The organism is Streptomyces sp. CBMA29, assembly GCF_014596445.1.
Lineage (GTDB): Bacteria > Actinomycetota > Actinomycetes > Streptomycetales > Streptomycetaceae > Actinacidiphila.
The window spans coordinates 1-57671 of record NZ_MECL01000088.1 but is presented as its reverse complement, the minus strand read 5'-3'; the positions used below and the strand labels follow the sequence as shown (position 1 = coordinate 57671).

The following is a 57671-nucleotide window of genomic DNA, read 5'->3' as shown; positions in this document are numbered from 1 at the left end:
CGCGTGCGCGGCCTCACCGTCGAGGGCGCGGCGAAGAACGCGCTGTTCGTGGAGGAGGGCGGCGAGGGCCTGTACGAGGACTGCCACTTCACCAAGAGCCGCTTCCCCGCCGTCTACGCCGGTGCCCGCTCGCGTTTCCTGCTGCGCCGCTGCACCGTGGACGGCACCGACACCGACCTGCTGCGGGACGACGAGGCCGACGTGCGGGCCGAGGACTGCCTCGTCGAGGACGCGACCGATCCGCTGCTGCCGACCCTCGCGCCCGCTGCGGCGGGGGAGGGGCGCGTCGCGGTGCCCGCCGTCGCCGGAGCGCCCCGCTCGGCCGCGGAGAAGGCCGAACAGGCCGCCGAGGAGACCGAGTCGACCGCGGAGGCGGCCCGCGCGAAGCTCGCCGAACTCCATGTGGAACTGGACCGCCTGGTCGGCCTGGACAGCGTCAAACGCGACGTGGTCACGCTGACCAAGCTCATGCAGATGGTCAAGGTCCGCCAGGAGGCCGGGCTCGCGGCGCCGCCGCTGAGCAGGCACCTGGTCTTCGCGGGCAATCCCGGCACCGGCAAGACCACGGTGGCCCGCCTGTACGGCGGCTTCCTCGCCGCGCTCGGCCTGCTCGAACGCGGACACCTGGTCGAGGCCGACCGGGGCGACCTGGTCGGCGAGTACGTCGGCCACACCGCGCCCAAGACGACGGCGGTCTTCCGGCGCGCGCTGGGCGGGGTGCTCTTCATCGACGAGGCGTACTCCCTGGTGCCGCAGGGGCAGTTCACCGACTTCGGCTCCGAGGCCATCTCGACACTGGTGAAGCTGATGGAGGACCACCGCGACGAGGTGGTGGTCATCGTCGCCGGATACCCGAGCGAGATGAACCGGCTTCTGGAGTCCAACGCGGGCCTGGCCTCGCGCTTCACCCGCACCCTGCTCTTCGACGACTACACCTCGCAGGAGCTGGTGCGGATCGTCGAGCACCAGGCCGTCGACCACGAGTACACCTTCGCGCCGCAGACCGTGGCCGCGCTGCACGACTACTTCGCGGCCGTCCCGCGCGGCGAGCAGTTCGGCAACGGGCGCAGCGCGCGGCAGGTGTTCCAGCGGATGACCGAGCGGCACGCGTACCGCGTGGCCGAACTCGACCTGAGCGCCGTCGATCTCGCGGCGGCCGACGTGGAGCTGCTCACCACGCTGCTGCCCGCCGACCTCCCTCCGGGAGGCGTCACGTGACCGCGCGGGCGGCCCCGTAACGCCCGCCGCGCGGCGGGCGGACCGTACGGCGGCGGACCCGGCACAGGACCCCGGCACAGGACTTCGGAGCGGCTGAAAGGAAGGTGACCCGCGGATGTCGGACCAACCGACCCCGGAAGAGTGGCGCGCGGACCTCGCGGCGCTGAACGACGCGATCGGCGTGGTGAAACGCGAGTCCGGCACGATCACCACCACCATGAGCTCGATCGACGCCAAGGTGAAGCAGATCGGCGCCGACTGGTCCAGCCCGTCGCACGAGTCGTTCGCGGCGATGATGACGTGGTTCCACAAGGTCCAGCACGAACTGGACGAGCTGCTCAAGGACATCGCCTCGCGGATGACGACGTCGTACAACAACTACCACGACTCCGAGCACGTCAATCTGAACAACCTCAGCGACGGCGGGCCCCATGGCTGAGCGCCGCCGCCGCGCACCGCGTGGGCGGTACGCGGCGGCGTCCTCAGCCCGCGGGCGGCGGCGGGAAGCGCGACTCCCGGTCGGTGTGCGCGTACACCTGCCCCGAGTGGTTGAGCAGCGCGATGTACTCGCCGAGCTTCTCCAGCGTGGAGCCGATCTGGAGCAGGGCGCGGTCCTGGGCCGGGTTCATGTCCGCGCCGAATTTCTCGCCGGTCTCGGCGAACGGGTTGGCGTGCGACTTGCCCACCGACGGGTCGTACCCGGACGAGAGCGAGGTGTGGCCCTCGCCCTCCGCGTTCTTGTCCTGGGCGCCCTGCCCGAAGACATGGCCCTTCACGGCCATGACCCGCTTGCGCAGCTCCTCGTACCGGTCGACCGCGCCGCGGGACTCGGTGAGCATCGACTTCTCCGCGACGCGTACCGCGCTCAGGTCGATCTTCAGGTCCGCCGCGGCCTCGTACGAGTTCGGGTCGGGTCCGGAGCCGGGGTCGGAACCGCTGTCCGTCGGGTCGGTGTTGAAGGACGGCGGGGTGGACCAGACGACCTTGTCGGTCGGCACCAGACCGTCGAGGTTCTTGTCGTGGTCGGGGCTGGGCGTCTCCGTCCCGTCCGCGGGCGGATCGGGCAGCGGAGTGGTGTCGTATTTCGAGGTGATCGGATCGGTCACGTCGTCTGCCTCGTCTCTCTCGCGCCGGCCGCAGGGCCGGTTCGCCACGCACGGGCCCGGCAGGACACCGCCAGGTTTACCACTTATATGAGGAATTGTCAGCATGCTGGTGCCGCACCGGTATCCGCTCCCCGAGAAAGGCGCGTCATGGCCGACTCCGGCACCGCCGACTACGACACCTCCGTCCTCAACATCTCCCCGACGGGCCTGAAGTCCGACGCCGCCGACCTGGTCACCCTCAGCAAGACCGTCCTGTCGAGCCTCACCACCATCCGGGGCCAGTTGGAGGGACTGCACGTCGCCTGGCAGGGCCAGGCCGCCTCGGACGCCGACGAGGTCAACAGGAAGTGGGTGTCGGTCATGACCGAGCTGTTCGGCACGGAGGACGACCCGCACAAGGGAGTGCTGTCCGCCCTGGCCGACGGGGTCGGCGGCGCCGCGTACAACTACACCACCGCCGAGGACGGCATCGCCGACGCCTTCAAGCAGTTCCGCACGGCCTTGACCAGCGGTGACGGGAAGACCAGCGACAATCCGCCCGACGCGGTCACCGACCCCAACAAGACGGCGGTCACCATGGAGTTCTAGGACCGGCGCCCGCCCCGCCACCCCGCCCCCACCGCCCCGACAGCCCGCTAGGCAGCCATCGTGAGTCGAATCCCCTTCCACCGCCCCGTCCGCATCACGCCCCCGCCGATGCCGGAGGGCCGGACGAAACTGGCCGGCCTGCCCCAGCGGCCACAGCCGCAGGGCGCCGCGGGCTGGCTGATGCTCCTGCTGCCCCTGCTGTCCAGCATGAGCATGGCCGCGTACATGATCGCCTACGGCAAGGCGTGGATGATCCTGCTGGGCATCGCCTTCGTCGTGGTCTCCGTGGGCATCACCATCGGCGTCCGGATGCAACTGCGCAGCCACCGCCGCCGCAACCAGTACCGGCAGCGGGAGCGGTACCTGGAGTACCTGGCCGGGGTGCGCAAGCAGGTCATGCGCTCGCAGCTCGGCCAGCGCGCCGCCGACGCCTGGCGGCACCCGCACCCGGACCGGCTCTGGGCGATAGCCACCCGCCGCCGCCGGGTGTGGGAACGCCGTCCCGGCGACGACGACTTCCTGCACCTGAGGCTCGGCACCGGCACGGTGGCGGCGGCCGACGCGCTCCAGATGCCGGGGCAGAACGACCCGACCATCGACGTCGACACGCCCTGCCAGCACGCCGCGGCCGAACTGATCCGTGCCCACGGCACCGTCGCCGACCAGGCCGCCTGGCTCGACCTGCGCGCCGCGGGCGTGGTGAGCCTGCTGGGCCCGCGCGACCGCACCCGCAAGCTCGCCCAGGCCCTGCTGCTCCAGCTCTCCGTGCTGCACGCCCCCGACGACGTGCGGATCGCCGTCGTCACCGGCGGCAACTCCGACTGGGACTGGGCCAAGTGGCTGCCGCACGCCCAGCAGCCCGACCAGCAGGCCCAGCGCCGCGAACAGGAAGTCGTGCCGCTGCTCGCCGACGACCTCGCCGGCCTCCAGGACCACCTCCAGGCCACCCTCGACCGGGCCGTCGCCGCCCGCGCCGAACGCAACGCCCGCCTGGTCTCCCAGCGCGACACCAGGCCCCGCAGCCACGTGGTGGTCTTCCTCGACGGATACGAGCCCGACGCGCCGTGGGCCCGCTCGGCGCTGCTGTCCGACCTGCTCACCGAAGCGGGCCCCGACCTGGGCGTGCACGTGGTCTGCCTGGTGGAGGAAGAGGGCTCGGAGCCGGGCCGGGTGGACGTACGCGCCCGCACGGACGCACGCGGCGGCCTCGCGCTGGAAGGCCGTACGGCCGCGCTGCACGCCGCCGTCGAGCAGGCCGCCGTGGACGAGGTCGCGGCCGGCGTCCTGGAAGCCACCGCCCGTTCGCTGGCCCCGCTGCGGCTGACCGGCGAGCGCGAACAGGTCCTGTCGGAACACGTCTCCCTCTCCGACATGCTCGGCGTCCCCGACATCGCCCACTTCGACCCGGCCGCCCTGCGCCGCGCCCCCGACGACAGGGAGTTGCTCTCCGTCCCCATCGGCGTCACGGGCACCGGCGAACCGCTGACCCTGGACCTCAAGGAGTCCGCGCAGGGCGGCATCGGCCCGCACGGACTGATCGTCGGCGCCACCGGCTCCGGCAAGAGCGAACTGCTGCGCACCCTGGTCACCGGCCTCGCCATGGCCCACGCCCCCGAACACCTGGCCCTGGTCCTGGTCGACTTCAAGGGCGGCGCCACCTTCGCGGGCGTCACCGAACTGCCGCACGTCTCCGGCCTGATCACCAACCTCGCCGACGACCTCGCGCTCGTCGACCGGATGCGCGACGCGCTGCGCGGCGAACAGCAGCGCAGACAGCGGATGCTGCGCGAGGCGGGGAACGTCGACTCCGTCCGCGAATACCAGTTGCGGCAGGCGGCGGGCGCCACCGACATCAACGGCAAACCGCTGGAGCCGTTGCCCTACCTGCTCATCATCGTCGACGAATTCGGCGAACTCCTCTCCCAACGCCCCGACTTCATCGACCTGTTCGTGCAGATCGGCCGGGTCGGCCGCTCGCTCGGCATGCATCTGCTGCTGGCCACCCAGCGGTTGGAGGAAGGCAGGCTGCGCGGCCTGGAGTCCCACCTGTCGTACCGGATCTGCCTGCGCACCTTCAGCGCCGCCGAGTCCCGCGCCGTCATCGGCACCTCCGACGCGTACACCCTGCCCGCCATCCCCGGCTCCGCCTACCTGAAGGTGGACGAGTCGGTCTATGAACGCTTCCGCGTCGCGTACGTCTCCGCGCCCTACCAGGACCACGACGCCGACAGCGCCGGACCGGCCCTGGAACCCGTGCCCTTCGCCGTGCACGGCGACCTCGCGCCGCTCACCGCGGAGGAGGCCGAGACGCCCGGCTGGGACTGGGACCCGGACGGCGGCTCGACCGAACTCCAGCTCGCCGTCGAGCGGTTGGCCGACAAGGACACCGCGGGCCACCAGGTGTGGCTGCCGCCGCTGCCCCCGTGCTTCACCCTCGACCCGCTGCTCGGCGAACCGGAGACCGACCCGGAACTGGGCCTGCGCTGCGCCCTGTGGCCGTACTCGGGCGAGCTGAAGTTCCCGGTCGGCGTGCTGGACGTGCCCTCCCGGCAGGAACAGCAGCCCCTCGTACTGGACCTGGCGGGCCGTCAGGGCCACATCGCCCTGGTCGGCGCCCCGCAGAGCGGCAAGTCCACCTTCCTGCGCACCGCGATGCTCAGCGCCATGCTCACCCACACCCCCGACGAGCTCCAGTTCTACGGGATCGACATGGGCGGCGGCTCGCTGCACGGACTCGGCGACGCACCGCACGTGGCGGGCATCGCGGGCCGCCGCGACGACGAGCGGGTCCGCAGGGTGCTGGCCGAGGTCACCGGCCTGGTCACCGCGCGCGAGCAGATGTTCCGTGACCTGGGCATCCAGTCCGCCGCCGAACTGCGCGCCCGCCGCGCCTCGGGAGAAGTGCCCGACGGCGTACGCTCCGCCGACGTCGTGCTGGTGGTCGACAACCTCGCGGCCCTGCACACCACCGACGAGAACGTGGTCGCCACCCTCACCGAGATCGCCACCCGCGGCCTCGGCGTCGGCGTCCACCTCTGGCTGACCGCCAACCGCTGGGCGGAGGTACGGATCGGCCTGCGCGACAGCATCCCCGGCCGCCTCGAACTGCGGCTCAACGACCCCACCGAGTCCGAGATCAGCCGCCCCGCCGCCCGCGCGCTGGGCCAGAGCATCCCCGGCCGCGGCCTGGCCGCCGCGGGCCTCACCCACCACGTCGCGCTGCCCCGGCTCGACGCCGTCGACAGCGTCGAAGGGCTCGCCGAGGCCGGGCAGTCGCTGGTGGCCCGGCTCGCCGAGAGCTGGCGGCGGCCCGCCGCCCCGGCGCTGCGCGTCCTGCCCGCGCGGATCACCGTCCGCGAGTTGACGGCCGCCGCCGCGCTGCCGCCCGCCGAACGCTGGGAGGGCCACGGCCCCGCCCTCGGCGCCCGCGAAGTGCCCATCGCCCTGCGCGAGTCCGACCAGCGCCCGGTCGGCCTCGACCTGACCGCCGACGCCCCGCACTTCGTCGTCTTCGGCGACTCCGGCTCCGGCAAGACCGCGTTCCTGCGCGCCTGGATGCGCGGCCTGGCCGCCCAACACAGCGCCCGCGACCTGCGCTTCATGGTCGTCGACTACCGGCACAGCCTGCTGGGCACGGTGCCCGACGAGTACATCGGCGCCCGCGGCGGCAACGCCGACCTGGTCGCGGCCCAGGCGCAGGCCCTCGCCGAGACGCTGCGCACCCGGATGCCCCCCGCCGACGTCACCGCCACCCAACTCGCCGCGCGCGACTGGTGGCAGGGCCCCGAGCTGTACGTCGTCGCCGACGACTACGACCTGGCCGCGGGCGGCATGGGCCACGGCCCGCTCGCCCCGCTGGCCGAATTCATCCCCCAGGCCGCCGAGTTGGGCTTCCACCTCGTGATCGCCCGGCGCGTCGGCGGTGCCAGCCGCGCCCTGCTGTCCGACCCCCTGCTGAGCAAGCTCAAGGAGATCGGCACCGACGGGCTGCTGCTGTCCGGCGACCACCGCGAGGGCGTCCTGATCGGCGACCAGCGCGCCTACCGCCGCCAGCCGGGCCGCGGCACGCTGATCCGCCGCAGCTCCGCCGTCCCCGCCATCGTCCAGGTCGCCATCGACGAGCTGAGCGAACAGACCCCGGACGAAACGGCCCCCGGCGCAACGGCCCCCGCCGTCGAGCCGGTGCCCGCGGGGGTCGTGGCCGGGCACGGCGACGATCCGGGTTCCCCCGAACCCGCCGCCGGGCAGCCCGACGTGGCCCGGTACGTCACGGGACCGGTGACCCGCCTGGGCGGCGGCCCCGAGAACAGCACCCGTCCGAGCAGCACCCGTCCGAGTAGCAGCGGTACGCCCGAGGAAAGCGGCCCCGACCATGGCTGACGCGGATTCCGTACTCAACACCATCAAGCTCGACGACATCTACGAACTGGGCAACGCCTGGATCCGGATGGGCGACGACCTCCACGAGCGCAAGGTCGCCGTCAACGGCTACGTCTCCGAGCTCGGCATGACCGGCAAAGCCGGTGACGAAGCGCGGCTTGCCTGGCAGGACGGCGTCGCCCCGACCATCGACAGCGCCGCCGAGACCGCCTGGACCATCGGCCAGACGATCAACCGCTACGCCGACGAACTGCACAAGGCCGCGGCGGAGTACGCGAAGAAGCTCAACGCCGCGATGTGGGCCGACATCCTCGGCGCCCTGCTCGGCGCCGTGTTCTTCGCCCTCGGCCCGCTGCTCAGCGGACTGCTCGCGATGATCGGCCAGTTGCTGGCCCGGCTGATCCCGATCATGGCCCAGGTGGCCGCCCGGATCGGCTCGGTGGCCACCGCGGTCATCGAGATCACCGGCAGCGCCGTCATCGGCGCCGCGTCCAACCTCGCCTTCGACCTCGCCGTCGGCAAGATCGGCGCGGACATCGCCGGCACCGACTACGACATCGACTGGAGCATGGAGGCGTGGAGCCTGGGCATCGGCGGTGCCTTCGGCGGCATCGGCGGCGGGCTCGGGGCCTTCCACTACACCCCGCGCCCCGGAAAGCCGGGCACCGGCCCCAAGACCGGCGCCCCGCCGCCCGTCTCACCTCCGCCTCCCACGCCGATCGGCGGCAAACCGCTGAGCGGCGGTGGCGGCGGCGGGAAGTTCCCGGTCGGCGAGCCCCCGCCGCGGCTCGGCGGCGGCGACCACTCGAACCCGATCACCGACGGATCGTCCAGGGGCGGCCACGCTCCCGAGTCAGGACCGATCGTCACCAAGAACTCCTCCGGCGGCGAGTTCAACGGCACCAACAGCGGACCCGGCCACCACTCCAGCGACGTCGGCGCGCCCCTGCCCGCCCCCAAGGGCGACGGCACGCCCGGGGGTTCGAAGGATTCGGGCAGGCCGCTGGGCGCTCCGCCCGCCAACCCGCACGGTGTGAAGACCCGTCCGTACGGTGACGGCGGTTCGAACGGGTCGTCGGGCTCTTCGGGTTCCTCGGGCAGGGGCGACGGCCCGGGTTCGTCCGACCCGGGCAGGCCGCTGGGCGCTCCGCCGGCCAACCCGCACGGTGTGAAGACCCGTCCGTACGGTGACGGCGGTTCGAACGGGTCGTCGGGCTCTTCGGGTTCCTCGGGCAAGGGCGACGGTTCGCCCGGCGGTTCGAAGGACTCGAACAAGACGCTGGGCGCTCCGCCCGCCAACCCGCACGGAGTGAAGGAGCGTCCGTACGGCGAGAGTTCCGGCGATTCGAGCGGGTCCGGCGGATCGTCCAAGCCGCTGAGCCCGAACCCGATGGACAATCCGGGCAGGCGGCTGGGCGGCCCCGGTGAGAATCCGTTCCCCGGGCCCGGCACGAAGTCCGAGGGCGGCGGCCCGGCCAAGGCGCAGCCGACCGGGCCCGGTTACAACTACCCGGCGACGAGTTCCCACGGCCGTCCCGACGGATCGGGCTCCACCAATCCGATGGACAGGCCGGGGCAGCGCCTGGGCGGTGACAAGCCGGACCCGAACAGCGTCTGGAAGGAGCCGAATCCGGACGCGCCGGGCAGCAACGGCCCGTCGAAGGCCCAGCCGACCGGGACCGGTTACAACCACCCGGCGACGCCGTCCCACGGCCGAGCGGACGGATCGTCCGGGTCGGGGAACGACGGGAAGCCCGGCGGGCCGGGCGGGTCGAATCCGATGGACGGGCCGGGGCACCGCCTCGGCGGCGGCAAGCCGGACCCCAACAGCGTCTGGAAGGAGCCGGGTTCCGGCGGTCACGGCGGCGGCTCGCGCGACAGCGGATCGACGGCGCCGCCCGCGCCGAAGGCCCATCCGCGTACGGGTCCCGGCCACGACAGGCCCGCGACGCTCGGCGACCAGCCGGGCGGTTCGCAGAAGGGCGGCAACGCGGCGGGCTCGGGCGAGGGCGGCGGCAATCTGCGGTCCAACCAGGGCAACAGCAGCCACACGCAGATCGAGACCGCGCCGACGCAGCACGAGCCCGGTTCCGGCACGAACTCCGGTTCCGGCAAGGGCGGTCACTCCGACAGCGGCCAGAGCGCGCCGCCTCCCCGGAAGGAGACGACGGAGACCGCGCCGCCTCCGGGCGAGACCCAGCCGACCCCGGTGGCCCCCACGCCCAAACCGCCGGTACCCCCCGGCAAAGAGGGCGGGAACTCCCAGGGCGGCAACTCTCAGGGCGGCAACTCCCAAGGAGGGAATCACCAGGGCGAGAACTCCCAGGGCGGGAATCCCCGCGGCGGGAATTCTCAGGGCGGGACATCGAAGCCCCCGGCTTCGAGCGGCACCGGACCCGACCCGATGGCGAACCCCGGCCGGACGCTGGGCGACGGGAAGCCGGCGCCGGGCAGGGAGCCGCGTTCGGACGGTTCGTCGGAGTCGCCGGCGGCGCCGTTGAGTCCGAATCCGATGGAGAATCCGGGTCGTCGGCTGGGTGGTCCGGGTGAGAATCCGTTCCCCGCGCCGGAGTCGAAGCCGCAGGGTTCTGGTGGGTCGGGGTCGCATTCCGATCCGATGGCGAACCCTGGCCGGACCTTGGGCGGCGGAAAGCCCGCGCCGGATTCGGGCTGGAAGGAGCCGCGTTCGGGCGGTTCGTCGGAGTCGTCGGCGGCGCCGTTGAGTCCGAATCCGATGGAGAATCCGGGTCGTCGGCTGGGTGGTCCGGGTGAGAATCCGTTCCCCGCGCCGGAGTCGAAGCCGCAGGGTTCTGGTGGGTCGGGGCTGCATTCCGACCCCATGGAGAACCCCGGCCGGACCTTGGGCGGCGGAAAGCCCGCGCCGGGTTCGGTGTGGAAGGAGCCGGGTCAGGGCGGATCGTCGGAGACGTCGTCCAAACCCGTCAACTCCGACCCGATGGAGAATCCGGGACACCGCCTCGGCGGCGGCATCCCGGACCCGAACGGCCTGTGGAAGCCGCCCGGTTCCGGCAACCGGGGCGACGGCTCGCACGGCGGCGGACCGAAACTGCCGCCCGCGCCTCGTAAGAGCACCGCCTACAAGGGCCCGGTGACGCTCGACGACCTGCCGGGCGGCCGGTCGAACTCCGGCAGCGGGAGCTCGGGCGACGGCCCCGGCAATGTGCGGCCCAACCAGGGCAACAGCAGCCACACGCAGATCGAGACCGCGCCGACGCCGCACGAGCCCGGTTCCGGCACGGGCTCCGGTCCAGGGAAGGGCAGTCGGCCTGACGGCGGCCAGACCGTACCGCCGGCAGGCAAGGAACCCCCGGCCGCCGCGCCGCATACGAAGGAGGACCCGCCGGCCACGGTGGTCACCGAGCCCAAGTCGCCCGCGCCCGCGGGCAAGGAGGGCAAGCAGTCCCAGAACGGCAAGTCGACGTCGGAGACCACCACCGAACCGGCCCCCGGCTCGTCGGACAAGGGCAAGGGCAAGGAGCCCGCCACGGACGGGGGCAAAGGCAAAGAGCCCGCGACCGACGAGGGCAAGGGCAAAGGCAAAGAGCCCGCCACGGAGGCGGCGCCCCCCTCGGAACATGTGCCGCCGGGTGAACAGCCGCATGAGCAGGAGGGGTCGGGCCACGGTTCCGGCCTGAGCGATTTCGACAAGGCGGTACTGGCGCACGAGATCAACCGGGAGTTGCAGCGGCTCGATCCGCGGCGTCCTCCGGTGCGGCCCGCGGACGTGGACGACCTGCACGCGCAGTTGCCCGAATGGCGGCAGCGTATGCCGTTGCGTCCGCGCGGTGAGGCCATCGCCCAGACGATGGTCACCGGCCGTCCCCTGTCGCTCCCCGGCGGGTCCTCGTATTCGGGTTCCGGAGGGTATTCCAGGACGTCCGTCTACACCGATCCTCCGAGGGAGGAGAGCAGGCCGCCGGTGTCGTCTTCGGGGCGCCGGTCGAGCCGGCGGCCCGATCCCTCCTCCGGGTCGGTGCGGCGGCCGGGCCTGCTGTCCTATCCCTCCTCCGGGTTCAGCCGCCGACCGAGCGGGCCGCCCGCCTCCGCGCCGAGGAGGCAGCCCGGTTCCGGGTCGCGCGGGCAGGCGTACCCCCCGCCGTCCGGGTCCGGCAGGCAGCAGTACCCGCCGTCGTCGGGATCGAGCCGACAGCCGTACCCCTCCTCGGGTCCCAGCCGGCAGCCCACCCCCGTCTCCGACTTCAGGGACGTGGAGATGACGGACGCGCCGCCGCCCCCGCCCCGCGCGATGCCCGCACCTCACATGCCGCCAGGGCAGCACGCCCCCTTCTACGCGCCGACCGCCACCGTTCGGCCCCACGGTATTTCCGACGGCCAATGGCACGAAATCCTTGAGGCCCAACGGATATCCGAGCGATGGCACAGCGACTACTACCAGCGGATGGGTCTTCAGGAAGAGGCGATTCGGCAGAACCTGCGAAATCAAGGATTTCCGGTCTCTCCGCACGACACATTGCCGTTCGAGCCGTTGCCGCGTGAGATCGAGTTGTTGAACCTCGGTCATCACATCTTCGCCGACGTACGCGCGATTCTGCACGGGGGCCAGTCGAATCAGGCGTCCTCGGTCGCGGCCACGGGCGGGGCGCTCCAAGTACGCCTTTCTCTGGCCCGTCAGGTCGCTCCCCGGCACCAGGCCAGCAGTCCCATGGAACAACTGGGGCAGAGCGCGGCCACGGCGTCCATCACCTGCACCGGCAACTGCGGTGAGCACGCGGCCTTGACCTACACGCTCCTGAACCAGCACCGGCTGCCCGACGGCATGCGCATCTGGCACGTGCCGCTGAATCTCCACTGGGGTGAACGCGGCGACAACCCCACCGCGCCGTACACCGACCACGTGTTCATCGCGGTCGGTTATCCCGAGCGGCCTCGTAACATCGTCCTGCTCGACCCGTGGGAGGTGAACGCGACTCCGATCTTCGCCGGGGACCCCGCTTTCCGTTTCCCGTTCCTGGTCGGTCCGCGCAATGCGCCGTCGATCACCCCGCGGGCCGTGCTCCTGCCGAATGACGGAATCGACTACCTGGCTATCGGCCGCCGTCAGATCGGGCCCGAAGTCCACGACATCATGGACTTCACCGGCGCGCCTATCCCCGCCAGTCAGTACCGGGGCGTTTACAACATGTATCAGGACTTCGCGATGCCCGCGCCCGTCCGGAACATGTATCCGGCCGGCCCCGCGTGGGACGCCTACTTCGCGTACCGGCACCCTCAGCCGCCCGGCCTGATCCGGCCGAGTGGTCCAGCGGGTCAGCCGCCCGGCCTGATCCGGCCGGGCGGTCCGTCGGGTCAGCCGTCGGGCTTGATCCGGCCGAGCGGTTCGTCGGGTCGGCCGAGCGGCTCTTCGGGGCGACCGGCCGGGCTGTCGAGGCAGCCGAGCGGCATGTCGCGCCAGCCGAGTGGCTCATCGCGTCAGCCCAGCGGTTCGTCGCGTCAGCCAAGTGGCTCTTCGGGGCAGCAGGGCAGTTCGTCGCGTCGGCAGAGCAGCTCTTCGCGGCGGCCGAGCATGCCGTGGGACCAACAGGGTGGGCCGGCCCGCACGCTGGGCGGTTCGCCGGACGTGGGGATCGATCCGATCCGGGAACAGTGGAACATCGGGCGTGTGGTCACGCTGACGGAGCCCCGCTCCGGCACGGGTCTGGTACGCGGTCCCGCGCCGGAGACCGGTCCGCGCAGGACCGGTGGGCCCGGCGAGTTCGCGTCGTTCGACCTGCCGCTTCCCCCGGCCGACACGCCTTCGTCGTCCCGCCCGCTGGGGTACGAGGTCGATCCGGGCGGTTGGATCAGGCTGCCGGACGGCACTGTCCTGTCACCTGGCGGCTGGGTCAGCTTCGGGGACGACTTCATCCACACCCCCACGGGTGCGATCATGCACGGTGACAACGGCTGGATCGGCGAGGTCGGCAACATCGAGCAGATCGCCGAGATGTGGCACCACTTCGACCCGTCCGCGGCCCCTCACCTGCCGGTGCCCTCCGGGGACGGCCTGCACATGGTGCCGGTACGCCCCGGCGACCAGGCCGTTCACATCCCGCTGCGGCCCCGTACCGACTCGGAGACGCAGGCGGCGGCCCCGGTGGCGCACCCCGGCTCCGAAACGCCGGGGCCCCGTGGCACCGTGCCGACCGGTACATCGGGCACGGCTGGCACATCCGGCACAGCGGGTCCGTCCGCCAAGGGCAAGGAGCCCGCGACGGGCGGGACTTCCGACTGGGAGGACACCTCCGCGACGACCTGGCCGCCCGCCGGTCTGCCGGTGGTGCCGGTGCGCGCGCCCGTACCGGTGCCGTCCGCCGCGCCGTCGCCTTCCTCGACGGAGGCGTCCGGGCACGGTTCTGACCTGAGCCACTTCGATCAGGTGATTCTGGTTCTGGACATCAACCGGGAGCTGCGCCGGCTGGACCCGGCGCACCCTCGGGTGACGTTGGCCGATGTGCCGGAACTGCACGCGCTGTTGCCCGAATGGCGGCAGCGTATGCCGCTGGGCCCGCGCGGTGAGGCCATCGCCCAGACGCTCGTGGTCGGTCACCCGCTGGTGCTGCGCGGTGGCTCGTCGTCGTATTCGGGTTCTGGCGGGTATTCCAGGACGTCCGTCTACACCGATCCTCCGAGGGAGGAGAGCAGGCCGCCGGTGTCGTCTTCGGGGCGCCGGTCGAGCCGGCGGTCCGATCCCTCCTCCGGGTCGGTGCGGCGGTCGGGCCTGCTGTCCTATCCTTCCTCCGGGTTCACCCGCCGACCGAGCAGGGAGTCCTCCTTCACCGAGCCGAGGCGGCAGCCGTACCCCTCGTCGGGGTCGAGCCGGCAGCCGTATCCGCCCTCTGCGGGGTCTGGCCGGCAGCCGTATCCGCCGTCGTCGGGGTCGAGCCGGCAGCCGTACCCCCCGTCGTCGGGGTCGAGCCGGCAGCCGTATCCGCCGTCCGCGGGGCCGATTCGGCCGCCTGCGCGCTCCTTCGAGCCGGAGGACGTGGTGATGGCGGACGCGCCGGCCTCACCCCGCCCGCCGATCTGGCAGCCCGCCCCCTTCTACGTACCGACCGCGACGGCTCCGCCGCCCGGCATGGCGCCCGAGCAGTGGTTCGCCATCGAGCAGCACAACCGTCAGTCCGTGCAGTGGCACACCCAGTACTACGCGCAGCGGGACGCGGCCGAGGCGGCGAGTCGCGGCGGGCGGCGGGTGGGGATGGGCGACCCCCTTCCGCTGGACATGCTGCCGGCCGAGCCGTTGCAGAACGAGCTGTGGCTGATGAACCTCGGCCATGAGATCTTCGCCGGGGTACGCGAGATCCTGCACGGGGGCCAGTCCAACCAGGCGTCCGCGGTCGCGGCGTCGGGCGGGGCGCTCCTGGTGCGCAACCACCTGGCCCGTCAGGTTCCTCGTGTCCAACCCCGCAATATCCAGGAGTCGTTGGGGCAGAGCGCGGCCCAGGCGTCGCTGGTCAACACCGGCAACTGCGGTGAGCACGCGGCCCTGACCTACGTCCTCCTGAACCGGAGGCAGCTTCCCCCGGGGATGGGGATCTGGCACGTGCCCCTCAACCTCCACCCGGGCGAGCATCCGTTGCAAGCCGTCGCGCCGTACACCGACCACGTGTTCATCGCGGTCGGCTATCCGGAGCGGCCTCGTAACATCGTCCTGCTCGACCCGTGGGAGGTGAACGCGACTCCGATCTTCGCCGGGGACCCCGCCTTCCCCTTCCCGTTCCTGGTCGGTCCGCGCAACGCGCCGTCGATCACCCCGAGGGCCGTTCCGCTCCCGCACGACGGGGTGGACTACCTGAACGTCGGTCTCAACCAGATCGACACGGGCGCGATCCTCAACATCATGGACTTCACCGGTACGCCTGTCGCCGCCAGTTACTACGAGGGCTTGTACAACATGTACCAGGACCTCGCGATGCCGTCGCCCGTCCGGAACATGTATCCGCCCGGCCGCGCCTGGGACGCCTACTTCGCGTACCGGCACCCTCGGAGCCCCGCCTCGAACCGGCCGAGCGGCGGTTCGTCGGGTCGGCCGAGCGGGTCTTCGGGCCGGCCGGGAGGTTCGTCGCGCCGGTCGAGCGTGTCCTTGAGCCAGCCGGGCGGCCTGTCGCGGCGGTCGAGTGTGTCGTCGGGGCGGCCGAGCGGACTGTCGCGGCAGCCGAGCGGTATGTCGGGCCAGCCGAGCGGGTCTTGGGACCGTCCGAGCGGTTCGTCGGGGCGGCCGGGAAGTTCGTCGGGGCGGCCGAGCGGCTCGCGGGATCTGCCGGGCAACTGGTACGGACTGCGCGGCGGTTCGCCGGACGTGGGGATCGATCCGATCCGGGCGCAGTGGCTCGTCGGTCGGGTGATCACGATCATGGAGCCCCGATCCGATACGGGTCTGGTGCGGGGTCCGGTGCGCGGTCCCGCTTCTGCGGCGGGTCCGCGGACGGCCGCCGGGCCAGGCGAGTTCGCGGTGTTCGACCTGCCGCTTCCTCCGGCCGGGGCGGGTTCGTCGTCACGGCCGCTGGGTTACGAGGCCGATCCGGGCGGTTGGATCAGGCTGCCGGACGGCACCGTGCTGTCACCTGGCGGCTGGGTCAGCTTCGGGGACGACTTCATCCACACCCCGACCGGCATGATCATGTACGGGGACAGCGGCTGGATCGGTGAGGTCGGGAACATCGAGCAGGTCGCCGAGGTATGGGACGAGTTCGATCCGTCCGCTGCCGCGTACCTGCCGGTGCCCTCCGGCGACGGCCTGCACATGGTGCCGTTCATGCCGGGGGACGAGGCGGTCCACGTTCCCGTGACGCCTCGTGACGGCGCCTCTTTCGCGGCGCCGCGCGTGGGCGCGGGCGAGGACGTTCCGTCAGGGAAGGGCAAGGAGCCCGCTACGGATCAGGCCCCGGCGGCGGATCAGGCCCCGGCGGCGGGCGAGGTCCCTGTCACGGGCGAGGTCCCTGTCACGGACGAGGTCCCCGCCACGTACGAGGTCCCTGTCACGGGCCCGGTGCCGGTGTCCCATTCGGTACCGGCGACGCCCGTGGCCGTACGTCCGTCGCACGCCGCACCCGAACCGCCGTCCCCCGCGCGCTCGCAGGAGGACCGGCTGGCCGAGCGCGGGCTGGCGCCGCTCCACATCCTCGACCAAGGGGACGCGGTGACACACGCGTTGACCGCCGTCGCGCCGGTGGAGAGCGGACGGCTCGTGGGGCACGGACGGCCCGCCGGGTCGCAGGAGTTGCGGGTCACCCTGGCCGACGCGCTCGTGGCGGACGCGCAACGGCCGCCGGGGGAACGGCGATTGTGGCCGTCGCTCACGGGCCTGACCGCCCCCGGACGGACGGCGCCGCTCGTCGGCTCCGAGAAAGAGGCCGTCGAGGCCGTCCGTACGGGGACCGGGTCCGATGACGCGGACTGGCTCGTCCTGGCGGTGGCCGCACCCGTGCTCAGGCTCCGGCTCACCGTACTGACGCCGGACGGCACCCCCTGGACGACAGGACCGGAGGACGGCCGCCCCGTCCTGCTCTTCCAACAGGCGGACCCCGCTCCGTACACCGCGCGGTGGGCGGCGACCGAGCCCGTCGACGCCGTACCGGAGCAGCGGCCCGTACCGCCCGTACCGCCGCTGTCGGCACCGGAGTCGGCTCCGGCTCCGGCGCCCTCGGCACCCGGCCGGCACGTGGCGGCCACCGTCCCGTCCGCGTCTCCGTCCGTGCCGCTGCGACTCGGCTTCGGCACGTCCAGCGGCCCGCGGCACCGGCCCGCCGCCGGCGGCGAACCGGCGCCCGAGGTCTTCTTCGGCTCCGAACCGCGCCCGGTCACGAGGCGGTGAGGGCGAGAGCGCCGATCGCCCCGGACACCCCGGCGGATCCGGTGCCCGCACCGGCACCGGATCCGCGAGGGGAACCACCGTAGCGGGGTTCGCGTGCCGTGTGATATTCGTGGTGCGCAAGGGGAGTGGGGGGACTCCGCTCAACAGGCGGTACGGGCACGGCCGCGCATGGCACGCGGCCGGTGGACGCCGCACGGGCCGGGCGTCGCCGTCCCGCCGGTCCTTCTGCTCATGTCGTGCCCAATCCGTGCCCATCCGGTTTCGGGGACGGCCGTCGGCCTCGGTCCCGGTGCTTCACTGGCCGGGTGTGACCTGAGGGCCTTCATACGCGTCTGACGGATGGGCATCTCTTTGTTGGACTCTCTGCGAGTGGGGAACGGGCGTTGAGCGACACCGATCAGGACGAGGCGAAGCGGCGGCGGCGGGCACGGTTCATCGAGGTGCTCACGACCAGTGCCCGTCAGCCGGGGGAGCGTTCCCGGCTGGGCTCGAGGGTCGCGGGCGCCACGGCCGTACTGGCGCTCGCCGCGGGCGCCACCATGGGCATCGGCGCCTGGCGCGGCCACCAGGCCGACCAGGACGCGAAGGAGCTCGCGGCCGCGCAGACCAAGGCGGCCGACCGGCTGGCCCACTTCCCCACGGGGTCCGTCAGCCCGACCGTGACGAAGCCGACGCCGACACCGAAGCCGTCGCGTTCCGCCACACCCAAGCCGCCGGTCCACATCACCCACTCGCCGACTCCTTCGCCCAAGAAGACCAAGAAGGCGGCCACTCCCACGCCGACCATCGCCGTCTACCCCTCCACCGCGCTGCTCCTCAACGCCGCCACGGCACTGTGCGCCGACATCCCCTATTACGGCGCCGGCAAGGTCGGCGGGCCCGTCAACACCCACAAGTGCGACGGCACCAGCAACGACAACCAGATCTGGAACATGCGCGTCCAGCCCGTCGGCAAGGGCCCCGGCGGCACCGACCTCGTCCTGTTCGTCAACGCCAAGGACGATCTCTGCCTCGACATGCCCAACCACGGTGCCCAGCCCGCCGGCACCACCCTCAACGAGGCCAACTGCGACGGCACCCTCGGCGACAACCAGCTCTGGTGGCTCGAACCCGTCGGCAACAGCGCCGTCCACATCCGCAGCTACATCAGCGGCAATCTCTGCATCCGCCCCGGCAACGTCAACTCCGGCGGCTCCGACCGCCGCCTCATGATCGACACCTGCGGCACCAACGACGAGTCCCGCTGGTTCCTCTACCCCGCCTCCGCCTGACCCGCGCCTCCGCTTCCCAGGTCCTGGTAGAACGCGGGGGCGTCGTCGAAGGTCGCGTAGAGGTCGTTGACGTTGTCGCCGTCCGCGTCGCCGATGAGGTCTCCGTGCCGGTTGACGGCGGTCATCGCGTTCCAGCCGCCGCCGATCAGCGTCCCGCGCCCGTCACCGCGCAGGAAGTACATCTGTCCGGCGGGGGAGCGGTCTCGCGGGACAGGCAGAACAGGGCGGAGCTCAGAACGTGCCGTTGAGCTCGTACCACGCGTAACTCTGTTCCTTCGCCGGGCGGAAGGTGCCGTGGCCGGTGCCGGAGTACAGCACCTGCCGGCCGACTTGCCCATTGCGGAATTGTCCGTTGGTGACGGTGTTGAGGTCGTTGATGCCGTCGCCGTCGGTGTCCCCCACGCTGATGAAGGAGTCCATGGCGTTCCAGCCGGGGCCGATGAGTTTGCGGGTGCCGAAGGTGCTGTGGCCGGTGCCGGGGTAGAGCCAGAGTTTGCCGGTGGTGTCGCGGGCGAGGAGGTCGTTCTTCTTGTCGCCGGTGAGGTCGCCGGGCCCGGTGAGGGCGTTCATGGTGTTCCAGCCGCCGCCGACCAGGCGGCGGGACATGAGGTGGCTGTGGCCGGTGCCGGGGTAGAGCCACAGTTTCCCGGCCTTGTCCGCGGCCAGGAGGTCGTTCTCGCCGTCGCAGGTGAGGTCGCCGGCGGCTGCGATGTAGGTCATGGTGTTCCAGCCGGGGCCGATCAGGCGGCGCGCCATGAAGCCGCCGCGGCCGGTGGCCGGGTACAGCCACAGCTTCCCGTCCTTGTCCCGGGCGAGCAGGTCCTCGATGCCGTCACCGGTGAAATCGCCGTGCCGGGTCATCGCCGTCATGGAGTTCCAGCCGGAGCCGATCAGACGGCCGCTGTAGTCGCCGGGCGCGAACCACAGCCGCCCCGCCTGATCACGGGACAGCACATCCGCCCGGCCGTCCCCGTCGATGTCACCGAACCCAGCCCTTTCCGGGCTCTTCACATCAACCCACGGCCCGTACGCCGGCCAGGTGCACTCGCGTTCGGTTTTGTGGAACTTCAGTGACGTCATCGCCTTCAGATACGGCCCCCCGCCCTCCGAGTTCGGGAGGTCCCAGGCTCCGGTGCCGTCGGTGCCGTACAAGCACGCGTAACTCGACGTTCGGTTGTCGGTCCATTTCAGCTTGCCGTTGAAGGATCCGAAGGACGACAGGTCCGTCTTCGTCTTCATCATGCTGCCGGTGGCCTCATCACCCGTCCACCCGCAGAAGTAGCCCTTCGGACACGTGGCATCCCCCGAGGCCGCCTGAGCGGGCACCGCCGCGGGCAGCACCCCCAGCACCGCCCCGGCCGTCGCCATGGCCCACTGCCGCACCGTTGCCCTGCGCATCTCCACGCTCCCCCCAAATGCCCCCGCCACGGAGACACGACCCGTGAATATAGCTCAGCCCTGAACACGCACCGCGGCCGATCGCCGCGGATCCCAGTCCAGCCGGGTCCGCGCGTCACGGGGACCGGCGCCTCGGGCACAACCAGGAGCCGTGCCGGCCGTTCCTGATCCCGACGTCTCGTACCCCGACGTCTTGTACCCCGACGGTGCCGCCTGTGGCAGCCTCGTCACCGAGTCGGAGAGCGATGTCGAAGCAGGCCTGTGGGATGCCGAGTTGGGGTCGTTGCTACTGCGGGTGGGCGAACGCTTCGGGCGGGTCGAGTCGCGTCGGCACATGCGGGACTACGTGCGCGGCCTGTCGGGGCCGGTGGGCCGGAAGAACAGCTGGCAGTCGGCCGAGCATGCGGGCCATGGCTCCCGCTACGGTCTGCGGCGATTGCCGTCGTGGTGCCAGTGGGAACCGGACGGGATCCGCGATGACCCGCAGGAGTACGTGGTCAAGCGGCTCGGGCAGCCGGACGGCGTGCTGATCGTTGGCGACACCGGCTTCCTGAAGAAGGGCACCGTCTCAGCCGGGGTGCAAAGGCAATATTCCGGGACGGCCGGGCGTACGGAGAACTGCCAGATCGGAGTGTTCGCCTCCTACGCCTCCGACAAGGGCCGGGCCCTGGTGGACCGCGAGCTCTATCTGCCCAAGTCCTGGACCGAGGATCCCGGCCGGTGCCGCGCCGCCCGGATCTCCGAGGGCAAGTCCTTCGCGACCAAGCCGGAACTCGCACGTGCCACGGTCCGGCGCGCGTTGGACTCCACGCTGCGGATCGCCTGGGTGACCGCGGATGCGGCCTACGGGCAGGAGCGGCACTTCCGGCGGATGCTGGAGGACGCCGGCGTGGGCTACGTCCTGGCGGTGCCAAGTCCCAGCAGGTCAAGACACCAGCGGGCAGCTGGCGCATCGACCATGCCCTGAGCGGCGCACCGGCCGAGGCATGTCCAACTGGCGCCGCCACCACCAGGCCATCGCCCGGCATCACCACTACCAGCGCCTAAGGCTCTCCGATCGGGTGAGTCACGAACCGCCGCCGCCCTGACGCCGCGTCAGCCGACTAGACTCAGAAGCAGCCTCCTGACCAGGGTATATAGAGAAGTGCAGCTGGAGTACTAGTACTCCAGCTGTAGATCGTGATCGCGCTGGGGGTCTGCCTGGCTTCGGGCGTTCCCGCCCGTCGGAGTGGGCGTCAGGCGCCCGATTGGGCGTTGAGGAAGCGATAGATGCCGTCGCGGATACATGGCGGGATGTTCAGGACCGGCAGGTCTTCGGGGCATAAGAACTGCAGCTTTACGCCTTCGGTAAGTTCCAGGGTGGTCTCGTCGCCGTCCCATGAGGCGGCGAAGGCGGTGAGGATCTTATTGGCGTTGGTGGGGTCCTGGATCTCGAAGAGCTCAGTCATGCCATCAAGGGCAAGGCCGACTTCTTCGTTGAGCTCGCGGACGATTGTTTGGGCTGGGATCTCGCCGGGTTCGCAACTGCCGCCCAGCAGGCTCCAGTGCCCCGGCCAGGCGATGCCCTCGATGTCATCGCGCAGGTGCAGAAGGAGTTCGCCGCGTCCGTTGGTGATGATCGCAACTGCTCCGCGCGGCTCGGCGGCAGGTGGCCTGTCGGGAAGAGCCATGGAGTTCACCCGCTCACCATAGTGATCCGATAGCCAGTCACACGAGACCCGAGAGTGGTGGTCTGCCCGGCTTCACTGGTGCGGGCCGCCCACCACAGACTGCGCACTGCTGGCGATGATAGTGGCTTGCTTGGGGCCGAGCCTGGTGGCGGCGTCGCCAGTGGGACCAGCGGAGCCGGTGTGCTGTGTCGTGGACGGGCCGGACGACCAGTGTGACGAATAGGCGCTGGATCTATTTGCAGGTGAGCGGGATCAGGCTGTCGGGGATGGGTTGGCGGGCGTGTTCGTCGGCGCGGACGCCGACAGTCGCCGTGCCCTTCTTCAGATCGCCCGTCTCGTCGACCACGAGCACGGCCTCGGTGTCGTGCAGGTCCTCGACCACGTAGGCGCGTAAGTCGTCGCGGATCGCGTCGGCGTCCCATTTCGCGCGGCGGAGCAGGTGCTGCATGCCGTCCGGAGTGGAGTCGCCCGCGTGCTGGGCCAGGGTCCAGAAGTTCTTCCACAGCAGGTCTGACAGCAGACCGGAGACGAGTCGCCGCACCCGGCGGCGGGGTTCAACTCGGGCGAACCGGCCTGCGATTCGGCTCATCACGCCCTCGAATGCCTCCTGCCAGTGGGCAGGCACTACGCTGGCGTCCGAGGTCGCCGGGTGATCATTGGTTGTCCACACAACACCTAATGATCAACGGCGGCCTCACCTGCTTGGACGCCACCGGATCCAGTAGTCGAGCCCCTCGACCCGATAGCGGGCCCCGGCGTCGAACCGCACCTCGCCGACCAGTCGCCTCGCATCGTCCGGCAGTTGCCGGTACGGCGCCAGAAGCAGGGTCAGCTCGTCGTAGCGGGCGTCGATCCCGCCCTGCCCGGGATAGGTCTCCGGCCTCACCGTGCCCGCGTCATCGCGCTCGTTCCACCTGGCGAAGATCGCCCACTGCTCGCGCTCCAGCCTCACGACCGTGTTGCTCGCAGGCCAAACGCTGTACTCGTCCGCTTCGTCGGCGTCCTCCCAGTCGTGGTCCTGGAAATAGTGGGGCCTGCCGTCGACGTCGGCGAGGCCGGTACGAGGTCCGCTGCACCACTCCAACTCGACGTACACACGCTCGAAGCCGTCCGAGATCAGCTGCACTTCGTTCCAGGTCTCAGCCACACGCGCAGGCTACCGACGACCGACCCTCACATCCATGATCACGATCTACGGCTGGAGTACTAGGCCGATTCGCCATGCCACAGGAGGCAGTGGCGATGGCCGTATACCACCTACCGGCCGGCCTCGGCCCGGTCTCGCTCGGCACGTGACAGTCACGCACCAGCGCCGTCACGGTGGGCTCCCGAACTCGCTGTCCCACAGACGTCGCAAAGCCGGTGAACACACGCCGTCCGCACGCAGTGTCCCGTTGATCCTTGTCCGAAGCGGCGGGAGAGGCGACGGCGGCGAAGTACGCGCACCCCACGCCCGACCTGCCCGCGCTGCGCACCGCCGTGAACGGCTCCTCCAGCCGCCACCACTCGCCGTACGCGGCGTCAACTTCTTGCGCCCCGCGACTGGCCGGGCGACCAGGGCTACGTCGGAGGCACCCCCGACCCCGTCACCGGCCTCACCAACCTCGGCGCCCGCGAATACGATCCCGCCCTCGGCCGCTTCCTTGGCCCCGACCCGCTGCTGGACACCGACCGCCCTCAGCAATGGAATGGCTATAGCTACGCTGACAACGCACCCAGCAACGCATCCGATCCATCCGGAGAAATGCTCTACGATGACAATTCCGGCCTGGGATTCGGGAATGCCAAAGGAATCAAGGATTACTACAGCAAAAACTTCCCTAGCGTCAAATACAGCAAAGAGTATCGAACTGATGTAGTTAAGGATGGCCGTGGTAATAGCTATCGGATTGGCGAAGAGAAGGGAATCAGCGCAGACGAAGTCAGCACGCGAAAGTATCTGAATTCTGCGCTGCGGTCAGGAGGGGACTACTCCGACGGAAGCGATGGAGGGAGCGGGCAGCAATATCTGCCGGTAAATCCGATCAAAGGTTCAAGGAAGGGCAGTGGAACGGCGGACCTAGTACGCCTCACATGGCGCAATGGGTTGCTGACTAAGGTTGACGCAGTCGACATCTACACTCCCGCTACCCAGAAGAATGACGTAAGTCCTATACTGCGATCCATTAAAAACAAGGAGGGCCAAGGTGATGAAGTCGTCGTAAATATGAAGAATGTCGATGAGGGGCAGGTGCGTGATCTAGTACAAGCTGTTTCGAATACAGATTTCAAACTTGACAGAGTGACGATAATCAAGGAGTCGTCCAGCTTCTATGATGAAATAATCGACCTATCCGGGTCCACGCTAAATGCTGGGTCTCCCGATCTTAATACCGGTTCATTTGGTGCTCCCGCGCCTAATCCGGATCCGGTAGGGGGCAACGATGAAGGAACGTCGGGTGGGAGCTCCTACACGGGTCCCTGTCATTGTGAAGGAGCGGATGGAGGTCCAGCGGGCGGTCCTGTCGATCCTTCGCGGATCATTGAAGAGCTCCTAGAAGGTAGTGGAGAAGATGGCGTCGCTTGATAGCTGAAATGCAAAAAGTGCAATATGTGATTGGAGATGTATATGCACGATGCTGTAGTCAAGGTAATCCATGAATTTGGCCTCGAAAAAGGTTCCATTGAGCGGTCAATTTCCCCGGGTGGCGCAGTTCTCGAGGGATTTCGGTGTCCACAGTCGAGTATTCGCCAAATGTGGCGTCGACTGCGGGATGTTCATGCACAAACCGGACTTTGGCCGTTCGTAAGTCACGATTCACCAGAAGATTGGGAGTGGGATAGCGGTGCGGATGCCGGGATTCTACACGGCCAAAATAATACGAATGACGATCGAGCATGCGGAGAAGCCAGGAGTGCGCTGAACCCCAGCGGCGATACGGTCAGTCAAGTGGTTGCGGCCGGGCTGAGCGATAACCCGAAACCATATGCCTATGGCGAGATCGCGAAATCGTATTTCCATCGTCAGCCCGAGTGGATTATTTTAACCGAAGCGGAACGATCTTTCACCCTTCCGGCCGTGTTGAATGCGCCGTCCGTTCCTCATCCTAGTGAATCGACATGCGCGCCCAGTGCTCTTTATGGATACCATGTCGCCGTTTTGCGAGAATGGTATGAAAGATACGGTGCAACTGTTTATTACATCGGATCATCGGCCGTGGTACTTGATGTCGCGAACCCTCCCCTATCCCTCCTCGAGAGGGCTCGGGTAGCTGTAGAGCAGGTCGAATACTGTGGTGATTTGAGTCAAGTCATCGGCGATAGTTTTGATATCGCAGAGCGTCAAGCGCCATCGCACCAGTGGTTCTTTTGGTGGGACTGACGGAGATTCTTCGAGCGGGCCGCCGATCGGGTGACGGGCCGTTAAGCAGTTTCGCGATCGCTTTCTCGTCGTCTTCGGTGATCCTCCAGCCGACGGTGCAGCGGACCGTGCGCCGGGTGGTGTTCAGGGCTTCGAGGTGCTCCAGCAGGCCGTGGGCGGCTCCCGCCCCATCCACCCGGATCAGGATCGTCGCCGCCGATGAACCTGGGATCTGCGCGAGGGCGTTCGTGAGCACGGCGATGTGGTCGGCCACGGTGTTCGCCCCGGCGTTGCCGGGGCGCAGGAGCATGGCCAGCGACTCGGTGGTGTTCGCGCACCACGCGGCCAGCAGATGAAACCCGAACGTCTTTCTGAACGTGACCGCCGCCCCGGCCTTCTTGGACGCCGAGGTGATGACGGTGGCGTCAGGATCGACGACGATCCAGCCGGTGAGCCGCATGCACGGCACCGTCAGCCACGGGAAGCCGCCCCGGCCGCAGATGCAGCAGGCTCCACACGTGCCGGCGCACCCGCGCCCGGACCTTGGCGATCCGCGCCAGGGCCGTCTATCCGAGGATTGCCGGCGTGCGGCGTGCGGCGTGCGGCGTGCGGCGTGTGGCGTGCGGTGGAGTCCGAGGCCACCGGCCCGAATAACGGCCAGCAGTGTAACTGGAGCTGTTCGGCCTCCGACAAGTTCGCCGCCCCGGGCACGATCGTGACCGCGAGCTGCACCAGCACACCCGCGCGGTGCCGCCGGCCGGGCACCACGCTGGACGGCAGTACCTTCGCCAACGCGTCCGTCAGTCCCGTGCGGTCCGCACACCGGCGCAGCAGCACCGCCCCGGCATGCCCGATCAGCCTCTTCCCGTCAGCCGCTACCGACAGCCGACGATCCCACCCCGCACCCTCAACCACCTGAAAGGTGCCCTGACTTCTGTAGCAGATACGACCTAGGCACTCGCATCCTCGCAGGTCAACGGCACCTTTCTGCTATCGGGACTTCAGATCACCCAATTCCGCCGAATACCCAGGGATAATCCCCTCCGCGGGTTCCGGCTGCCGAGTGTGCAGGTGATCCTCCAACCCGTTGCCGTGACCAGTCGCGAGGGTGACCTCGGATCTCGGAGGAGCGGACGGAGATCCAGGGCAGGACGCTCCTGTGGGCACAAATGCCTGGTCAGAAGCATGATCGCCGTCATCAGCAATAGGGCAACGGCTCCGGAGCTCTTTCCGGAGTTTCCGCAGGTCAAAGCGTTAACTGACGCCTCGCCAGGCTCCCTGCGCCACAAATACGCCACTCGCTCCGGGCTGGAATCTGAGGTGCTGTCAGGTTGCCCGGCGTCGGTTGGTCACCCAGTATCGGTACCCCTCCCGGTGTGCTGGCATCCCTGGCGGCGGCCGGTGTTGGGGGGCGTGAAGGAGTGCGATGGGGCACACGTGCTCTTCCGGTCACGCTGGGTGACCTTGGTTTCTGCTGGGGGGACGGGGACACCGGCGGGTGGGGGTTGGGCCGTTCGGGGGGTGGTGCGGATGGCGGCTTGGGGCGGTGGGCAGTCCTGCCTCCTCGACGTGAGGGGAATGGGCATGGTGCAGCAGCTGGTGCAGGGCGGGGCGACCGGGGCGACCGGGGTGGGTGGCGGGCTGGTGATCGGCCGCCGGCGGCAGCGGGAGTTCCGGCATGACGTCCCGGTGGATCGCGGCCGGGGTGTGGCTGAGGTGGCGGGTGAGTTCGGTGCGGAGCTGGCGCGGGCGATCCGGGTGGGGCTGGCTCCGTCCGGTCCGGGGCCGTACGGGTCTCGGGGGTCGTCGGAGCTGACCTGGTACGCGTTCGCTGTCACCTACGCGCGGGATCATTGGGTGGGGCGGGCGGCGACCACGCGCAACGAGACCAGTGAGGCGCTGGCTCTGGTCACGAGGGCGATGCTGTGGGATGTGCCGGGCCGGCCGGGTGAGGATGTGCTGCACCGGGCGCTGCGCTCGTGGGCGTTCCTGGGCCCGGGAGCGAGCGAGCACGACATCCCCGCTCGGGAGCGGCTGGTCCTGGCGTGGGTGGCGAAGGCGTCCAGGCCGCTGGTGGACCTTCACGACCCGGTCGTGGCCCGTAGCGTCCTGGAGGCGCTGCGTCTGAGGCGCGACGGGAGCGCGGCGGCGCCGGAGAGGTGCGGCGCAAGCGCAAGGTCCTCCGAAAGAAGCGGAGAACATCCGGTTTGCGCATCCGCTGCGATGCTGAGGTTGCGCCTGTGGTGCCACGGTCAAGGAATTCGAGCGTCCGGTTGTCGGAATTTTATATTCCATTACCAGACACCCTTTGGTGCGCGCCGTTGGTGCGGGTAATCCGGGCCTGGGTTACCCGTTCGGCATCACCGGTGGTTCATCCTGCGCCGCGAAGAAGGTGCTGCGGTCGACGGTCTGCCGCGCGGCGCCGACGCCGCCGCGCGCCGACGCCGCTCCGGCGGTGCCCACGGTGCACTGGAAGTTACAACCACGCTGCTCCTGGTGATGGTTGGGCGCTCCGTTGCTGACGGTGCCGTTGTTGGAGTGCCCTCCCAAGTCCGCCGCGGACCGGTCGACGTGGATTCCTTACAGCTTGTGAAAATGGTCACACACGTTTAAAGATGGAGTGATGCTTTACTGGTGATTTACTCTTTCTAGTCTCGGGCTTTCCTCAGTAGATTCTCCGCAGCGTCACGGCATGGATGACGCCACGTGAAGAGGATGAGGAGTCATGACAGCTCGCATACGTGCGTTCATATCGCGCGGGCGCTGGTGGCCCGGGGGGGCCTTGCCCTACACGGCAGGCAGTCTCGTTCTTGCCCTGTCCGTCGCGCTGCTCGCGGGACCCGACCCCGCTATGGCCGTCGCACCCACCGCCACGGCCAACACGGATGGAACCCAGGACGTGTCCGCGTCCGAGGCGGCCGACCTCCCGTCGGCGCGCGTGGCCGCGCGGCTCGAGGGCAAGCGCGTCGAGGCCCTATCCGAGCGTACGGAGACGTCGACGACCTGGGTTAACAAGGACGGTTCGCTGACCACCGAGACCTCGGCCGGCCCGATCCGCTTCAAGGACGCCGGAACGGGGGCCTGGCGCGCCGTGGACGCAGCCCTGACCTTGGCTGCCGACGGCTCGGTCGTCACCAAGGCGCACCCGCGTGGCCTCAGGCTGTCGGGCGGCAGCGGTTCCCGCCCAGTCTCCCTGAAGGCGGCCCAGCAGGCGTCAGCGACCGATCTGGTGACGCTGGGGGCCGGCCAGGACCGGATCACCCTTCAGTGGCACGGCGGACTGCCCGCCCCCCAACTGAACGGCACGCGTGCCACCTACCGCAACGCCGTACCCGGTGCGGATGTCGTCGTGGAGGCGACCCGCACCGGCTTCGAGCAGTTCGTCGACATCACGGCCAAGCCGGCCGCCGGTTTCACGTACACCCTGCCGCTTAGGGCCGACGGACTGAAGGTGCGCCAGCAGGCTGACGGGAGCGTGGTGTTCACCGACAAGTCGTCCCGTCAGCGCGCCACGATGCCGGCCCCGGTTATGTGGGACGCCACCGTGGACGGCGTCTCCGGCGAGCACACTCACCGAGCCCGTGTCTCGCTGCGGGCCGTGGCGATACCGGGAGGCGTGGATCTCGTCATCACTCCGGACGCGGCCTTCCTCGCCGATCCCGCCACCCGTTACCCGGTCACCGTCGACCCGTCGACCTCGGCACTGGGTAATCTCTTCGACACCTACGTGCAGCAGGGCGAGACCGTCGACTGGTCCGCCGATACGGAACTCGACCTCGGCAACCCCGGCACCACGAATTCTGACGGGAGTGCCCGCACCGCCCGGTCGTTCATCACCTGGAACACCGCGCCGTTCGCCGATGCGTTGGTCACCAGCGCGAAGCTCAGTCTGTGGAACTTCCATTCCGGCAACACGGACTGTAAGGCGTACCCATGGGAGGTGTGGGCCTCTGGCAAGGCATCCACTTCCTCACGGTGGACGGCCCAGCCGGTATGGAACCAGAAGGAGGCCACGTCCACCGAGACCAGGGGTAACCCGGCGTGCACCTCGGCTCCCGACGGCTGGGTCAACGCGGATGTGACGACCCTCGCGCAGACCTGGGCCTCGGCCAAGAACGCCACCTCCGGCATGGGCCTGCGGGCCACGAGTGAATCCACGACCGGCCAGTGGAAGCGTTTCAACTCCGCGAACGCCACCACCAACCCGCCCAAACTCGTGGTGACCTACAACTACCGGCCCCGCAACGGGACCAAGCAGGAGGCCGGTCCGCCGTACTTCTCCTACGACGGTGCCTACACGGTCAACACGCTCACACCGGTGCTGCGCGACACCTTCGTCGACCCCAACGGCGACAAGGTCGACGGCACCTTCCAGGTCTTCGATGCGGCCACCGGCCTCCAGGTCGGGAACTCGCTGGTCTCTCCCTTCGTACCCTCCGGTCAGGTGGCATCGGTCACGGTGCCCGCCGGGCTCCTGGCGGACGGCAAGACCTACACCTTCCGCACCTCCCCGTACGACGGCACGCACTACAACCTCGGCTGGTCGGCGTCCAGAACGTTCACCGTGGACACCAAGGCGCCCTCCGCGCCCACCAAGATCGTCTCGACGGACTATCCCTCCACCGCCTGGGTCAAGGGAGCGGGGCAAGCGGGCGTCTTCACTGTCACGCCGCCGGCCGCGGACCACAACTGGCTGGAATGGTCGCTGGACGGCGTGACCTGGACCAAGGTCGCCACGGCCGGAGCGGCGGGCGACAAGGCGCTCGGCATCACCCCGGCGCAGGACGGCACGCAGACCCTCCAGGTGCGGACCGTGGACAAGGCCGACAACCGGTCCGAAGCCGCGACCTACACCTTCCACGCCGGGCCGGGCGGCTTCAGCCAGCCCTCCGACGGCGACCGCACCGCGCGCAGGCTGACCCTCGCGGCCGAAGCCGACGCGGGCAAGTTCGACAAGGTCACGTTCTCCTGGCGGCGTTCCGACGCCGACGCCTGGACCCCCGTCCCGCTCGCACACGTCAGCGCCGGCGGCATCTCGCCGACAGCCTGGCCCGTCGCCCTCACCAACGGCAGAAATACCCCGCTGACCTGGGACGCGGCCAGCACGGTCAGTCCTGACGGAGCGGTGCAGATCAGGGCCGAGTTCAGCGGGCCGGCGAACGCGTCGGCGACCAGCAACCCGCTGAACGCCGTGGTCGACCGGAACGCAGACACGGCCGCGACCCAGGAAGTCGGACCGGGTTCGGTGAACCTGCTCACCGGCGACTACACCCTCACCTCACCGGACGTCGCCTACTACGGCATGTCCGTCACCCGTACCGCGTCCTCCCGCACCCCGACCGAGGGCGCCGACCAGAAGGGCCAGGCGGCGATCTTCGGCTCGGCATGGGTCTCCGGCATCACGGCCGAGCTCACCGAGTCCGACTACGCCTACGTCCGGCGCCTGTCCGACACCGCCGTCACCCTGGTCAAGGCCGACGGCACGAAGGTCAACTTCACGTCCAACGCGGCCAAGACCGGCTGGATACCCGAACCCGGATCCGCCGACCTCGTCCTCAAGGGGAGCGTCAGCGCCGCCTTCACCCTCAACGACGGCGAAGGCGTCGTGACCGAGTTCGGCAAGACCGCCGCAGGGGTGGACACCTGGCAGATGACGTCCTCCCGGCTCGACGGCCTCGACACCACCACCACGACCACCAAGTCCGAGACGGTGGTGGTGGGAACGGACACCGTCGCACGGCCGGTGCGCGTGGTGGCCCCGACATCGGGCACCGACAACGCCACCTGCCTGGCCACACCCACCACCAAGGGCTGCCGGGTGCTGGAGTTCGTCTACGCGACCTCCACCACCGCGACGGCGCAGACATTCGGCGACTACGCCGGACAGGTCAAGGACATCCTGCTGTACGCGACGGGCAAGGGTGGGGCCTCCGCCACGTCGCGGTCGGTGGCCACCTACCGCTACGACACATCGGGCCGGCTGCGCCAGGAGTGGAACCCGCGGCTGGACCAGGCCACCCAGACCACATACGGCTACGACACCGCCGGCCGCATCACGTCCTACCGCTCGACCACCGACCAGCCGTGGACGTTCACCTACGGCCAGGCCGGCGACACCGCGGTGGCCGGCCCCGGCATGCTGCTCGGCGCCTCCCGCCCGACACTCAGCCAGGGCAGTGCGGCGACTGTCGACGGTACCGGGGTGACCACCGTGGTCTACGGTGTCCCGCTGACCGGGACGGCTGCTCCCTACAAGATGGGCGCGTCCGATGTGAAGGCATGGGGGCAGACCGACTCACCCACCGACGCCACCGCCGTCTTCCCGTCCGACTCGGTGCCCGCCTCCTCCAGCGGCAGTGCCCTGCCGTCCACGGCCTACAAGCGGGCGAGCCTGAGCTATCTCGACGCCTCCGGCCGTACGGTGAACGAGGTGACACCCGGCGGCCACGTCTCCACCACGGAATCCGACCGCTTCGGCAACACCGTCCGGGAACTGACCGCGGGCAATCGCTCGGTCGCCCTGGGGCTGACCGCGGCGGACAAGGCCACCCAGGCGGACCTGGGCATCGCGCAGCTCAGTTCCGCGGAGCGGGCACTGCAACTGTCGACCACCACCGTGTGGGACGTCGGCGGCCTCCGTGAACTGCAGGAGTTCGGCCCGCTGCGGCGCCTGGACCTCACCGCAGACCTGAAGTCCGGAACCACCCGGCTGGCTTCCGCGGGCACCTCGGTGACCGGGCGCAGCTGGACCGTCAAGGAGTACGACACCGGCCGTCCCACCGATGGCAGTGCGACCGTCCGCGACCAGGTCACCCGGACCCTCGCCGGCATCCAGGTCCGCGAACACCCCACTGTCCAGGGTGACGTCAGGACCACGCAGACGGTGCTCGACTGGACCCGGGGCGTACCCCTCAAGAAGATCCAGGACCCGGGCGGTCTGGCACTGACCACCGCGTACCAGTACGACGCCAAGGGTCAGCTGATCAAGGAGACTCCGCCAGGTGCCACCGGTACCGACGCTGCGACCACGCTGACCGCGTACTGGTCCGCGACCGGCACCGGCACCTGCGCCGGCCGTCCCGAGTGGGCCGATCTGCTGTGCTCCTCCGGCCCCGCCGGCGCCATCACCGGCGGCGGCGCCAACCCCACCCAACTGGCCGGCAGCACCTACGAGTACGACTCGTGGGGCAACACGACCTCCATCACCAACACCGCCAACGGCGTCACCCGCACCACCGCCACGACGTACGACAGCGCGGGCCGGGCCGCCGCCGTCACGGTCACCGGCGGTCTGGGACAGGCCGTTCCCACCGCCACCACGACCTACGACGCCGCGACCGGCCGGGTGGCGTCGGTGACCTCGCCGTCCGGCGGCACCATCACCAAGACCTTCGACACCCTCGGCCGCCTGACCGGCTACCAGGACGCCGACAGCGGCACCACCACCACCGAGTACGACCACCTGGACCGGCCGGTCAAGGTCACCGACAGCGTGCCCTCCACACAGACCTTCACCTACGACCACACGACCGAACCGCGAGGTCTGGTCACCACCATCATCGACTCCGCCGCCGGTACGTTCAGCGGGACCTATGACGCGGACGCCACCGTCGTCAGTGAGAAACTGCCCGGTGGGTACACGCTCGCGGTGCGGACCGACACCACCGACACTCCCGTGGAACGCACCTACACCCGCGACAGCGACGGCGCCCTGGTCTACAGCGACACCATCACCGAATCGGTACACGACCAGGCCACCACCAACGCCGGACGATCCGAGCAGGAGTTCACCTACGACGCGGCGGGCCGTCTGACCGTCGTGCGGGACACCGCGGACACGGTGTGCACACGTCGCGGATACGGCTTCGACGCGCGCACCAACCGCACCAGTGTGAGCACCGCGCAGGCCGCTCCCGGCCAGGACTGCCCGGCCTCGGGCACCGCGGTCACCAGCACCTACGACTCCGCCGACCGCCTCGTGGGCGCCGGCTACACCTACGACGCCTTCGGCCGCACCACGACGCTGCCCGGTTCGGTGTCCGTCGGCTACTTCGCCAACGACATCGCCCGGCAGGAGACCACCGCCACCCAGCGGCAGACCTGGAATCTCGACTCCGGGATGCGGTTCCGCAATTGGACCGCGGAACAGAAGTCCGGCAGTGCCTGGGTGGCCCTGGGCACCAAGACCAACCACTACGACTGCGACGCCGACAGCCCGCGGTGGATCGTCGAGGACGCCGCCACCGGCGCCGTCACCCGCAACGTCTCCTCGCTGTCCGGCGGCCTGACCGCCACGACCGGTGCCTCCGGCGACGCCGTGCTGCAACTGTCCACCGTGCACGGTGACATCGCGGTGCAACTGCCGCTCGACTCCTCGGTCGCCCCGACCGTCCTGGACACCGACGAGTACGGCAACGAGCGGGCCGGTCAGAACACGGCGCGGTACGGATGGCTGGGAGTACGGCAGCGGTCCGCCGAGACCGTCACCGGCCATATCCTGATGGGCATCCGGCTGTACGACCCGTCGACCGGCCGATTCCTGTCGGTGGACCCGGTCTTCGGGGGCGGCGAGAACCGCTATGGATACCCCGGAGACCCGATCAACCAGAACGACCTCGACGGCCGCAAGTGGAAATGCAAGGCCAAGTGCCAGTTGGCGGGCCGAGGTTCCCACTGCACCGGGTACATCTACGGCGCCGGCTCGGGCCACAGTGAGGAGGACGCCGCACGCGAGGCCAAGCGCGACACCGTCCACCAGGCGCCGCGCGGCTGCTACGCGCGGCACTGCAAAGCGTTCGACTGCACCAAGAACCGGGTGCGCCAGTTCTTCGACAGCAACTACAGCCCGCGCAGCATCCACCGGCACAACGCACCCAACTGGATGCGCAGCGCCAATCACAACTCATGGGGCTTCCTCTTCCACAGCGAGGTGTGGAGGGGGACCTACGGCAGCTTCTGCGGCTGCAGTCCCTGATCCGTGATCCCGGCCGGCTGCGTAGCGTGCGCCTCTCGGCCCGCACAGGCCGGCCGTGCGGACCGTAGAGTGCGGCCCCCTTCACTGGGGGCCGCGCCCGCGCGGGCCCGACCCCCATTACTCCCGGCGCACCATCCCGGACCCGATGACCCAGACAAGGATCTCCGCCATGCCCGACTCCCCCCCTGACACCGCGGAACAGCCCCGGCTGTGGCAGGTGAAGATCGCCCTGGTCGCCACGGCCGCTGAACACGAGCACGTGATGGACAAGCTGTCCGCCGTGCTCTGTCCTGACCCGGATCACGAGGGCCCCTGCCCGATCCCCTGGGCGATGCACAGCGTCAACGAGGACTCCCTGTCGGGCCGCAAACGCAAAGCCCTGCTCGCTGAAATCCAGGACACCAACGGCGACCCCGCACCGGACGAGGAGGCAAGCGTGCCCGACGCGACCGGCCACTCCTGAGCCCCCGGGCCTAGCCGCCGGGCCATCACCCGACGCGGTCGGCAGTCCCCGGGACATGATGTCCGCTGCTCGTCGTCCGCCTGCGGACCGTGCTCCCATGAGCAGCCGGTACCGGGGCCGGGTGTACTGCCGCGTCAGCCGCCCTCGCAGACGCGGGCGGTCAACTCCCTGATAGGAACGGTTGCCGCCGCGTCGCCGTCGCCGGAGGACCGGTCGTAGCGGACCGATCCCGGAGCGGGCCGGTCCAGGTCCGCCACGGTGAACGAGACGCTGCTGGACGACCACGAGTTGTCCTTGGTCCACCGGAAGAGGGCGTAGGTGGTCGTGGCCGTGAGCGGTTCGAGAGATCCGGTCGGCGTCCAGCCGACCCGGGCTCCTCGACGGCCGACGGCCGACGGCACCCGACTCCAGCTCTACACCTGCAACGGCACGGGTGCCCAGACCCGGTCGTACAACTCCTCCAACAAATTACTGGGCGACCCGGCGTCCGGACCAGCAGACGCATCGACGGCTCCGAACGGAGGGGCTGAACGTGGTCGGGCTGCGGGCGGGGAAGACCGCACCGCGACCCTTCTTCAACGGTAGGCCGGCGTGCCGATATCGCCACGCCGGAATGAACGCTGCGGTGGCCTGGGCTGGGGTCGGCGCCTGACATCGTGCCACCCGGTCGGCGCAGTGCACGCGATGGCGGGGGCCCGTGGGCGGTGTCTGAGTAGGTGACCGAGGTGATGCGGTCGGCGTCGTCGTAGCCGTAGGTGGTGGTGATGTTGCGGCCGTCGGTGGACTTCCACAGCCGTCCGTACTTGTCGTAGCTGTAGGTCTGGCCGCCCAGGGATCCGCCGGTCACCGGGGTGACGGAGGTGGCCTGGCGGGTGGCGGAGTCGTAGCCGTAGGTGGCGCTGTCGGTGTTGCCCGGGTCGGTGGAGGTGGCCACCGTGCCGTCGCTGTTGTAGGTGACCTTGGCGACCGCGGCGTTCGCGTCGGTGGTCTGGTCACGCTGTCCGGGACCGCGGCGACCGGCTGGGCCTGGTTGGTGTTTTGTGCGGCCAGCAGGGTCTGCGTGGCGGTCGGGTATGACAGGCGGGTGACGGAGTCGCTGGGGGAGCCGGCGGCGGTGTTGTGCTGGGTCACCGAGGCCACCCCGCGGGCGCCGTAGGTGAAGTTGGTGATCCCGCCGTCGGGGTTGGTGATCGACGTGAGCTGGTGGCCGGTGTAGCCGAAAGACGTGGTGCGGTTCGTTCGTTCGTGCGGGAAGCGTGGCCTTGACGGACTGGCCGACCGTTCGCTGATCGGACAACAGGCCGGCGACGGCTTGGGAGGTGTCGAGCAGGTGGTGACGGTGGCCCTGGTGCCGAGTCAGGGCCTTCCAGTCTTGAGGTGTTTGCCCTTCATCCAGCAGTGGCACCGATACCTCACCTTCGATGCAGCCACCTTCCTTGGCTGGGACGTCGGCCGCGCCGTCACCAACTGCGTCGCCATCCTGCTCGCCGGCCCCGCCGCCCTCACCACTTTCCGCCGCGCCAACTTCACCGGCCCCGTTCGTTTCGTTTCGCCGACTGCGCTGTGAGCCATGGAAGGACGCTGCGTTTTGTGGCGCCGAGAGCGACGCAGGCCGTCGGCGCGCCACGCGCTCCGCCTTCACGCTTAGTAACCGGACTAGACGGACCGCAGTGCTGCGTGCGCCCCTCAAGCCTGCCGACCGGCGGGACAGGGGATCGCCGGTAGACCCCCACCATGCGTGGGGTTGTAGTCGTGAGGGTCTGTCGAGGAGCCACAAGTTCGGCAGCATGTAGATGGTCCCCGCCGGGGAGCAAAGACCCTCGTGGCCTTGTGTGTTTGCGGCATTCATCGCAGGTCGGGGGCCTGCTCACGAGGAACGCGGTCGGCGGGTGAATGCGGTCCCGGAGCTTCCTGGGCGAAGAGGAACGGCGGTCGTCACTCAACGACCGGCGGCTTGACCTGCGGAATTGGCTGTGCCGAGTGCGCTCGACGTTGGTTTGTAGGGTTCTCATGCCGAAAAGAGCAATGGTCACAAGACCGTGTGTCTTTTGACAGGTACAAGAAAGGCTCTGACCGGCATTTCTGCTGGTCAGAGCCTTGTTTCCGGAGTGCCCCCGGCAGGATTCGAACCTGCGCACACGGCTCCGGAGGCCAGCGAGGCCGTTGCTCTTTGCGGGGCGCTGAGCTGGGCGGGAGCGCTGCACGGCACTCGCCGTGGGGAAGATCATCACGCCCCTATGACGTGAGTGCCTGTAGGGGGCCCTTCGGCGCCGTATCGTCAACGGTATGGCGAGTGGCGTGCCGGACGGCGACAGGGCAGGCAACGGGGCATCGGGCTTCACGGAGGAGACGACACTCGACGTACTCCGGGACGCCTGCGCGGAAGCCGGCCTCGACGCCTCGGGCGCCCGGCTGCTGCGGCTCGGCTCCAACGCGGTGTACGCGCTGGCGGACCGGCCGGTGATCGTACGAATCGCCGCGGACGTCGATGCTCTGGACGAGATGCGGCGAGCCGTAGGGGTCGCGCGCTGGCTGGCGGCGGAGGACTTCCCGGCGAATCGGGTGCTGCCCGAGGCAGGCGCGCAGCCGCTTCTCGTCGGCGGCCGGGTGGTCACCTTCTGGGAGAGCCTCCAGGACGCGGAGGAGTACGCGAGCCTGCCCGAACTGGCCGATCTGATCAGGCGGTTGCACTGGTTGGAGGAGCCGGAGTCGCTGGGGCTGCCGTACTTCGAACCGTTCGCCAGGGTGCGGGCGTCGCTGCGAGCACTGAGCGGCGTCGATGAGGCCGATGCCGCGTATCTCGCCGAGCGCGCCGACCAGTTGGAGAAGGACTACGGCCGGCTCGATTTCGTTCTGCCCTTCGGTGTCGTCCACGGTGACGCGAACATCGGCAATGTGCTCCGTGCCCGCTCCGGGCAGGCGGTCCTGATCGACCTCGACGGCTTCGCGCTGGCCCCGCGCGAGTGGGACCTGATCCTCACCGCGATCTACTACGACCGGTACGGCTGGCACACGCGCGAGCAATACGAATCTTTCGTCCATCACTACGGCTTCGACGTCATGAACTGGCCCGGCTATCCGGTCCTCGCCGACCTTCGCGAGCTGATGATGACGCTCTGGATGGGCGGAAAGGCCGCGGCCGAGCCGCGCGCAGCCGGGGAGTTCGCCCACCGCGTGAAAGCGATCCGTACAGGCGCCACACGCCGTGATTGGCGTCCCTTCTGACTACGCACTCCTACGCACTTTCGCGGCCGGTCGCCAGCCACAACCGGTGGTCTGCCGCCTGTTCACGCAGCTCACGTACTGCGGCGGTCGTGCCGTGCGGGGCCAGCGCGGCACGGAACTCGCGTAGGTAACTGACGCACCGGGCGGACCGTAGCTGTTCGCCCAAGTCCAGCGCGTCCAGCGCCACCCGGCATGCCTCATCGACGTCGCCCGCTCGGAGATGCGCGTCGGCGAGCACCATCGTCACGAAGAAGTCCGACCGCACGTGGCTGCCGCTCATCGCGTTCCCGGCGTGCTCGACGGCCTGGCGGGCACTGTTGACGTCGCGGAAGCAGTGCGCGGCCTCGGCGGCGAGTTCTGCGTCATCGAAATACGTGATCCATTCCGGCTCGTCGCCGGAGTTGCGGCGGTCGAGGAAGCGGGCCGCCTCCGCGAGGGCCTGCTCGCAGCCGCGCTTGTCACCCGTACGCGCCAGGGCCCGCGCCTCCATCGCGTGGAACTGCGCCATGAGCGTAGGCGTGGCCACGCCCGAGATGCCCATACGGGCCGCACGGGCGAGCGTCGCGGCCTCCGTATGACGACCGAGGAACGTCGCCTGGTGGCTCATTGCCGACAGGATGCTTCCCGCGAGTCGGCGGTCGCCGCCGTCCTGTGCGAAGCGCAACGCTTGCAGGAAATACCGCTGAGCGAGTCCGTGGTGACAGGCGTCGTACGACATCCACCCGGCAAGGAGCGTCGCTTCGGCGACCGTCGAGAACAGTGCGCGTCCTACGCCCTCCGTGTACCGGCCGCTCAGCAGTGGCGCCACGTCGCGGCTGAGGTACTGGATCACTGCATGCCGGGCGTGCTCACCCCCGAACTGGTCGTCCAGCGAGGCGAACGTATCGCTGGTGGCTTTCACCATGGCCACGTCCGCCAGTCCTACGCGCGAACCCGTACGGTCGGCGGCCTGCGTCGGCGCCGGCTCCGGTGCGACCAGCCACCGTAAGGACGCGTCGCTCCAAGCGTGTTCGGACGGCTCTGAGGTCAACAGCGGCTCGTAGCCGTTGAGATCGGCACGCCACAACCGGTCGGCGGCCGAGACCGCCGCATCCGGCGTCGGCGGATAGCGGGCTTCGAGGAGCTGGGGTTCGCCGTCGACCGTGCTCGCCCGGAGACCCAATTCGGCTCCGGTGACACCGAGCGCATCACACAAGAGCGGGCCGTAGAAGTCGTCGGGCTGGCTGTGCCCGTTCTCCCAACTCGCGATACGGCGCTTCACGCTGGCATCCGCGGGGAGGGCGCTCCCGCGCTGCTGGGCAGCTCGGCGCAGTTCGCTGACGAGCCGGAGTTGACCCCATCCTCGCTGCTTACGCGCTGCCCGGATCTGGGCGCCGTCGTCATCGATCACGTTTCCCACCCGGCCTCTTCGCTGCCTCGCGCGATTAGTGGCTGACTCATGACCTTACGTGATCGGTGCGTTACGCGCTTGATCTCTCGGCAGACCAGCGGGCCGGCGGGGCGACGGAGGATGACGCGCACTTCCCCCGCGCGTCACCCCACGTCATCTGGCGTCATCTGCCCAGCCCAGGGGGCGCGGTTCGACGCTGGTGGCGGTGGCGGACAGTCCGCGGCCGGACGCTTTGGGGTGATGGCGCGTGCAGATGATGACACGCCGGGGAATCGAATGGCTGAGCTTGGCGTCGGAGGACCCGACGCAATGCCGCATGATGTGGCTCGACGATCCGCGGCAGCCTCAACTCGTTGCCGCTGGTGCTCTCTTCGATGTTCTCGCCGTCGACCAGAAGACCGGCATGGAGACGTTCGACCAACTTCGGCGGCGTGGAATGCCGGTCGGCGCGGTGATGGTCGACCGCGGCGCGAACCGAATGGGGTTTTTCCTGCCGGCCGAGTCTCAACAGCGCTTTGAGGCGGCTCTGTCCCGAGAGACGGCAACGCCTCCGCAGTACCGAATCCTGGCGGAAGGCTCCTACGTCGTCGTCCCCGGCCCCATGGCCTTGACCGGCGACCGCTTCGAGTGGCTGAGCGCGCCCACCCATTCCCAGCACGGTTCCCCGCTGCAAACCGTAGCCCTGGCCGTGATGCTTGCCGCTTCATCCGAACTCCTCGCACGCGCCGACAAGTACGGCCAGGAGACGGCCGATGCCGAGTGACGAGCGGCAGGAGCGCGACGCGGCCTCTTGGTCGCCGATCGACAGCCACGAGTGGTACGCGGCCCGGAACGCCGTGAGCGCCCTGCGCGACGTACTGGTCGCGGCGGGGATGGAACGTGACTTCCCGTACCTCCGAGCCGACGTCAATGCCTTCGGGCACGGCTTCATCGACCTGGGCCGCATCTCGCCGGAGACAGCCGAACGCCTCGCCGGCCTTGTCCGTCGGGCGGTGGCAATGGGATGCGAAGTCCCTTGTGCTGAAAGGTCCTTCGACCTCTCGGCGGGCTCTCAGGAACGGAGGGACGAGACATGACGGACCCTCGCGGAGTGTGCGCAGAGCGCGCGGAAAGACTCACGCCTGGAGTGCCCTACGTCCGTGGGTGGGCTGCTGCCAAGCGCGGCGCCGACGACCTGGCGCGCGAACTGAACCTTCTCGGCCTGGCCTCCGATTTTCCGGGTCTCAGGCCGGACGTGAACGTATCCGGTGACGGCCTGGTCTGCATCGGTGTTGTCAGGCCGGAGGCGGCCGAGATCCTGGCTCGGCTGATCAGTGCCGGACTGGCCTATGAGATGGCGGAGGGTGTTGCTCCCGCCGATCGTCCGCAGTAGCCGCGGAGAAGACCTTTCGTGGCCGGAGCCTTACGGCGGGCGGCTCACTGATTCCGGTCCCTCTGCCGCCCGGCCGGGACCGGCGCCCCAGCGCCGCAGCCCGGAAGGGCGGCAGGCAGACCGGCGAAGCGCGGTACCGCCGATGGCGGTGACGCCGCACGTGTCTCAACACGCCATTGTTCATTCCAGCAGACTTGGCGAGGATCACAGTGACCCCATCATTACGACCCGCTGACGTGCGCGTTTACAGTCACGTCGAGATGAGCTGCGAGGAATTCCAGGCATTCGTCTCGCTGTGGAGGCCCTCCGAGACCTGCGCCGCGACCGTCTACCTGGAGCCCTTGCTCGCCGGCTGGCTCTCCGGCGGTTCTGGAATCGAGTGCACGGCAGCCAACTACGACCACTTCCTCCAGGCGGTCGTGCTGATCATCGACGCGATCCTGTCGGGCCGTCTCAGCCTCGACTACCACGGCCCCCACGCCGAGCCCTACCGGCGCTTCCTGGCCGGCCTGCACGACCCCAACGTCGGCGGCAACGTGCTCAGCCGCATGGGCTTCGACTACATCGTCCGGCAGACCGAGAAGGGGCGCGGCTCCGAAGTATCCTGAGGCTTGGTACGCACGCAAGGCCGCTGTCCGCTCGGCAAAACTGGCCGAACTAGTTTGGAAGACGAGTGCGGTGGCCTCGTGCTGACCTCGTACGGCCCCGTACGGGGCCTCCGGGGCCTCCGGGGCGTCCGGCCCGCTGTTCCCCGTGAGACCCCGCCACGCACCCGTCAGACGGGCACGCGGCGGGCACGCGGGGCGCGCCGGCTACTCGTCGTCCTCGAACTCCTCGGCGGCGGGCGACACCCACGCCTGCCGGGCTCGGTCCGCTCGCCACGCCTCTTCGACCTTGGCCCGCGCGGCGGGGTCCTGGCACTCGACGGTGTGTGCGGGTATCACCATGTCGTCCGGCATGGGTTCGAGCCCGCCGACGCGCACCGCGATCATGGCGACGGGATGGACCGAGTGCCGAGCGGGAACCGTCAGCACCCGCCATCGGAAGCGGTGTGGCACTTCCTTGGCCCGCATGGGCACGGTCGAGAGGTTCACCCAGCGGTCGTAGTTGGTGGGCATCACGCGCACTTCCATCCCGCACTTGGGGCACCCCTCGGGCTCGATCCAACCCAGGTTCTCCGGATCGGGTTCGGCCCTCGGACTGTCCGTCGCCCCGTCGATCTCCGCCAGCTTATTGGCCAACCGGTTCCAACAGGGTTCACACTGCACCACGTCCAGCGGCAAGACCCCTCGCGCGTACGCCGGCCGCCCCGGATCGCGGCACTCCTCGCACACAAGCTGCTGATCGGTGCGGTCTCTACCCATACATTCGAGTGTCAGCACTCATGCACGGAACGTAGTAGGCGAGAATTGGCCCACTCGACCCCCAGATCATCGGTCAAGGGTTTCCGCAGGTCAGATGCCTTCGGGGGTCCGATCGGTCGTTCGCGCGAGCTGAGGGTTGTCGGCCGGGGGCACAGCGCGTGGTGCCAAAGTGGTCCCAGTCGTATGGGTTCGACTTCCGTATACAGGGCCAGTCCGAGAAGGGGAGGGTGCGGGCAGGACGAGTGGTACGGTGTGATGCGTCGTCAGTTGAGGTCAGGGGTTTGTGGGGCGGGTTCAATTCCCGCATGGTTGTTCGTGATGCTCGTTTTGGTCGCAGTAGGTCTGAATTACGGAATCCAGGTCCTGAAAAGCAGCAATCCGGAATCCGGTAGTCCAACTTCGAACGAAAGGAGCTCATCATGATTAAATTCAAGATGCTAGTGATCGCAGGTATGGAAACGACCCAAGCGATCATCACGAATTTCCTTGCTGGCGCACCCCTTACCTGAGCTGACGAACAAGGCCTCGCATGGAATACATGTGAGGCCTTCGTGTTTTGTGCCCCTCGATGCGAACTACGGGCGTGACAGTCGTCGAGGTGTGCGGGCCTGGTCAACTGGCCGGTGAGGGCATCCTTTGGCCGTTGCCGGTCGCAGTAGTTGCTGTACTTCGCTGCTGTACAGCACCGGTTTGGAGGACGAGTACTTCGGCTCCGAGCTGACCTCGTACGGCCTCGTAAAGCATCTTTGGGCTTTCCGACAGGGCACATGGGCGGCACGTGAAGCCCGTCCTTTAACTGTCTTTGTGAGCTGCGCCAACGGGTGAGGCGCCGTCAGGGACTTGCGGATCCTGGGAAACGACCACTGCGTTTTCCAATGGCTCGGTAACCCGTCGGCCCTCTTCCTTGAGGCGGAGAAGCTTCGCGTGTCCAGCATCGAGGACGAGGATCATCGCAGCGAGCACGAAGCGCGTAACGTCCGGCCAAGGCCGTTGGGCCACTTCGGGTTGGTCCAGGAGCGCGGCATCCCGCAAGCGCGGGCTAAGGCAGTTGACGAGCTCGACCTCATCTGACTGGCTGAGGGCCGCATCCAGGCGGTGCGCGATCTTGTTCCGGAGTGCATTGACCTTTAGGTAAGCCGGAACGTCGTCCTTCTCCAGGACCCCGTGCGCCGCAGCGAGGCTGAGCTTCTGCGGGTACGTGAAGCGGCCAAAGTCAACCCGATCAGGGAACGGGACGACGGCGGAGAGGTATTGGATCAGTCGAGCCTCTATCCACAGATGACCACGCAAGATCAACTCAAGTGGTGAGCCGCTGTTGAGGTCCGCTAGGAATTCCGTCGGAGTTTCGTCAGGCATGGGGTTAGGTTACGCACGAACCGTCACCTGTATGTCCGATTTTTTTGCGGGCCGGCCTCGCGCCCATCTTCCTCTCCCATCCCGTCTGCCGTCGGCCCGCACTCCTGTGGAGCGGGCGTGGTTCAGGGCGTCAAGGTGGAGCGCCCTGCTGGACGAACGACCTTGACGCCCTGGGCCGCGTCTGCTCGGCTTGCCCGGGTCGATGGCAGGTGGGATGGGAGCACCCACCCTGACCACGACGAACGCGCGGACGCCGGCGGGTGAGGGCCCATCTCGGAGCCTGAGCGCCCCCGCCGGAGGCATCGTCTTGACCTCGGCTGTGCGGTATCACCTCATCCCCTCCGGGCCACCCCGTCGCGGGCGCGCGGCGGCGAGGCGGCGCCGAGCGGGCCGAAGGCAGGAGCGTGGGCGCAAGCCGCAGCCGGGAAGCGCGCCCGGCGGAGCGGTAGCGGAGCCGGGAGCCTTGAAGACGTAGAGAAAGTTTGAGCCAGGGCGGTGCTGGGGTCAGAGGGGGTAGGCAAGTTCCAGGTCGTCGCCGGGGAGCTGGAACTCCTCCAGGGCGAGGGGCTTGTCGTCCTGGTTGAGGGTGAGGCGGAGGATGGTCAGGACCGGGACGCCTTCGGGGAGGCGGAGGGCTTGGGCCTGGTCGGGGAGAGGCATCCGGGGGCGCAAGTATTCGGTGAAGTGGAGCTCGTGGCCCAGGTCGGTCAGCGCTGTGTAGAGGTCCGGCGCCGGCGGGGGCGGCTCTTCCTCGTACTTCGTGCCGACCAGGATGGAGAACGGCACGTAAGTGCGGTGGAGCTGGCGGAGGCGGCCCGGCTCCGCCGTCTGCAACGAGTCGTACGTGAACAACGGCTCACCTGGCGGGATGCGTAGGAGGTCGGCCACGGCGAGCGGGGCGTCCGTGCGGGTGGCGACCGGTTCCTCGGCGTTGAGCCAGTGGATGCCATCTGCCTCGGCGTAGCTGCCGTCCCTCGTCCGTCGCACGCCGCGGGGGCGGCTGTGGCTGGGGCGGCTGTGCGGCGAGCGGGCGAACGTACCGCGGCCCATGATGGCCTCGACTAGTCCTGACGCGCGCAGCTCAGTGAGGCCCTGGCGGACGGTTGGGCGCGTCACGCCGAACTGCTTCGCCAGTGCCTCTTCGGAGGGGAGCGGCTGGCCGGCGGGATACGTCCCGTCCAGGATGCCACGGCGCAGGTAGTCCGCGATCTGGCGGTACTTCGGCTGCGTGTTCTCCGCTGGCATCGGGCCTCCGTTGCGTTCGGTCGTACTTGCTCGCGCGCAAGCAAGTAGAGCGCTTACTAGCTCGCGAGCAAGTAGCGTCCCGCATCTCGAATCACTTGACAACCCGTACTACGGGTCGCACTCTGGACTCTCGACCCGTACTACGGGTTGTCAATCAGAGTCGGCGTACGCCGACTCACCCCCGATGACAGAGGAGTTCAGAGAAGTGGCAAGCCTTCCGATCGACACCACCAAGTACACGGCGATCATCTGCGCGGTGCCCCCGGCTCCGCGTGTCGCCAACCGTGAGACCGGGCAGCTTCGGGTCGACCGCGACACCGGCCGGACGGTCTTTCAGGTCGGCCTGTGCCTCATGTCCGCCGGGTCCGCGGACGTAGTGAATGTGAGCGTGGCGGGGGAGCCGAGCGGTGTGCAGCTCGGGATGCCGGTGCACGTGCGGGATCTCGTGGCCACGCCGTGGGAGAACGACGGTCGGCACGGAGTCGCCTTCCGGGCCGCGGAGATTCTGCCGTTCTCGGCCCCGTCGGCTCCTGCGCCGACCGGCAAGGGGGCCGGTCAGTGACGAATCACGCCGCCTTATCCGCCGGGCACGCTGCCGCGACCCTCGTCTTCACGGGCGGCCTCGCGCTGGTGACCGGCCTCATCATCGCTGGGCCCGCCCTGCGCCGCCGATACCCGGCGGCATGGTGGCTCCTCGTCTGCTTCCCCGTCGCGTGCGTACGCATCAGCCGTACGTGGCGGCCCTTGATGGCCGGGTGCGGGCTGGCGGTGAGCCGTAAGGCAGCGCTGACCGTCGTGTCCGGCCTCGTGGGCAACGGCGCGCCTCCGCCACAACCGCGGGTTCCCCGGCGCGGGACCGTACGCCCCACGGCAGGCGGCTTCTGGTTCGTCGTACGCCTTCTCCCTGGACAGATACCGCAGGACTTCGCCAAGGCGGCGCCGGCCTTCGCCGAGACCTGGCTCGTACACGCCGTACGCGTCACGGCGTGGAAACCCGGCTTCATACGGATCTCGGCCTCGGCTGCCGATCCGCTCAACGAACCGCGCCTGCCCGCGACCCGAAGCGGTGATCGTCTCCTGAGCGTTGCTGTTGGCGTGCTGGAAACCGGCGCCCGCTGGGTGATCGACCTTCGCCAGATACCCCATTGGCTCATCGTGGGAGCCACACGCTCGGGCAAGTCGACCCTGATCAACGCACTCGTTGCCGGGCTGGCACCGCAACCGGTCGCCCTCGTCGGAATTGACTGCAAAGGCGGCATGGAGCTGTCACTGTACGGACCCCGGCTCTCCGCTCTGGCCACCAACCGCACGCAGGCGGTGACGCTGTTATCTGCTCTCGTCAGCCTCACGCAGGAGCGCATGGCGATATGCCGGGCGGCACACGTCCGGAACGTCTGGGGGCTGCCGGAGGAGAAGCGGCCTGTCCCGGTCGTCGTCATCGTGGACGAGTTGGCGGAGTTGTTCCTTATTGCCAACCGCACGGAGAAGGACGAGGCGCACGCGGCCGGTACGGCGCTCATCCGGCTCGCCCAACTCGGCGCCGCGCTCGGCGTGTTCCTCATCGTGGCGGGTCAGAGAGTCGGCTCCGACCTCGGACCGGGAGTGACTGCCCTGCGCGCCCAACTCGGCGGCCGGGTCTGCCATCGGGTCGCCGATCCCGGTACAGCGGAGATGGCCCTTGGCGACCTCAACCCCGATGCCCTCAAGGCCGCCCAAGCCATCCGCCCCGACCAGGCCGGCACCGCCGTACTCGCCTCTGGCGACGGCTGGGAACGCGCCCGCTCCCACCTGATCTCTGAGACGGACGCGGAATCAACGGCCGCCGCGTACGCGCACCTGACGCCGTACCTCACCGAACTGCACGACCCAGTAAGCGACTTCGGCTCAGCCAAGGGCACCGGCGCGACCGCCGTCCTGGAACGCCTCGACCGCGACGACGACGTCTGAGAGGGGGCGAACCGTGCTGGTGTCCGTGTCGGCGGTCCTACTGCTCGGCCTCCTCATCTGGTTTCTTCTGCGAATCCACTATCTGCGGCTACCGGACGTCCTGATCAGCGGAATCTTCGGGTTCCTGCTCGCTGCGACCGGTGCGGCCCCACTCGTCACCACCGCGCTGACCGGCCTGAGCACCTTCCTCGGCCAACTGCGCTTCTGACCAAGCCTCCCCGCACGACGAAGGGGACAGCCATGCCCAGATCAAGACCCGCGTGCATACACGCGAACGGCTCCCAGCGGGGCGCGAAGTCGCCAAACCCGACCCCGCCAGGAGCCCACTCCATCCGCCACATGAGCAGTGAAAGGAGCACTCACACTGTGTCCACCGCCAACCGCCCGCGCAAGTTGCGCCCGCCTGAGTGCGAGTTGCGGGAGCCGGAACGACCGACGTGCGACGGCCGGGAACAGGTCGTCATGGTCGGCCTCGATGGCTTTGAACGTTGGTTGTGCCCGGCGCACGCCGCCGCACTCTGGCTGACCGACCCCACGCTGAGGTTCAGCGCAAAGACCCGTCCGGAAGCCATCACGGCTGTCATGTGGCAGGCGTTCGGGGGCGGTCGCCGATGAACGCGACTCCGAAGAGCGTCGCCTCACTCGTCGCCATGGCGGCAGAGCCCGACTTCGCGGCCTGGCGCCGGAACATCGTCCGTCTCAACGGCTGCGCCAATCCGATTCATCTCGTCGGGCAGTCGGCGTTCATTGACCCGCGCACAGGCGAGGTGCTGTGGACGCATGACTCGCAGACGTACGGCGGGCGCCTCCTGGTCGCGTGCGGCAATCGTCGGGCGAGCGTCTGCTCGGCCTGCGCGCGAACGTACCGGGCCGACACGTACTACCTGATCCGGGCCGGGCTCGTCGGCGGCAAGTCGACTCCTGTCGTCGTGGCGGGGCGCCCGCGGGTCTTCGTCACGCTGACGGCTCCGGGCTTCGGGTCGGTACACACTCGACGTGAACGGGATGGCCGACAGCGTCGGTGTCGTCCGCGTCGGTCGGGGGAGCAGTGTTCGCACGGCGAATCGGTCGGCTGCCACATGCATCACGCGTCGGACGATCCTCGCCTCGGCGAGCCACTGTGTCCGCGGTGCTACGACTACGCGGGGGCTGTCCTGTGGCAAGTCCACGCGGGTGCTCTCTGGCACCGCTTCGCCCTAGAGCTACGCCGCGAGCTTGCCCGTCGAGTCGGTATGTCGCGCGCGCAGTTGGGGGAGTCGGTCCGGCTCTCGTACGCCAAGGTGGCGGAGTACCAGCGGCGCGGCCTGATCCACTTCCACGCGGTGGTTCGGCTGGACGGTCCGGACGGGCCGGAGACGGCTCCGCCCGGATGGGCGACTACCGCTCTCCTGACCGACGCGATTCTCACCGCGGCTGGACTGGTACGCCTGGCCGCACCGGGTGCGCGCGTCATTGGCCCGCGGTTGCTCCGCTTCGGCTCTCAGGCCGACGTACGGACCATCGCCGAATTCGCCACGGGGCAACTGACCGCGGGGGCCGTGGCGGGATACATCGCCAAGTACGCCACCAAGGGCGCCGAGGCCGCCGGCGCCGTCGACGGCCGTATCCACCGGGCGCGTGACCTGGTCCTCTTGCCGGTACGTCCTCACGTGCTGCGCATGATCGCCACCTGCTGGTGGCTGGGCAGCCTGCCCGACTTCGAACCGCTCGGACTGCGCCGCTGGGCCCACATGCTCGGTTACGGCGGCCACTTTTCCACCAAGTCCCGGCTGTACTCCACCACGCTCACGGCTCTGCGGCGGGACCGTGCCGACCACCGTGCGGCGGAGCAGCGGGACGCCCTCGGCCTTGGCGAAGGCCCGGTCGTGACGGCGGGAGAGTGGCGCTATGCCGGGCGTGGCTATTCGCCGGCGGCGGCCCTTATTGCGGCTTCGGTGCGGGAGGGCGGTGAACGTCATGGGGCGTGAGCGCGTGACAGGGCTGCTGACCGTGCGGGAGGTTCTGGACGAGCTGGGCGGGATCTCCCGGCGCACTTTCTACCGCTGGCGCGAGCTGGGCACCGCCCCGGCGTGCATCCGGCTGCCGAACGGCGAGTTGCGGGTCCGGCGGTCTGCGCTGAGCGCATGGCTGGACGAGCGGGCGGAGGGCACGGCGTGAAGTCGTACAAAGTCTCCGTCTGGAAGATCAGCGTCAACAAGACGACGAAGAAGCCCACGTACGTGGTCCGGTGGGTGGTCGACGGCCAGCCGTTCGGGGAGTCGCACAAGACCAATGCGCTCGCTGATCGGTTCCGCGCGAAGCTCCTCCGTGCCGTCGAGAAGGGAGAGCCCTTCGACACGGTGTCAGGGCTGCCAGATGCGCTCCGCAGGGGTGCGGCTGCGCTGTCCTTCCTCGACCTGGCGGTGAAGTACCTCGACCACCGGTGGGCGGAGGCGTCGGCCAAACACCGCGACAGCATGACCGATGCCCTGGCCGGAGTCGTACCGGTGCTGGTCAAGCCCGCACGTGGGCGGCCGTCACCCGAGGTACTGCGGCGGGCACTGCGCTCGCATCTGTTGCCTCCGTCACGGCGGGATCATGAGCGGCCGGAGGAGATCGTCTCTGCGCTGGCGTGGATCGAAAAGGCTTCGCTGCCGGTCGTGGAACTGTTGGAGGTCGCTCGCGTCCATGAGCTGATCGACGCGCTCGGGCGGAAGCTCGACGGCAAGCCGGCGGCCACTCAGACGTACCGGCGTCGGCGTGCCGTGGTTTTCAATGCGCTGGAGTACGCGGTCGAACTGGAGGCGCTGTCGTCCAACCCGCTCACTCGCGTACGTCGGAAGCGCGGGAAGCGGGCGGTCCAAGAGGTTGACCGGCGAGTGGTGGTCAATCCCCGGCAGGCGGGCGAACTGCTGACGGCCGTGACCTACGTAGGGGCATATGACCGGGCCAGCGGTCGGCGCCTGCGGGCCTTCTTCGGCTGTCTCTACTACGCGGCCGTGCGGCCCGCTGAAGCGCTCGGCCTGCGCCGGTCGGATTGCACGCTGCCCCGGACCGGGTGGGGCCGCCTGGAACTGGCCGAGACGCGGCCGACCGCCGGTAAGTCGTGGACGGACTCCGGCGAGGCCCACGACCGGCGGGGCCTCAAACAGCGCGCGGCGGAAGAGGTCCGGACGGTGCCGATTCCGCCACCGCTCGTGCGGATGCTCTTGGAGCACGTAGAGGAGTTCGGGACGGCGGACGACGGACGGCTGTTCCAGAGTGAGTACGGCAACGTCGTGGCCGCCTCGTCGTACTCCCGCGTCTGGAAGCGGGCGCGGGAACTGGCGCTCTCGCCCGGCCAAGTCCGTTCGGTGATGGCAGCCCGGCCGTACGACCTGCGCCACGCGGGCGTCTCGCAGTGGCTCAACTCCGGCGTCCCTGCACCAGAGGTCGCCGCCCGCGCGGGCCACTCGGTGGACGTGTTGTTGAAGATCTACGCCAAGTGCATCGACGGCCAGGAAACCGAGATGAACGAACGGATCATGCGCGGCCTGGGAGAAGGAAGGGAGGGGGCGGAGGAGTGACGATCCACGCCAGTCGAATGGCGTGGACAGCGCGGGCCCCGGAAAAATCCGGGGCCCGTTTCGTTGTGCGGAAGAGGGCGCATGACGTGCTGAAACGTCATCCAAGATCAACACGTCATTACAACGTGATCACTGGCAAACGGCTGCCGCAAGCCGCCTCCGGCTGCGCAAACGCAAAGACCCCGACCTCAGCGTTGACGCTGGTGGCGGGGTCTTTAGGCACCTTCTTCAAGGTGCCCCCGGCAGGATTCGAACCTGCGCACACGGCTCCGGAGGCCGTTGCTCTATCCCCTGAGCTACGGGGGCGACGGGAAGAACATTAGCAGGTTGGGGGAGGGGGGCTGGACAGGGTTTCGGCGGGGGAGGGGAGGTGGGGGGTGCTGGGGGGAGGGGGGTTCACCCGTGGCGGGGAAGAAATGGGCAAAACGCGGACGCATCGAGAGGGGCACGCCTACTCTTCGAGGTGTGGCGGGTGCGTCCGGCCGGGTGCTTGTTGTGGATGACAACAAGGTGATCCGGCAACTGATCAGGGTCAACCTGGAGCTGGAGGGCTTCGAGGTCGTGACCGCGGCTGATGGTGCCGAGTGCCTGGAGATCGTGCACAGTGTGCGGCCGGATGTGGTGACGCTGGATGTGGTCATGCCGCGGCTGGACGGGGTACGGACGGCGGCGCGGCTGCGGGCGGACCCGGATCCGGAGACGCGGCGCGTGGGCATCGTCATGGTGAGCGCCGGGTCCCTGCCGGAGGGGACGGGCGGGGTGGACGCCTATGTCGCGAAGCCCTTCGAGCCCGCCGATCTGGTCGAGACCGTACGCGGGCTGGTCCGGCGCGGCCCCGTGCCCCCCGAGCCCCGCGGGCAGACCGCTTCCGCACCCGGTTCCGCGTAAGCCCGGTTCCATAAGTGAGGGCTGGGAGACCGCGCCCGCCCCCCCCGCGGAGCCAGGGCCCCCGAGGCCCCGGGGGAAAACCCGGTCGCCCCGGGCCCCACCCCCTCGCCTAGGCTTTGCCGCGTGACCCCCGCTGAGCTGTCCCGCACCGTGCTGAGTACGGTGCGCCGTGCCGTCGCGGCGGGGGAGCTGGGGGTGGAGGTGCCGGAGCGGGTCGTGGTGCAACGGCCGCCGCGGCCGGGGTGCGGGGACTACGCGACGAACGTGGCGTTGCAGCTCGCGGGAGCCGCGGGGCGCCCGCCGCGGCAGGTCGCGGAGATCCTCAGCAGGCGGCTCAGCGCCGAGCCCGGCATCGCGCTGGTCGAGATCGCGGGCCCCGGCTTCCTCAACATCACCCTCGACGCGCGGGCGTACGCGGACGTCGTACGGCAGGTGCGCGCCCAGGGCCCGGAGTACGGGACCGGGGACGGCCTGGCCGGTGAGGCCGGCAGCGTGGCCGCGGAGGACGGCGCCGTACGCGCCCAGGCCGTCGCCGAGGCCGTGAACCGACTGCTGCGCGCCGCGGGCGCCGCGCCCGGAGCCGCCGAAGAACGGGTGACGGCGGCCGAACCCCAGGACGACCCCTCCGCCCGCCTCGGCCCCGACGCCGCCCGCTGGTCGCTGCTCCGGCCGCCCGCCGAGGACCCGCCCCGTACGGATGGCACGTTCCTCGCGCAGCGCGAGAGCAACCCGCTCTTCCGTATCCGCTACGCCCACGCCCGCACCCGCGCGCTGCTCCGTAACGCCCATGACCTGGGCGTGGAGATCGAGAGCACGGTGGACGACCCGTACCACCACCCCGCGGAGACCGAACTGCTCGGCCTGATCGCCGACTTCCCCCGCGTCGTCGAGACCGCCGCACGGCGTCGCGCGCCCGACCGGCTCGCCCGCCATCTGGAACGGCTGGCCGACGCCTTCCTCCGCTTCCACGACGAGTGCCCCGCGCTGCCGAAGGGCGACGAGAAACCCTCGGCCGTCCACGCCGCCCGGATCCGGCTCGCCGACGCCACCGGCATCGTGCTCGCCAACGGCCTCCACCTCCTCGGCATCAGCGCACCCGACCGCGTCTGACGTCCGGGAGCCCGAGAGCCCGGAACCCGGGAGCCCGTGAGCCCGCTGAACGAGACCAGGCCGGCGAAGCTGCCGCCCAAACCGCCCAAGACCCCACAAAGCCGCACACCTACGATCTGCGAAGAAAGACGACACCGTGAGCCGTTCCGCACACCCCGCCGGGCCCCGCCACGCCGACGTGCTGCCCGAGGGCCACTACGCCGCCCCGCCCGCCGACCTCAACACCCTCGACACCCGCGTCTGGTCCCGTACCGTCACCCGCAACGCCGACGGCGCCGCCGAAGTCGGCGGCCTGGACGTGCGCGCGCTCGCCGAGGAATTCGGCACGCCCGCGTACATCCTGGACGAGGCGGATTTCAGGGCCCGCTGCCGCGCGTGGCGGGCGGCCTTCGGCCACGGCGCGGACGTCTTCTACGCGGGCAAGGCGTTCCTGTCCCGCGCGGTCGTGAAGTGGCTGCACGAGGAGGGGCTGAATCTGGACGTCTGCTCCGGTACGGAGCTGGCGGTGGCGCTGGACGCGGGGATGCCCGCGGAGCGGATCGCGCTGCACGGCAACAACAAGTCCACCGCGGAGATCGAGCGCGCGGTGGAGACCGGCGTCGGCCGGATCGTGCTGGACTCGTTCCAGGAGATCGCCAGGGTCGCCGCGGAGGCGGACCGGCAGGGCAAGCGGCAGCGCGTGCAGATCCGGGTCACGGTCGGCGTCGAGGCGCACACCCACGAGTTCATCGCGACCGCGCACGAGGACCAGAAGTTCGGTCTGGCGCTCGCGGGCGGGCAGGCCGCGGAGGCGGTCCGCCGGGTGCTGAAGCTGGAGAGCCTCGAACTGGTCGGCATCCACAGCCACATCGGCTCGCAGATCTTCGACATGGCCGGCTTCGAGGTGGCCGCGCGCCGCGTCGTGTCGCTGCTCGCGGAGGTACGCGACGAGCACGGCGTCGAACTGCCCGAGATCGACCTCGGCGGCGGCCTCGGCATCGCGTACACCACCGACGACGACCCGCGCGAGCCGCAGGAGATCGCCAAGGCGCTCGGCGAGATCGTCACCCGCGAGTGCGAGGCGGCCCGGCTCGCGGTGCCCCGGCTCTCGGTCGAGCCGGGCCGCGCGATCGTCGGACCGACCGCCTTCACGCTGTACGAGGTCGGCACGATCAAGCCGCTGGACGGCCTGCGCACGTACGTCAGCGTCGACGGCGGCATGTCGGACAACATCCGCACCGCGCTCTACGACGCCGAGTACAGCGTCTCGCTGGTGTCCCGTACGAGTGACGCCGAGCCGATGCTCAGCCGGGTCGTCGGCAAGCACTGCGAGAGCGGCGACATCGTCGTCAAGGACGCCTTCCTCCCCGCCGACCTGGCGCCCGGCGACCTGCTCGCCGTACCGGCCACCGGCGCGTACTGCCGGGCCATGGCCAGCAACTACAACCACGCGCTGCGTCCCCCGGTGGTCGCCGTCACCGACGGCCGGGCGCGGGTGATCGTCCGCCGCGAGACGGAGGAGGATCTGCTGCGCCTGGACGTCGGTTGAGGCGATTCGGCAGTGTACGGAGCCGGTGACGCGTAATCTCACGGGCCGAACGCGCTCGGTGACGTGAAATATCGCCGGGTGAACAGCCGGTCTCACTCACCGGACAGGGCGTGGCATCTCCCGTCCGGTGAGTGAGACTGGTTCCCATCCAAGAGCTGTACGGACCCCGGGTCCGCACGGAGCTGTACGAGAGACGAGGTCGGATGATGCGTACGCGTCCGCTGAAGGTGGCGCTGCTGGGCTGTGGAGTGGTCGGCTCAGAGGTCACGCGCATCCTCACGACGCAGGGCGCCGACCTCGCCGCGCGGATCGGCGCCCCCATCGAACTGGCCGGGATCGCGGTACGCCGCCCCAACCGGGTCCGCGAGGGCGTCCCCGCCGAACTCCTCACCACGGACGCGACCGCCCTGGTCAAACGGGGCGACATCGACGTCGTCGTCGAGGTCATCGGCGGCATCGAGCCGGTCCGCACGCTGATCACCACCGCCTTCGAGCACGGCGCGTCCGTGGTCTCGGCGAACAAGGCGCTGCTCGCCGCGGACGGCGCGAATCTGCACGCCAAGGCCGTCGAGCACGGTGTCGACCTGTACTACGAGGCCGCCGTCGCCGGAGCGATCCCGCTGATCAGGCCGCTGCGCGAGTCGCTCGCGGGCGACAAGGTCAACAAGGTGCTGGGCATCGTCAACGGCACGACGAATTTCATCCTCGACAAGATGGACTCCACCGGCGCCGGGTACAGCGAGGCGCTGGACGAGGCCACCGCGCTCGGATACGCGGAGGCCGACCCGACCGCCGACGTCGAGGGCTTCGACGCCGCCGCGAAGGCCGCGATCCTCGCCGGAATCGCCTTCCACACCCGCGTGACCATCGACGACGTGCACCGCGAGGGCCTCACCGAGGTCACCGCAGCCGACATCGCGTCCGCGCGGAAGATGGGCTGCACGGTGAAGATGCTCGCCATCTGCGAGCGCCGCCCCGACGGGCGCTCGGTGACCGCGCGCGTCCACCCCGCGATGATCCCGCTCACCCACCCGCTGGCCTCGGTGCGCGAGGCGTACAACGCGGTCTTCGTCGAGGCGGAGGCGGCCGGGCGGCTGATGTTCTACGGTCCTGGTGCGGGCGGCGCACCCACCGCCTCCGCCGTCCTCGGCGATCTGGTGGCCGCCTGCCGCAACAAGCTGGCGGAGACCACCGGCGCCGGCGAGTCCGCGTACACGCGACTGCCGGTGAGCCCGATGGGCGATGTGGTCACCCGCTACCACATCAGCCTCGACGTGGCGGACAAACCGGGCGTCCTCGCGCAGGTCGCGACGGTCTTCGCCGAGCACGACGTGTCCATCGACACGGTGCGGCAGCAGGGCAAGGACGGGGAAGCCTCCCTTGTCGTCGTCACTCACCGCGCGCTCGACTCCGCCCTCTCGGCGACGGTCGCCAGCCTGCGGAAACTCGACACCGTACGCGGCGTCGCCAGCATCATGCGTGTGGAAGGGGAGTAGGGCCCGCTATGAACAGCACCATGGACAACGGAACCGTCGACCGGCCCCGGATGTCGGGCACCCACCAGTGGCGCGGCATCATCGAGGAGTACCGGGACCGGCTGCCGGTCGCCCCGGACGCCCCGGTGGTCACGCTGCTGGAGGGTGGCACCCCGCTGGTCCCCGCCCAGCTCCTGTCCGAGCTGACCGGCTGTGACGTCTTCCTGAAGGTCGAGGGCGCCAACCCCACCGGCTCCTTCAAGGACCGGGGCATGACCATGGCCATCTCCAAGGCCAAGGAAGAGGGCGCGCAGGCCGTCATCTGCGCCTCGACCGGCAACACCTCGGCGTCGGCCGCCGCCTACGCGGTGCGCGCGGGCATGGTCTGCGCGGTGCTGGTGCCGCAGGGCAAGATCGCGCTCGGCAAGATGGGCCAGGCGCTGGTGCACGGCAGCCGCATCCTCCAGGTCGACGGCAACTTCGACGACTGCCTCGACCTGGCGCGCGGGCTGAGCGAGAAGTACCCGGTGGCGCTGGTCAATTCGGTCAACCCGGCCCGTATCGAGGGGCAGAAGACCGCCGCCTTCGAGATCGTCGACGCGCTCGGCGCCGCCCCCGACATCCACCTCCTCCCGGTCGGCAACGCGGGCAACATCACCGCGTACTGGAAGGGCTACAGCGAATACGCGGCGGACGGTGTGTCCGCCTCGCGTCCGCGCATGTGGGGCTTCCAGGCGCACGGCGCCGCGCCGATCGTCAACGGCGCGCCCGTACGTCAGCCGCAGACGATCGCCACCGCGATCCGGATCGGCAACCCCGCGTCCTGGCAGCAGGCGGAGCGGGCCCGCGACGAGTCCGGCGGCCTCATCGAGGCCGTGACCGACCGTCAGATCCTGTCCGCCTACCGGCTGCTGGCCGCGAAGGAGGGTGTCTTTGTCGAGCCCGCCTCCGCCGCCTCGGTCGCCGGGCTGCTCAAGGCCCGCGAGGAGGGCAAGGTGGATCCCGGTCAGCGGATCGTCTGCACGGTCACCGGGAACGGGCTCAAGGATCCCGGGTGGGCCGTGGAGGGTGCCCCGCAGCCGGTGATTGTGCCGGTCGACGCCGATGCCGCCGCGCAGCGGCTCGGGCTGGTCTGAGCCGGGCCCTCCCCGGGCTCGCCGTCATGGGGAAAGCGTGCCGCAGGCACGGGGCGCACGGGGGAGGGGCGACACGCATCACGCGCTCTTCGTGCGCCCTATGTCGCAGGAGAACCTTCCTTCGATAGGCTTACCTCAGCGGCACCGCAGTGTGCCCGACTCCGGCAGTTGCCAATGGGCAGTGCCTCCCCCGCCCCGCCGCCCGGCGATGAAGCCGCGCCCGCAGGGCGAACCGTACGAGGAGATTCGTCGAACGATGGCCGGTCCCGCGTTCCGCGCCGCCGCTGTACGAGTGCGCGTCCCCGCGACCAGCGCCAATCTGGGCCCCGGTTTCGACGCCTTCGGCCTGGCGCTGGGACTGTACGACGACGTCGTGGTCCGCGTCGCCGACTCCGGCCTGCACGTGGACATCGCGGGCGAGGGCGCCGACACCCTGGCCAGGGACGAGAAGCACCTGGTCGTACGGTCGTTGCGGACCGCTTTCGACCTGCTGGGCGGTCAGCCGCGCGGCCTCGAAGTGGTGTGCGCCAACCGCATTCCGCACGGCCGTGGCCTCGGTTCGTCCTCCGCCGCCATCTGCGCGGGCATCATCGCAGCCCGCGCGGTGACGATAGGCGGCCCCGCCGTACTCGACGACATCGCACTGCTGGAGCTGGCCACCGAGATCGAGGGCCACCCCGACAACGTCGCCGCCTGCCTGATGGGCGGCTTCACCCTGGCGTGGACCGAGGGCGGCGCGGCCCGCGCGATCCGGCTGGACCCGGCGCGCTCGCTGGTCCCCGTGGTGTTCGTGCCCGCCACCCCCCTGCTCACCGAGACCGCCCGCGGGCTGCTGCCGCGTACCGTCCCGCATGTGGACGCCGCTGCCAACGCGGGCCGGGCCGCGCTGCTGGTGGAGGCGCTCACCCGGCGCCCCGAGCTGCTGCTGCCCGCCACCGAGGACCGCCTGCACCAGGACTACCGCGGGCCCGCCATGCCCGAGAGCCTGGCGCTGGTGAACCGGCTGCGCGCCGACGGCGTACCGGCCGTGATCTCCGGTGCGGGACCCACGGTGCTGGCGCTCACCGAGGAGGGCGCCGCCGACAAGGTCACCCGGTTCGCCGGCGAGGGCTGGGCGGCCAACCGTCTGGCGCTCGACACGGCCGGAGCCAGTGTTCTGCCGCTCGCAGGGGGGCAGTGACACGATTGCCGGTCGTAGAGAGGGGGAATGTTTGTCGGATCCGGTAGTGTTAACCTCAAGCCTGCATTCGACGCCCAATGGGCGCGATGCACTGTGTCCCTTCCGTGGGACCGCTTATCTTCCGGGAGCCTCCCACACCGCATAGGCAGCAGTCCTGCGCAGTGTCGAGCACGCTCCGGAGTCGGCACCAGAACACTTGTCGTGCCGAGCCCCGAATGTATTTTGCCGCCGTCAGGCGGACCACCGCCCCGGATCTGAGCAGCGGAAACGCCCAGATCCGGACAGCACGACCGGTCGCCGAGCCAGACAGGCCGACGTCCGCTCCAGGGAAGGACCCTTCGTGAGCGACACCACCGATCTGATGGGCGTGCGCGCAGAGAACTCTGTTGCCGCGTCCGATGCCGACGCGCCTGCTACCGGTGCTGCCACGGCCAGTGCCTCACGGCGACGCCGGTCCGGGACCGGTCTTGACGGCATGGTCCTGGCCGAGTTGCAGCAGCTCGCCTCCGGTCTCGGTATCAAGGGCACCGCGCGGATGCGCAAGAGCCAGTTGATCGAGACCATCAAGGAGAAGCAGGCGGGCGGCGGCGCCGCAGCGGCCCAGGCCGCCGCGCCCGCGGCAGAGGCCCCCGCGGCCGAGAAGCCCAAGCGCCGCGCGACCTCGCGG

The 57671-nt window shown here is 69.6% G+C and carries 43 protein-coding genes, 2 tRNA genes and 4 pseudogenes (1 of these 49 running past the window's edge); 34 read left to right on the top strand and 15 right to left on the bottom strand.

Annotated features, from left to right (window positions below; all coding sequences use genetic code 11):
- Nucleotides 1-1218 carry the 3' portion of a right-handed parallel beta-helix repeat-containing protein gene (locus BGM09_RS13675; protein WP_188281813.1) on the top strand. The gene continues 1569 nt to the left of window position 1, outside the view, so the window shows 1218 of its 2787 coding nt (coding positions 1570-2787); the start codon falls outside the window, past its left edge; the stop codon is at nucleotides 1216-1218.
- 115 nt (nucleotides 1219-1333) lie between these two features.
- Nucleotides 1334-1657 carry a WXG100 family type VII secretion target gene (locus tag BGM09_RS13670; RefSeq protein ID WP_188281812.1) on the top strand — a complete coding sequence of 108 codons (324 nt, stop codon included), beginning with the start codon at nucleotides 1334-1336 and terminating at the stop codon, nucleotides 1655-1657.
- A 43-nt stretch (nucleotides 1658-1700) separates the two neighbouring features.
- Here the strand turns inward: BGM09_RS13670 and BGM09_RS13665 are convergent, their stop codons facing one another.
- Complete coding sequence (locus BGM09_RS13665; RefSeq protein ID WP_188281811.1) at nucleotides 1701-2324, bottom strand: hypothetical protein; 624 nt, start codon at nucleotides 2322-2324, stop codon at nucleotides 1701-1703.
- Between the two features lie 147 nt (nucleotides 2325-2471).
- Here BGM09_RS13665 and BGM09_RS13660 point away from each other — a divergent pair, with 147 nt between their 5' ends.
- From BGM09_RS13660 to BGM09_RS13645, 4 genes are all read left to right on the top strand, one after another.
- Nucleotides 2472-2912 carry a WXG100 family type VII secretion target gene (locus BGM09_RS13660; protein ID WP_188281810.1) on the top strand — a complete coding sequence of 147 codons (441 nt, stop codon included), beginning with the start codon at nucleotides 2472-2474 and terminating at the stop codon, nucleotides 2910-2912.
- A gap of 60 nt (nucleotides 2913-2972) precedes the next feature.
- Nucleotides 2973-7292: a type VII secretion protein EccCa gene (gene eccCa, locus BGM09_RS13655; protein ID WP_188281809.1), complete on the top strand. Its 4320-nt coding sequence runs from the start codon at nucleotides 2973-2975 to the stop codon at nucleotides 7290-7292.
- Entirely contained in the window at nucleotides 7285-17127 is a 9843-nt protein-coding gene (locus tag BGM09_RS13650; RefSeq protein WP_188281808.1) for a hypothetical protein, read from the top strand. Before eccCa ends, BGM09_RS13650 begins: the two co-directional genes overlap by 8 nt.
- Before the next feature lie 383 nt (nucleotides 17128-17510).
- Nucleotides 17511-18398 (top strand): RICIN domain-containing protein, encoded by an 888-nt coding sequence (locus BGM09_RS13645; RefSeq protein ID WP_188281807.1) that lies wholly within the window; start codon nucleotides 17511-17513, stop codon nucleotides 18396-18398.
- On the opposite strand, the gene BGM09_RS13640 is transcribed toward BGM09_RS13645, so the two are convergent.
- Both BGM09_RS13640 and BGM09_RS13635 read right to left on the bottom strand, forming a co-directional pair.
- Complete coding sequence (locus BGM09_RS13640; RefSeq protein ID WP_188281806.1) at nucleotides 18380-18580, bottom strand: hypothetical protein; 201 nt, start codon at nucleotides 18578-18580, stop codon at nucleotides 18380-18382. The genes BGM09_RS13645 and BGM09_RS13640 overlap by 19 nt on opposite strands.
- A 49-nt stretch (nucleotides 18581-18629) precedes the next feature.
- Entirely contained in the window at nucleotides 18630-19796 is a 1167-nt protein-coding gene (locus BGM09_RS13635; RefSeq protein ID WP_223186815.1) for an FG-GAP-like repeat-containing protein, read from the bottom strand.
- A 151-nt stretch (nucleotides 19797-19947) separates the two neighbouring features.
- On the opposite strand from BGM09_RS13635, the gene BGM09_RS13630 reads away from it, so the two are divergent.
- Nucleotides 19948-20763, top strand: coding sequence for an IS701 family transposase (locus BGM09_RS13630; RefSeq protein WP_411158301.1), 816 nt, complete (start codon nucleotides 19948-19950; stop codon nucleotides 20761-20763).
- Nucleotides 20764-21031: 268 nt separating this feature from the next.
- On the opposite strand, the gene BGM09_RS13625 is transcribed toward BGM09_RS13630, so the two are convergent.
- The 3 genes and pseudogenes from BGM09_RS13625 to BGM09_RS13615 all read right to left on the bottom strand — a co-directional run bounded on the left by BGM09_RS13625 (nucleotide 21032) and on the right by BGM09_RS13615 (nucleotide 22613).
- A complete protein-coding gene (locus BGM09_RS13625) occupies nucleotides 21032-21466 on the bottom strand; it encodes an NUDIX domain-containing protein (protein ID WP_188281842.1) in 435 nt (144 codons plus the stop codon).
- 292 nt (nucleotides 21467-21758) lie between these two features.
- A pseudogene (locus tag BGM09_RS13620) lies at nucleotides 21759-22055 on the bottom strand (transposase); the annotation flags it as partial.
- Between the two features lie 105 nt (nucleotides 22056-22160).
- Nucleotides 22161-22613 (bottom strand): hypothetical protein, encoded by a 453-nt coding sequence (locus tag BGM09_RS13615; RefSeq protein WP_188281805.1) that lies wholly within the window; start codon nucleotides 22611-22613, stop codon nucleotides 22161-22163.
- A gap of 56 nt (nucleotides 22614-22669) precedes the next feature.
- Here BGM09_RS13615 and BGM09_RS37670 point away from each other — a divergent pair.
- From BGM09_RS37670 to BGM09_RS13605, 4 genes and pseudogenes are all read left to right on the top strand, one after another.
- Nucleotides 22670-22762, top strand: a pseudogene (locus tag BGM09_RS37670) (DUF6193 family natural product biosynthesis protein); the annotation flags it as partial.
- 268 nt (nucleotides 22763-23030) lie between these two features.
- Nucleotides 23031-23195 (top strand): annotated as a pseudogene (locus BGM09_RS37665) (RHS repeat-associated core domain-containing protein); the annotation flags it as partial.
- A 15-nt stretch (nucleotides 23196-23210) separates the two neighbouring features.
- Nucleotides 23211-24032, top strand: coding sequence for a hypothetical protein (locus BGM09_RS13610; RefSeq protein ID WP_223186813.1), 822 nt, complete (start codon nucleotides 23211-23213; stop codon nucleotides 24030-24032).
- 42 nt (nucleotides 24033-24074) lie between these two features.
- On the top strand, nucleotides 24075-24827 hold the full coding sequence (locus BGM09_RS13605) for a DUF4253 domain-containing protein (RefSeq protein ID WP_188281804.1): 753 nt from the start codon (nucleotides 24075-24077) through the stop codon (nucleotides 24825-24827).
- Here the strand turns inward: BGM09_RS13605 and BGM09_RS37660 are convergent.
- A complete protein-coding gene (locus BGM09_RS37660) occupies nucleotides 24757-25266 on the bottom strand; it encodes a transposase (RefSeq protein WP_223186811.1) in 510 nt (169 codons plus the stop codon). The genes BGM09_RS13605 and BGM09_RS37660 overlap by 71 nt on opposite strands.
- 1124 nt (nucleotides 25267-26390) lie before the next feature.
- On the opposite strand from BGM09_RS37660, the gene BGM09_RS13595 reads away from it, so the two are divergent.
- Nucleotides 26391-27140, top strand: coding sequence for a hypothetical protein (locus BGM09_RS13595; protein ID WP_188281803.1), 750 nt, complete (start codon nucleotides 26391-26393; stop codon nucleotides 27138-27140).
- A 12-nt stretch (nucleotides 27141-27152) separates the two neighbouring features.
- Here the strand turns inward: BGM09_RS13595 and BGM09_RS13590 are convergent, their stop codons facing one another.
- Nucleotides 27153-27356, bottom strand: coding sequence for a hypothetical protein (locus tag BGM09_RS13590; protein WP_188281802.1), 204 nt, complete (start codon nucleotides 27354-27356; stop codon nucleotides 27153-27155).
- 301 nt (nucleotides 27357-27657) lie between these two features.
- Here BGM09_RS13590 and BGM09_RS13585 point away from each other — a divergent pair, with 301 nt between their 5' ends.
- Nucleotides 27658-33780, top strand: a complete 6123-nt coding sequence (locus BGM09_RS13585) for a DNRLRE domain-containing protein (protein WP_188281841.1) — start codon at nucleotides 27658-27660, stop codon at nucleotides 33778-33780.
- A 169-nt stretch (nucleotides 33781-33949) separates the two neighbouring features.
- Nucleotides 33950-34243 (top strand): hypothetical protein, encoded by a 294-nt coding sequence (locus BGM09_RS13580; protein WP_188281801.1) that lies wholly within the window; start codon nucleotides 33950-33952, stop codon nucleotides 34241-34243.
- Between the two features lie 134 nt (nucleotides 34244-34377).
- Here BGM09_RS13580 and BGM09_RS13575 read toward each other — a convergent pair whose 3' ends face one another.
- Nucleotides 34378-34644, bottom strand: a complete 267-nt coding sequence (locus BGM09_RS13575) for a hypothetical protein (RefSeq protein WP_188281800.1) — start codon at nucleotides 34642-34644, stop codon at nucleotides 34378-34380.
- A 971-nt stretch (nucleotides 34645-35615) separates the two neighbouring features.
- Here BGM09_RS13575 and BGM09_RS13570 point away from each other — a divergent pair.
- A pseudogene (locus BGM09_RS13570) lies at nucleotides 35616-35810 on the top strand (ECF transporter S component); the annotation flags it as partial.
- A 542-nt stretch (nucleotides 35811-36352) separates the two neighbouring features.
- On the opposite strand, the gene BGM09_RS13565 reads toward BGM09_RS13570, so the two are convergent.
- Nucleotides 36353-36434 (bottom strand) — tRNA-OTHER (locus BGM09_RS13565).
- A gap of 95 nt (nucleotides 36435-36529) precedes the next feature.
- Here BGM09_RS13565 and BGM09_RS13560 point away from each other — a divergent pair.
- On the top strand, nucleotides 36530-37468 hold the full coding sequence (locus tag BGM09_RS13560) for a phosphotransferase family protein (protein ID WP_188281799.1): 939 nt from the start codon (nucleotides 36530-36532) through the stop codon (nucleotides 37466-37468).
- A 10-nt stretch (nucleotides 37469-37478) separates the two neighbouring features.
- Here the strand turns inward: BGM09_RS13560 and BGM09_RS13555 are convergent, their stop codons facing one another.
- A complete protein-coding gene (locus tag BGM09_RS13555; RefSeq protein WP_188281840.1) occupies nucleotides 37479-38729 on the bottom strand; it encodes a hypothetical protein in 1251 nt (416 codons plus the stop codon).
- 382 nt (nucleotides 38730-39111) lie between these two features.
- Between BGM09_RS13555 and BGM09_RS13550 the strand changes: the two genes are divergently transcribed.
- The 4 genes from BGM09_RS13550 (at nucleotide 39112) to BGM09_RS13535 (ending at nucleotide 40838) form a co-directional block, all read left to right on the top strand.
- Entirely contained in the window at nucleotides 39112-39621 is a 510-nt protein-coding gene (locus BGM09_RS13550) for a bifunctional DNA primase/polymerase (RefSeq protein ID WP_223186849.1), read from the top strand.
- Nucleotides 39611-39934, top strand: a complete 324-nt coding sequence (locus BGM09_RS13545) for a hypothetical protein (protein ID WP_223186809.1) — start codon at nucleotides 39611-39613, stop codon at nucleotides 39932-39934. Before BGM09_RS13550 ends, BGM09_RS13545 begins: the two co-directional genes overlap by 11 nt.
- A 50-nt stretch (nucleotides 39935-39984) precedes the next feature.
- Nucleotides 39985-40230: a hypothetical protein gene (locus tag BGM09_RS13540; RefSeq protein ID WP_317452691.1), complete on the top strand. Its 246-nt coding sequence runs from the start codon at nucleotides 39985-39987 to the stop codon at nucleotides 40228-40230.
- Between the two features lie 236 nt (nucleotides 40231-40466).
- The gene (locus BGM09_RS13535) at nucleotides 40467-40838 is read left to right on the top strand and encodes a hypothetical protein (protein ID WP_188281796.1); all 372 of its coding nucleotides are present in this window, start codon (nucleotides 40467-40469) and stop codon (nucleotides 40836-40838) included.
- Between the two features lie 204 nt (nucleotides 40839-41042).
- Here the strand turns inward: BGM09_RS13535 and BGM09_RS13530 are convergent, their stop codons facing one another.
- The 3 genes from BGM09_RS13530 to BGM09_RS13520 all read right to left on the bottom strand — a co-directional run bounded on the left by BGM09_RS13530 (nucleotide 41043) and on the right by BGM09_RS13520 (nucleotide 44195).
- Nucleotides 41043-41471 (bottom strand): hypothetical protein, encoded by a 429-nt coding sequence (locus BGM09_RS13530; RefSeq protein WP_188281795.1) that lies wholly within the window; start codon nucleotides 41469-41471, stop codon nucleotides 41043-41045.
- 915 nt (nucleotides 41472-42386) lie between these two features.
- Nucleotides 42387-42950, bottom strand: coding sequence for a hypothetical protein (locus BGM09_RS13525; RefSeq protein WP_188281794.1), 564 nt, complete (start codon nucleotides 42948-42950; stop codon nucleotides 42387-42389).
- Nucleotides 42951-43454: 504 nt separating this feature from the next.
- On the bottom strand, nucleotides 43455-44195 hold the full coding sequence (locus BGM09_RS13520; RefSeq protein ID WP_188281793.1) for a GntR family transcriptional regulator: 741 nt from the start codon (nucleotides 44193-44195) through the stop codon (nucleotides 43455-43457).
- Between the two features lie 205 nt (nucleotides 44196-44400).
- Here BGM09_RS13520 and BGM09_RS13515 point away from each other — a divergent pair, with 205 nt between their 5' ends.
- The 7 genes from BGM09_RS13515 (at nucleotide 44401) to BGM09_RS13485 (ending at nucleotide 49687) form a co-directional block, all read left to right on the top strand.
- Nucleotides 44401-44757 carry a hypothetical protein gene (locus BGM09_RS13515; protein WP_188281792.1) on the top strand — a complete coding sequence of 119 codons (357 nt, stop codon included), beginning with the start codon at nucleotides 44401-44403 and terminating at the stop codon, nucleotides 44755-44757.
- Between the two features lie 65 nt (nucleotides 44758-44822).
- Nucleotides 44823-46142, top strand: coding sequence for an FtsK/SpoIIIE domain-containing protein (locus tag BGM09_RS13510; RefSeq protein ID WP_223186847.1), 1320 nt, complete (start codon nucleotides 44823-44825; stop codon nucleotides 46140-46142).
- A gap of 13 nt (nucleotides 46143-46155) precedes the next feature.
- Nucleotides 46156-46350 (top strand): hypothetical protein, encoded by a 195-nt coding sequence (locus BGM09_RS13505; RefSeq protein WP_188281790.1) that lies wholly within the window; start codon nucleotides 46156-46158, stop codon nucleotides 46348-46350.
- Nucleotides 46351-46508: 158 nt separating this feature from the next.
- Complete coding sequence (locus BGM09_RS13500) at nucleotides 46509-46757, top strand: hypothetical protein (RefSeq protein WP_188281789.1); 249 nt, start codon at nucleotides 46509-46511, stop codon at nucleotides 46755-46757.
- Nucleotides 46754-48109 carry a replication initiator gene (locus BGM09_RS13495; protein WP_188281788.1) on the top strand — a complete coding sequence of 452 codons (1356 nt, stop codon included), beginning with the start codon at nucleotides 46754-46756 and terminating at the stop codon, nucleotides 48107-48109. Before BGM09_RS13500 ends, BGM09_RS13495 begins: the two co-directional genes overlap by 4 nt.
- Nucleotides 48099-48299, top strand: a complete 201-nt coding sequence (locus BGM09_RS13490) for a helix-turn-helix transcriptional regulator (protein ID WP_188281787.1) — start codon at nucleotides 48099-48101, stop codon at nucleotides 48297-48299. The genes BGM09_RS13495 and BGM09_RS13490 overlap by 11 nt, the downstream gene beginning before the upstream one ends.
- Nucleotides 48296-49687 carry a tyrosine-type recombinase/integrase gene (locus tag BGM09_RS13485; protein ID WP_188281786.1) on the top strand — a complete coding sequence of 464 codons (1392 nt, stop codon included), beginning with the start codon at nucleotides 48296-48298 and terminating at the stop codon, nucleotides 49685-49687. The genes BGM09_RS13490 and BGM09_RS13485 overlap by 4 nt, the downstream gene beginning before the upstream one ends.
- Nucleotides 49688-49921: 234 nt before the next feature.
- Here BGM09_RS13485 and BGM09_RS13480 read toward each other — a convergent pair.
- Nucleotides 49922-49993, bottom strand: a tRNA-Arg gene (locus BGM09_RS13480).
- Nucleotides 49994-50182: 189 nt separating this feature from the next.
- Here BGM09_RS13480 and BGM09_RS13475 point away from each other — a divergent pair.
- The 7 genes from BGM09_RS13475 to BGM09_RS13445 all read left to right on the top strand — a co-directional run.
- Nucleotides 50183-50575, top strand: a complete 393-nt coding sequence (locus BGM09_RS13475; protein WP_391122650.1) for a response regulator transcription factor — start codon at nucleotides 50183-50185, stop codon at nucleotides 50573-50575.
- A 123-nt stretch (nucleotides 50576-50698) separates the two neighbouring features.
- Nucleotides 50699-51685 carry an ArgS-related anticodon-binding protein NrtL gene (gene nrtL, locus BGM09_RS13470; RefSeq protein WP_188281784.1) on the top strand — a complete coding sequence of 329 codons (987 nt, stop codon included), beginning with the start codon at nucleotides 50699-50701 and terminating at the stop codon, nucleotides 51683-51685.
- Nucleotides 51686-51821: 136 nt separating this feature from the next.
- Entirely contained in the window at nucleotides 51822-53213 is a 1392-nt protein-coding gene (lysA, locus tag BGM09_RS13465; protein ID WP_188281783.1) for a diaminopimelate decarboxylase, read from the top strand.
- 203 nt (nucleotides 53214-53416) lie between these two features.
- Nucleotides 53417-54709 (top strand): homoserine dehydrogenase, encoded by a 1293-nt coding sequence (locus tag BGM09_RS13460; RefSeq protein ID WP_188281782.1) that lies wholly within the window; start codon nucleotides 53417-53419, stop codon nucleotides 54707-54709.
- A 20-nt stretch (nucleotides 54710-54729) separates the two neighbouring features.
- Nucleotides 54730-55824 (top strand): threonine synthase, encoded by a 1095-nt coding sequence (gene thrC, locus BGM09_RS13455; protein ID WP_411158300.1) that lies wholly within the window; start codon nucleotides 54730-54732, stop codon nucleotides 55822-55824.
- A 256-nt stretch (nucleotides 55825-56080) separates the two neighbouring features.
- A complete protein-coding gene (thrB, locus tag BGM09_RS13450) occupies nucleotides 56081-57004 on the top strand; it encodes a homoserine kinase (RefSeq protein WP_188281781.1) in 924 nt (307 codons plus the stop codon).
- A 340-nt stretch (nucleotides 57005-57344) separates the two neighbouring features.
- On the top strand, nucleotides 57345-57671 hold a 327-nt coding region (locus tag BGM09_RS13445; RefSeq protein ID WP_188281780.1), incomplete at its 3' end, for a Rho termination factor N-terminal domain-containing protein.

Excerpts from the sequence above, each read along its gene's own strand:
- BGM09_RS13660 (WP_188281810.1), top strand. The coding sequence starts at position 2,472 with ATGGCCGACTCCGGCACCGCCGACTACGACACCTCCGTCCTCAACATC.
- BGM09_RS13490 (WP_188281787.1), top strand. The coding sequence starts at position 48,099 with ATGGGGCGTGAGCGCGTGACAGGGCTGCTGACCGTGCGGGAGGTTCTG.
- BGM09_RS13580 (WP_188281801.1), top strand. The coding sequence starts at position 33,950 with ATGCCCGACTCCCCCCCTGACACCGCGGAACAGCCCCGGCTGTGGCAG.
- BGM09_RS13560 (WP_188281799.1), top strand. The coding sequence starts at position 36,530 with ATGGCGAGTGGCGTGCCGGACGGCGACAGGGCAGGCAACGGGGCATCG.
- BGM09_RS37660 (WP_223186811.1), bottom strand. The coding sequence starts at position 25,266 with ATGCGGCTCACCGGCTGGATCGTCGTCGATCCTGACGCCACCGTCATC.
- BGM09_RS13635 (WP_223186815.1), bottom strand. The coding sequence starts at position 19,796 with ATGCGCAGGGCAACGGTGCGGCAGTGGGCCATGGCGACGGCCGGGGCG.
- BGM09_RS13610 (WP_223186813.1), top strand. The coding sequence starts at position 23,211 with ATGCTCTACGATGACAATTCCGGCCTGGGATTCGGGAATGCCAAAGGA.
- BGM09_RS13545 (WP_223186809.1), top strand. The coding sequence starts at position 39,611 with ATGCCGAGTGACGAGCGGCAGGAGCGCGACGCGGCCTCTTGGTCGCCG.
- BGM09_RS13585 (WP_188281841.1), top strand. The coding sequence starts at position 27,658 with ATGGCCGTCGCACCCACCGCCACGGCCAACACGGATGGAACCCAGGAC.
- BGM09_RS13520 (WP_188281793.1), bottom strand. The coding sequence starts at position 44,195 with ATGCCAGCGGAGAACACGCAGCCGAAGTACCGCCAGATCGCGGACTAC.
- BGM09_RS13595 (WP_188281803.1), top strand. The coding sequence starts at position 26,391 with ATGGTGCAGCAGCTGGTGCAGGGCGGGGCGACCGGGGCGACCGGGGTG.
- BGM09_RS13460 (WP_188281782.1), top strand. The coding sequence starts at position 53,417 with ATGATGCGTACGCGTCCGCTGAAGGTGGCGCTGCTGGGCTGTGGAGTG.
- BGM09_RS13670 (WP_188281812.1), top strand. The coding sequence starts at position 1,334 with ATGTCGGACCAACCGACCCCGGAAGAGTGGCGCGCGGACCTCGCGGCG.
- thrC (WP_411158300.1), top strand. The coding sequence starts at position 54,730 with ATGGACAACGGAACCGTCGACCGGCCCCGGATGTCGGGCACCCACCAG.
- BGM09_RS13495 (WP_188281788.1), top strand. The coding sequence starts at position 46,754 with ATGAACGCGACTCCGAAGAGCGTCGCCTCACTCGTCGCCATGGCGGCA.
- BGM09_RS13525 (WP_188281794.1), bottom strand. The coding sequence starts at position 42,950 with ATGCCTGACGAAACTCCGACGGAATTCCTAGCGGACCTCAACAGCGGC.
- thrB (WP_188281781.1), top strand. The coding sequence starts at position 56,081 with ATGGCCGGTCCCGCGTTCCGCGCCGCCGCTGTACGAGTGCGCGTCCCC.
- BGM09_RS13650 (WP_188281808.1), top strand. The coding sequence starts at position 7,285 with ATGGCTGACGCGGATTCCGTACTCAACACCATCAAGCTCGACGACATC.
- BGM09_RS13640 (WP_188281806.1), bottom strand. The coding sequence starts at position 18,580 with ATGTACTTCCTGCGCGGTGACGGGCGCGGGACGCTGATCGGCGGCGGC.
- BGM09_RS13625 (WP_188281842.1), bottom strand. The coding sequence starts at position 21,466 with ATGGCTCTTCCCGACAGGCCACCTGCCGCCGAGCCGCGCGGAGCAGTT.
- BGM09_RS13550 (WP_223186849.1), top strand. The coding sequence starts at position 39,112 with ATGATGACACGCCGGGGAATCGAATGGCTGAGCTTGGCGTCGGAGGAC.
- BGM09_RS13605 (WP_188281804.1), top strand. The coding sequence starts at position 24,075 with ATGCACGATGCTGTAGTCAAGGTAATCCATGAATTTGGCCTCGAAAAA.